This is a genomic window from Massilia glaciei, from assembly GCF_003011895.2.
Lineage (GTDB): Bacteria > Pseudomonadota > Gammaproteobacteria > Burkholderiales > Burkholderiaceae_D > Telluria_A > Telluria_A glaciei.
The window spans coordinates 1-55893 of the sequence record NZ_PXWF02000274.1 but is presented as its reverse complement, the minus strand read 5'-3'; the positions used below and the strand labels follow the sequence as shown (position 1 = coordinate 55893).

At 63.9% G+C, this 55893-nt stretch carries 57 protein-coding genes and 1 pseudogene (1 of these 58 only partly in view); 37 read left to right on the top strand and 21 right to left on the bottom strand.

What is annotated here, in order from left to right:
* On the bottom strand, positions 1 to 421 hold the start of the coding sequence (locus C7C56_RS20430) for an NAD(P)H-hydrate dehydratase (protein ID WP_106759207.1). 1070 nt of this gene lie to the left of the window's left edge; 421 of the gene's 1491 nt are visible here — the first part of the coding sequence; the start codon lies at positions 419 to 421; its stop codon lies beyond the left edge, outside the window.
* A 123-nt stretch (positions 422 to 544) separates the two neighbouring features.
* Between C7C56_RS20430 and C7C56_RS20425 the strand changes: the two genes are divergently transcribed.
* Positions 545 to 730: a hypothetical protein gene (locus C7C56_RS20425; protein WP_106759206.1), complete on the top strand. Its 186-nt coding sequence runs from the start codon at positions 545 to 547 to the stop codon at positions 728 to 730.
* Between the two features lie 99 nt (positions 731 to 829).
* On the top strand, positions 830 to 4429 hold the full coding sequence (locus C7C56_RS20420; protein ID WP_106759205.1) for a hydantoinase B/oxoprolinase family protein: 3600 nt from the start codon (positions 830 to 832) through the stop codon (positions 4427 to 4429).
* Positions 4430 to 4461: 32 nt separating this feature from the next.
* Here C7C56_RS20420 and C7C56_RS20415 read toward each other — a convergent pair whose 3' ends face one another.
* Together C7C56_RS20415 and C7C56_RS20410 are read right to left on the bottom strand one after the other, a co-directional pair.
* On the bottom strand, positions 4462 to 4890 hold the full coding sequence (locus C7C56_RS20415) for a type II toxin-antitoxin system VapC family toxin (RefSeq protein WP_106759204.1): 429 nt from the start codon (positions 4888 to 4890) through the stop codon (positions 4462 to 4464).
* Positions 4887 to 5126 (bottom strand): FitA-like ribbon-helix-helix domain-containing protein, encoded by a 240-nt coding sequence (locus tag C7C56_RS20410; protein WP_106759203.1) that lies wholly within the window; start codon positions 5124 to 5126, stop codon positions 4887 to 4889. Before C7C56_RS20410 ends, C7C56_RS20415 begins: the two co-directional genes overlap by 4 nt.
* A 351-nt stretch (positions 5127 to 5477) precedes the next feature.
* Here C7C56_RS20410 and purL point away from each other — a divergent pair, with 351 nt between their 5' ends.
* Entirely contained in the window at positions 5478 to 9536 is a 4059-nt protein-coding gene (gene purL / locus C7C56_RS20405) for a phosphoribosylformylglycinamidine synthase (protein WP_106759202.1), read from the top strand.
* Positions 9537 to 9586: 50 nt separating this feature from the next.
* On the opposite strand, the gene C7C56_RS20400 is transcribed toward purL, so the two are convergent.
* The gene (locus tag C7C56_RS20400) at positions 9587 to 9934 is read right to left on the bottom strand and encodes a type II toxin-antitoxin system ChpB family toxin (protein ID WP_106759201.1); all 348 of its coding nucleotides are present in this window, start codon (positions 9932 to 9934) and stop codon (positions 9587 to 9589) included.
* Positions 9928 to 10179: an AbrB/MazE/SpoVT family DNA-binding domain-containing protein gene (locus C7C56_RS20395; RefSeq protein ID WP_106759200.1), complete on the bottom strand. Its 252-nt coding sequence runs from the start codon at positions 10177 to 10179 to the stop codon at positions 9928 to 9930. Before C7C56_RS20395 ends, C7C56_RS20400 begins: the two co-directional genes overlap by 7 nt.
* Positions 10180 to 10442: 263 nt before the next feature.
* Here C7C56_RS20395 and C7C56_RS20390 point away from each other — a divergent pair, with 263 nt between their 5' ends.
* The gene (locus C7C56_RS20390; protein WP_106759199.1) at positions 10443 to 10910 is read left to right on the top strand and encodes a GNAT family N-acetyltransferase; all 468 of its coding nucleotides are present in this window, start codon (positions 10443 to 10445) and stop codon (positions 10908 to 10910) included.
* A 51-nt stretch (positions 10911 to 10961) separates the two neighbouring features.
* Here the strand turns inward: C7C56_RS20390 and C7C56_RS20385 are convergent, their stop codons facing one another.
* On the bottom strand, positions 10962 to 11873 hold the full coding sequence (locus C7C56_RS20385) for a LysR family transcriptional regulator (RefSeq protein WP_106759198.1): 912 nt from the start codon (positions 11871 to 11873) through the stop codon (positions 10962 to 10964).
* Positions 11874 to 12054: 181 nt separating this feature from the next.
* On the opposite strand from C7C56_RS20385, the gene C7C56_RS20380 reads away from it, so the two are divergent.
* On the top strand, positions 12055 to 13473 hold the full coding sequence (locus tag C7C56_RS20380; protein ID WP_106759197.1) for an MFS transporter: 1419 nt from the start codon (positions 12055 to 12057) through the stop codon (positions 13471 to 13473).
* Between the two features lie 115 nt (positions 13474 to 13588).
* Here C7C56_RS20380 and C7C56_RS29430 read toward each other — a convergent pair whose 3' ends face one another.
* The gene (locus tag C7C56_RS29430) at positions 13589 to 13735 is read right to left on the bottom strand and encodes a hypothetical protein (RefSeq protein ID WP_219933201.1); all 147 of its coding nucleotides are present in this window, start codon (positions 13733 to 13735) and stop codon (positions 13589 to 13591) included.
* Between the two features lie 56 nt (positions 13736 to 13791).
* Between C7C56_RS29430 and C7C56_RS20375 the strand changes: the two genes are divergently transcribed.
* Positions 13792 to 14520, top strand: coding sequence for an alginate export family protein (locus C7C56_RS20375; protein ID WP_307719069.1), 729 nt, complete (start codon positions 13792 to 13794; stop codon positions 14518 to 14520).
* Positions 14521 to 14594: 74 nt separating this feature from the next.
* Here C7C56_RS20375 and C7C56_RS20370 read toward each other — a convergent pair whose 3' ends face one another.
* The 6 genes from C7C56_RS20370 to C7C56_RS20345 all read right to left on the bottom strand — a co-directional run bounded on the left by C7C56_RS20370 (position 14595) and on the right by C7C56_RS20345 (position 19284).
* Positions 14595 to 15359 carry a peptidylprolyl isomerase gene (locus C7C56_RS20370; protein WP_441295176.1) on the bottom strand — a complete coding sequence of 255 codons (765 nt, stop codon included), beginning with the start codon at positions 15357 to 15359 and terminating at the stop codon, positions 14595 to 14597.
* A 109-nt stretch (positions 15360 to 15468) separates the two neighbouring features.
* Positions 15469 to 16263, bottom strand: a complete 795-nt coding sequence (locus C7C56_RS20365; protein WP_106759195.1) for a peptidylprolyl isomerase — start codon at positions 16261 to 16263, stop codon at positions 15469 to 15471.
* A gap of 100 nt (positions 16264 to 16363) precedes the next feature.
* Positions 16364 to 16642 carry a BolA family protein gene (locus C7C56_RS20360; protein ID WP_106759194.1) on the bottom strand — a complete coding sequence of 93 codons (279 nt, stop codon included), beginning with the start codon at positions 16640 to 16642 and terminating at the stop codon, positions 16364 to 16366.
* Entirely contained in the window at positions 16639 to 17286 is a 648-nt protein-coding gene (locus tag C7C56_RS20355; protein WP_106759193.1) for a septation protein A, read from the bottom strand. The genes C7C56_RS20360 and C7C56_RS20355 overlap by 4 nt, the downstream gene beginning before the upstream one ends.
* Before the next feature lie 56 nt (positions 17287 to 17342).
* Positions 17343 to 17750, bottom strand: coding sequence for a peptide-methionine (R)-S-oxide reductase MsrB (msrB, locus tag C7C56_RS20350; protein ID WP_106759192.1), 408 nt, complete (start codon positions 17748 to 17750; stop codon positions 17343 to 17345).
* Positions 17751 to 17766: 16 nt separating this feature from the next.
* On the bottom strand, positions 17767 to 19284 hold the full coding sequence (locus C7C56_RS20345; RefSeq protein ID WP_106759214.1) for a protein adenylyltransferase SelO: 1518 nt from the start codon (positions 19282 to 19284) through the stop codon (positions 17767 to 17769).
* A gap of 169 nt (positions 19285 to 19453) precedes the next feature.
* Here C7C56_RS20345 and C7C56_RS20340 point away from each other — a divergent pair, with 169 nt between their 5' ends.
* The 13 genes from C7C56_RS20340 (at position 19454) to C7C56_RS20280 (ending at position 34914) form a co-directional block, all read left to right on the top strand.
* Positions 19454 to 21106, top strand: coding sequence for a 3-(methylthio)propionyl-CoA ligase (locus C7C56_RS20340; protein WP_106759191.1), 1653 nt, complete (start codon positions 19454 to 19456; stop codon positions 21104 to 21106).
* Between the two features lie 110 nt (positions 21107 to 21216).
* Positions 21217 to 22455: a branched-chain amino acid ABC transporter substrate-binding protein gene (locus C7C56_RS20335; protein ID WP_229458889.1), complete on the top strand. Its 1239-nt coding sequence runs from the start codon at positions 21217 to 21219 to the stop codon at positions 22453 to 22455.
* A 27-nt stretch (positions 22456 to 22482) separates the two neighbouring features.
* Positions 22483 to 23427 (top strand): branched-chain amino acid ABC transporter permease, encoded by a 945-nt coding sequence (locus tag C7C56_RS20330; protein ID WP_106759189.1) that lies wholly within the window; start codon positions 22483 to 22485, stop codon positions 23425 to 23427.
* Between the two features lie 26 nt (positions 23428 to 23453).
* Entirely contained in the window at positions 23454 to 24770 is a 1317-nt protein-coding gene (locus tag C7C56_RS20325) for a branched-chain amino acid ABC transporter permease (RefSeq protein ID WP_106759188.1), read from the top strand.
* Complete coding sequence (locus C7C56_RS20320) at positions 24767 to 25531, top strand: ABC transporter ATP-binding protein (RefSeq protein WP_106759187.1); 765 nt, start codon at positions 24767 to 24769, stop codon at positions 25529 to 25531. The genes C7C56_RS20325 and C7C56_RS20320 overlap by 4 nt, the downstream gene beginning before the upstream one ends.
* Positions 25528 to 26232, top strand: a complete 705-nt coding sequence (locus tag C7C56_RS20315; protein WP_106759186.1) for an ABC transporter ATP-binding protein — start codon at positions 25528 to 25530, stop codon at positions 26230 to 26232. The genes C7C56_RS20320 and C7C56_RS20315 overlap by 4 nt, the downstream gene beginning before the upstream one ends.
* A 96-nt stretch (positions 26233 to 26328) precedes the next feature.
* Entirely contained in the window at positions 26329 to 28416 is a 2088-nt protein-coding gene (locus C7C56_RS20310; RefSeq protein WP_106759185.1) for a 3-hydroxyacyl-CoA dehydrogenase NAD-binding domain-containing protein, read from the top strand.
* Positions 28417 to 28606: 190 nt separating this feature from the next.
* Positions 28607 to 29785 (top strand): acetyl-CoA C-acyltransferase, encoded by a 1179-nt coding sequence (locus C7C56_RS20305; RefSeq protein ID WP_106759184.1) that lies wholly within the window; start codon positions 28607 to 28609, stop codon positions 29783 to 29785.
* A gap of 241 nt (positions 29786 to 30026) precedes the next feature.
* Complete coding sequence (locus C7C56_RS20300) at positions 30027 to 31880, top strand: acyl-CoA dehydrogenase (RefSeq protein ID WP_106759183.1); 1854 nt, start codon at positions 30027 to 30029, stop codon at positions 31878 to 31880.
* A 14-nt stretch (positions 31881 to 31894) separates the two neighbouring features.
* The gene (locus C7C56_RS20295; protein WP_106759182.1) at positions 31895 to 32197 is read left to right on the top strand and encodes a Dabb family protein; all 303 of its coding nucleotides are present in this window, start codon (positions 31895 to 31897) and stop codon (positions 32195 to 32197) included.
* 28 nt (positions 32198 to 32225) lie between these two features.
* Positions 32226 to 33008 carry an SDR family oxidoreductase gene (locus C7C56_RS20290; RefSeq protein ID WP_106759181.1) on the top strand — a complete coding sequence of 261 codons (783 nt, stop codon included), beginning with the start codon at positions 32226 to 32228 and terminating at the stop codon, positions 33006 to 33008.
* 2 nt (positions 33009 to 33010) lie between these two features.
* The gene (locus C7C56_RS20285) at positions 33011 to 34009 is read left to right on the top strand and encodes an NADP-dependent oxidoreductase (RefSeq protein ID WP_106759180.1); all 999 of its coding nucleotides are present in this window, start codon (positions 33011 to 33013) and stop codon (positions 34007 to 34009) included.
* Positions 34009 to 34914 carry an SDR family oxidoreductase gene (locus C7C56_RS20280; protein ID WP_106759179.1) on the top strand — a complete coding sequence of 302 codons (906 nt, stop codon included), beginning with the start codon at positions 34009 to 34011 and terminating at the stop codon, positions 34912 to 34914. The genes C7C56_RS20285 and C7C56_RS20280 overlap by 1 nt, the downstream gene beginning before the upstream one ends.
* A gap of 65 nt (positions 34915 to 34979) precedes the next feature.
* On the opposite strand, the gene C7C56_RS20275 is transcribed toward C7C56_RS20280, so the two are convergent.
* The 3 genes from C7C56_RS20275 to ygfZ are packed head-to-tail and all read right to left on the bottom strand — an operon-like array spanning position 34980 to position 37119.
* On the bottom strand, positions 34980 to 35717 hold the full coding sequence (locus C7C56_RS20275; protein ID WP_106759178.1) for an NRDE family protein: 738 nt from the start codon (positions 35715 to 35717) through the stop codon (positions 34980 to 34982).
* A complete protein-coding gene (locus C7C56_RS20270; RefSeq protein WP_106759177.1) occupies positions 35708 to 36016 on the bottom strand; it encodes a DUF4936 family protein in 309 nt (102 codons plus the stop codon). Before C7C56_RS20270 ends, C7C56_RS20275 begins: the two co-directional genes overlap by 10 nt.
* A gap of 29 nt (positions 36017 to 36045) precedes the next feature.
* On the bottom strand, positions 36046 to 37119 hold the full coding sequence (gene ygfZ, locus C7C56_RS20265; protein ID WP_106759176.1) for a CAF17-like 4Fe-4S cluster assembly/insertion protein YgfZ: 1074 nt from the start codon (positions 37117 to 37119) through the stop codon (positions 36046 to 36048).
* Between the two features lie 102 nt (positions 37120 to 37221).
* On the opposite strand from ygfZ, the gene mltG reads away from it, so the two are divergent.
* The 14 genes from mltG (at position 37222) to C7C56_RS20195 (ending at position 48156) form a co-directional block, all read left to right on the top strand.
* Complete coding sequence (mltG, locus tag C7C56_RS20260) at positions 37222 to 38208, top strand: endolytic transglycosylase MltG (RefSeq protein ID WP_106759175.1); 987 nt, start codon at positions 37222 to 37224, stop codon at positions 38206 to 38208.
* Between the two features lie 14 nt (positions 38209 to 38222).
* Positions 38223 to 38861, top strand: coding sequence for a dTMP kinase (gene tmk, locus C7C56_RS20255; RefSeq protein WP_106759174.1), 639 nt, complete (start codon positions 38223 to 38225; stop codon positions 38859 to 38861).
* Between the two features lie 8 nt (positions 38862 to 38869).
* Entirely contained in the window at positions 38870 to 39913 is a 1044-nt protein-coding gene (locus C7C56_RS20250; protein WP_106759173.1) for a DNA polymerase III subunit delta', read from the top strand.
* A gap of 10 nt (positions 39914 to 39923) precedes the next feature.
* Positions 39924 to 40301 carry a PilZ domain-containing protein gene (locus tag C7C56_RS20245; RefSeq protein ID WP_106759172.1) on the top strand — a complete coding sequence of 126 codons (378 nt, stop codon included), beginning with the start codon at positions 39924 to 39926 and terminating at the stop codon, positions 40299 to 40301.
* Between the two features lie 70 nt (positions 40302 to 40371).
* A complete protein-coding gene (locus C7C56_RS20240) occupies positions 40372 to 40890 on the top strand; it encodes a GNAT family N-acetyltransferase (protein ID WP_106759171.1) in 519 nt (172 codons plus the stop codon).
* A 69-nt stretch (positions 40891 to 40959) separates the two neighbouring features.
* The gene (locus C7C56_RS20235; protein ID WP_106759170.1) at positions 40960 to 41757 is read left to right on the top strand and encodes a TatD family hydrolase; all 798 of its coding nucleotides are present in this window, start codon (positions 40960 to 40962) and stop codon (positions 41755 to 41757) included.
* Between the two features lie 168 nt (positions 41758 to 41925).
* Entirely contained in the window at positions 41926 to 42846 is a 921-nt protein-coding gene (locus C7C56_RS20230) for a class I SAM-dependent methyltransferase (protein WP_106759169.1), read from the top strand.
* A gap of 67 nt (positions 42847 to 42913) precedes the next feature.
* A complete protein-coding gene (locus C7C56_RS20225; RefSeq protein ID WP_106759168.1) occupies positions 42914 to 43162 on the top strand; it encodes a hypothetical protein in 249 nt (82 codons plus the stop codon).
* Positions 43163 to 43324: 162 nt separating this feature from the next.
* Positions 43325 to 43525, top strand: a complete 201-nt coding sequence (locus tag C7C56_RS20220; RefSeq protein WP_106759167.1) for a hypothetical protein — start codon at positions 43325 to 43327, stop codon at positions 43523 to 43525.
* A gap of 123 nt (positions 43526 to 43648) precedes the next feature.
* Complete coding sequence (locus C7C56_RS20215; RefSeq protein WP_106759166.1) at positions 43649 to 43873, top strand: DUF6139 family protein; 225 nt, start codon at positions 43649 to 43651, stop codon at positions 43871 to 43873.
* Positions 43874 to 44006: 133 nt separating this feature from the next.
* Positions 44007 to 44708: a glutathione S-transferase N-terminal domain-containing protein gene (locus tag C7C56_RS20210; protein ID WP_106759165.1), complete on the top strand. Its 702-nt coding sequence runs from the start codon at positions 44007 to 44009 to the stop codon at positions 44706 to 44708.
* A 347-nt stretch (positions 44709 to 45055) separates the two neighbouring features.
* A complete protein-coding gene (locus tag C7C56_RS20205) occupies positions 45056 to 45610 on the top strand; it encodes a beta/gamma crystallin domain-containing protein (RefSeq protein WP_181373268.1) in 555 nt (184 codons plus the stop codon).
* A 254-nt stretch (positions 45611 to 45864) separates the two neighbouring features.
* Entirely contained in the window at positions 45865 to 46701 is an 837-nt protein-coding gene (locus tag C7C56_RS20200) for a potassium channel family protein (RefSeq protein WP_181373267.1), read from the top strand.
* 114 nt (positions 46702 to 46815) lie between these two features.
* Positions 46816 to 48156, top strand: coding sequence for a DUF2254 domain-containing protein (locus C7C56_RS20195; protein WP_181373266.1), 1341 nt, complete (start codon positions 46816 to 46818; stop codon positions 48154 to 48156).
* Between the two features lie 153 nt (positions 48157 to 48309).
* Here C7C56_RS20195 and C7C56_RS30775 read toward each other — a convergent pair.
* Both C7C56_RS30775 and C7C56_RS20190 read right to left on the bottom strand, forming a co-directional pair.
* A pseudogene (locus tag C7C56_RS30775) lies at positions 48310 to 48357 on the bottom strand (hypothetical protein); the annotation flags it as partial.
* A 22-nt stretch (positions 48358 to 48379) separates the two neighbouring features.
* A complete protein-coding gene (locus C7C56_RS20190) occupies positions 48380 to 48823 on the bottom strand; it encodes a hypothetical protein (RefSeq protein ID WP_229458886.1) in 444 nt (147 codons plus the stop codon).
* Between the two features lie 147 nt (positions 48824 to 48970).
* Here C7C56_RS20190 and C7C56_RS20185 point away from each other — a divergent pair, with 147 nt between their 5' ends.
* Positions 48971 to 49420 (top strand): DoxX family protein, encoded by a 450-nt coding sequence (locus tag C7C56_RS20185; RefSeq protein WP_106759162.1) that lies wholly within the window; start codon positions 48971 to 48973, stop codon positions 49418 to 49420.
* Between the two features lie 38 nt (positions 49421 to 49458).
* On the opposite strand, the gene C7C56_RS20180 is transcribed toward C7C56_RS20185, so the two are convergent.
* Positions 49459 to 50202 carry a VanW family protein gene (locus tag C7C56_RS20180; RefSeq protein ID WP_106759161.1) on the bottom strand — a complete coding sequence of 248 codons (744 nt, stop codon included), beginning with the start codon at positions 50200 to 50202 and terminating at the stop codon, positions 49459 to 49461.
* A complete protein-coding gene (locus C7C56_RS20175; protein WP_181373265.1) occupies positions 50199 to 50879 on the bottom strand; it encodes a class I SAM-dependent DNA methyltransferase in 681 nt (226 codons plus the stop codon). The genes C7C56_RS20180 and C7C56_RS20175 overlap by 4 nt, the downstream gene beginning before the upstream one ends.
* A gap of 290 nt (positions 50880 to 51169) precedes the next feature.
* On the opposite strand from C7C56_RS20175, the gene C7C56_RS20170 reads away from it, so the two are divergent.
* From C7C56_RS20170 to C7C56_RS20160, 3 genes are all read left to right on the top strand, one after another.
* Positions 51170 to 52324: a hypothetical protein gene (locus C7C56_RS20170; protein WP_146204573.1), complete on the top strand. Its 1155-nt coding sequence runs from the start codon at positions 51170 to 51172 to the stop codon at positions 52322 to 52324.
* A 397-nt stretch (positions 52325 to 52721) separates the two neighbouring features.
* Complete coding sequence (locus C7C56_RS20165) at positions 52722 to 54926, top strand: OsmC domain/YcaO domain-containing protein (RefSeq protein WP_106759158.1); 2205 nt, start codon at positions 52722 to 52724, stop codon at positions 54924 to 54926.
* Entirely contained in the window at positions 54889 to 55491 is a 603-nt protein-coding gene (locus tag C7C56_RS20160; RefSeq protein WP_106759157.1) for a DUF4304 domain-containing protein, read from the top strand. Before C7C56_RS20165 ends, C7C56_RS20160 begins: the two co-directional genes overlap by 38 nt.
* Positions 55492 to 55675: 184 nt before the next feature.
* On the opposite strand, the gene C7C56_RS29425 is transcribed toward C7C56_RS20160, so the two are convergent.
* The coding region (locus tag C7C56_RS29425; RefSeq protein WP_307719068.1) for a hypothetical protein at positions 55676 to 55893 on the bottom strand (218 nt) is incomplete at its 5' end.

Below are 55893 nucleotides of genomic sequence, written 5' to 3'. Positions count from 1 at the left end.
CGCAGGCGAGCGCGCGCGCCGCGCCCGACAGCGCGCGCGCGAGCCCGATGCCGAACAGGCCGTCGACCACCAGCGCCCAATCGACGTCGGCGGGCAGGGCGTCGGCAAACCGCACGCCGCCGGCGCGCGCGCGCAGCAGGGCGCGCGCGCTGTCGGGTGGGGTGCTGGCGCCGGCGAGCCGGAGCACGGTGACCGCGATGCCGGCCTGGCCGAGGTTGGCGGCGACCTCGAGCGCGTCGCCGCCGTTGTTGCCGGGGCCGGCCAGCACCAGCACCTGTGGCGACTGCCGGTGGGCGACTAGTTTGACCGCGAGCTCGGAGGCGGACTGGCCGGCGCGCTGCATGAGCGAACCTGGCGGCAGCGACGCCAGGGCGGTCGTTTCGATGTCGCGGATCTGGGCAACGCTATACAGTGGTTTCATGGTGTGGGCGTGGGGTTTCGATGGGATTGCGGGTTAATGAGCGTGAACGCACAGTGGCGCGGTGCGCGATATATTAATTTTAGGGCAGGTTTTCCCCATTCATTAAAGCACAAGGAGTTTCCGATGAACGAATCGAAATCGAGCGGCCCCCAGGCCAAGCCCCACTCCAACAGCAACGTGACGGAACAGGATGTCAAATCCCATGACGGCAAAAAAGAGGACAAGAGCAGCCACGACGCCAAAAGCAACGTCAAGGCCGGCAGCGAAAGCGGCGCCGGCGGCGGCTCCAAGCAAAAACAGAACCATTAACTGAAACTGAAACAATGAAGCGCCACCCCATGTGTTTTCGCTCACACGTCCATATTGCACATTACAATACGTGCTTCACCACCGGGCCGGGCAAAACACATGGATTGGCAATTCTGGATTGATCGTGGCGGTACCTTCACCGACATTGTGGCACGCCGTCCCGATGGACGACTTCTGACCCACAAACTGCTGTCCGAGAATCCCGAACAGTACCCCGACGCGGCGGTGGCTGGGATCCGCCATTTGCTCGGCTTGGCAAGCGGCCAAGCCATACCCGTGGGCGTGATCGAAGCGGTCAAGATGGGCACCACGGTGGCCACCAACGCACTGCTCGAACGCAAGGGCGAACCGACCGCGCTGGCGATCACGCGCGGCTTCCGCGACGCCTTGCGCATCGCCTACCAAAACCGTCCCCGCATCTTCGAGCGCCACATCGTGCTGCCCGAGCTGCTCTACAGCCATGTGGTCGAAATCGACGAGCGCGTCGGCGCCCATGGCGAGGTGCTGCGCGCGCTCGACGAGGACGCCACCAGCGCCGGCCTGCAGGCCGCCTACGACCTTGGCCTGCGCTCGCTCGCGATCGTGTTCATGCACGGCTACCGCTTCGGCGCCCACGAGGAGGCCACCGCCCGCATCGCGCGCGCGATCGGCTTCACCCAGGTGTCGGTGTCGCACCAGGTCAGCCCGATGATGAAACTGGTCGCCCGCGGCGACACCACCGTGGTCGACGCCTACCTGTCGCCGATCCTGCGCCGCTATGTCGACCAGGTCGCCGCCGAGATGCCCACTGTGAACCTGCAGTTCATGCAGTCGAACGGCGGGCTGACCGACGCCCACGCGTTCCAGGGCAAGGACAGCATCCTTAGCGGCCCGGCCGGCGGCATCGTCGGCATGGTGCGGGCGAGCGAGCTGGCCGGGTTCGGGCGCGTGATCGGCTTCGACATGGGCGGCACCTCGACCGACGTGTCGCACTATTCGGGCGAATTCGAGCGCGTGTTTGAGACCCAGGTCGCCGGCGTGCGCATGCGCGCCCCGATGATGAGCATCCACACCGTCGCCGCCGGCGGCGGCTCGGTCCTGCACTTCGACGGCAGCCGCTACCGCGTGGGGCCCGACAGCGCCGGCGCCAACCCGGGGCCGGCCAGCTACCGGCGCGGCGGCCCGCTCGCGGTCACCGACTGCAACGTCATGCTCGGCAAAATCCAGCCGGCCCATTTCCCGCCGCTGTTTGGCCCGGGCGCCAACGAGGCGCTCGACCTGGACGTGGTGCGCGAGCGCTTCGCGGCGCTGGCCGCGCAGATCGGCGCGGCCACCGGCAGCACGCCGGCGCCCGAGCAGGTGGCCGAGGGCTTCATCCAGATCGCCGTGGGCAACATGGCCAACGCGATCAAGCAGATCTCGGTGCAGCGCGGCCACGACGTGACCGAATACACGCTCACCAGCTTCGGCGGCGCCGGCGGGCAGCACGCCTGCCTGGTGGCCGACGCGCTGGGCATGAAGAGCGTGTTTATCCACGCGCTGGCGGGTGTGTTGTCGGCCTACGGCATGGGGCTGGCCGACCAGAGCGCGATGCGCGAGGCGGCGGTCGAGGTGCGCCTGGCCGACATCGACCAGCAGTCGCTGGCCGCGCGCCTGGCCGCCTTGGGCGAGACGGTCACGCGGGAACTGGTGGGGCAGGGCGTCGCCCTGGAGCGCATCACGCTGCTGCGGCGCGTTCATCTGCGCTACGAGGGCACCGATTCGGCGTTGATCGTCATGTTCGGCGAGGTGGCCGCCATGACCGCGCAGTTCGAGGGCGCGTACAAGAAGCGCTTTTCGTTCCTGATGCAGGGCAAGGCACTGGTGGTCGAAGCGGTCTCGGTCGAGGCGGTCGGCAAGTCGGACGCGCCGGCCGAGACGCCGGTGGCGGCCGCGCCGCGCGAAGGAGCGCTCGAGCCTTTCGATACGGTGCGCATGTTCGGCGGCAACGCCTGGCACGACACGGGCCTTTACCAGCGCGCCGACATGCGCCCCGAAGACCTTATCGCGGGCCCGGCGATCATCGCCGAGGCCAACGCGACGACCATCGTCGAGCCGGGCTGGCAGGCGCGCGTGACCGATCACAACCACCTCGTGCTCAGGCGCGTCGAGGCGATGCCCGAGCGGCGCGCGATCGGCACCACGGCCGACCCGGTCATGCTCGAGATCTTCAACAACCTGTTCATGTCGATCGCCGAGCAGATGGGTCTGCGACTGCAAAACACCGCCTATTCGGTCAACATCAAGGAGCGCCTCGACTTCAGTTGCGCACTGTTCGACGCCGACGGCAATCTGATCGCCAACGCGCCCCACATGCCGGTGCACCTTGGCTCGATGGGCGAGAGCATCAAGACCGTATTGTTCAAAAACGCGGGCAAGATGCGCCCGGGCGACGTCTACATGCTCAACGACCCGTACCACGGCGGCACGCACCTGCCCGACGTGACGGTCATTTCGCCCGTGTTCGACGATGCCGGCGCGCAGATTCTGTTCTACGTCGGCTCGCGCGGCCACCACGCCGACATCGGCGGCACCACGCCCGGCTCGATGCCGCCCGATTCGGTCTCGATCGTCGAGGAGGGCGTCTTGATCGATAACTTCAAGCTCGTCGACGGCGCCGACGGCCTGCTGCGCGACGCCGAAGCGCGCGCCTTGCTGGGCGGCGCGCGCCACCCGGCGCGCAATCCGGACCAGAACATGGCCGACCTGCGCGCCCAGGTGGCCGCCAACCAGAAGGGCGTGGACGAACTGCGCAAGATGGTCGCCCACTTCGGGCTCGACGTGGTGCAGGCCTACATGGGCCACGTGCAGGACAACGCCGAGGAGGCCGTGCGGCGCGTGATCACCGCGCTCAGGGACGGCGAATTCACCTGCGAGCTCGACAACGGCGCGCGGATCAAGGTCGCGATCCGGGTCGACCACGCCAGCCGCAGCGCGCAGATCGACTTCACCGGCACCTCAAGCCAGCTGCCCAACAACTTCAACGCGCCGTCGGCCGTGTGCATGGCGGCGGTGCTGTACGTGTTCCGCACCCTGGTCGACGACGAAATTCCGCTCAACGCGGGCTGCCTCAAGCCGCTCAATGTGATCATCCCGCCCGGCTCGATGCTCAACCCGCACTATCCGGCCTCGGTCGTGTCGGGCAATGTCGAAACCTCGACCTGCATCACCAACGCGCTTTACGGCGCGCTGGGTGTGATGGCGGCCTCGCAGGGCACGATGAACAATTTCACGTTCGGCAACGCCAAATACCAGTACTACGAGACCATCTCGGGCGGCTCCGGCGCCGGCGAAAGCTTCGACGGCACCGACGTGGTCCAGACCAATATGACCAACTCACGCCTGACCGATCCCGAGATCCTCGAATTCCGCTTCCCCGTGCGGCTCGAGAGCTACGAGATCAGGCATGGCTCGGGCGGGGCGGGGCGCTGGCACGGCGGCAACGGCGGCGTGCGCAAGGTGCGCTTCCTCGAGCCGATGACGGCCGCGATCCTGTCGAACAACCGCGTCCATGCGCCGTTCGGCATGGCCGGCGGCGGCCCGGGCGCGACCGGCGTCAACCGCGTGGAGCGGGTCGATGGCAGCACCGAGCAGCTGGCGCATATCGGCAAGACCGAAATGGCGGCGGGCGACGTGTTTGTGATCGAGACGCCGGGCGGCGGGGGCTTCGGCACTGCTTAGTGCGCAACAACGCTCAAATCAGCCTACGGAAATCAGCCTGCCCGCCATGCCCAAGGGTTAACGACAGTCACGCCAGCAGCTTCAAAAGGCGACGTGTCACGCGTGGCGACTGTGTAACCATGTGTCGCCGCTATTTCCGCGATATAGCCATCGGTGGGCGCAATGGCCTTGCCAGAGGAGCGCGCACGGGCACGCAGCGCAGCATAAGCGCGCGACGAAGGGTCATCGAATGACAGGATGCGTACCGCGAACAGGGGCAAGACGCGCCGGTCAAGACTGGAATGAAGTGTGTCCCTCCGTTTGCCCGCAGGCAGTACAGCGACACCAAAACGCAGTTCCGCAAGACTGATTGTCGAAAGGTACAAGGTTTCGATGATCTGTGCGTCGATCCAGGCAAGCACGTTCAAATCGCCCGCGCTTTTCAGCGGCTCAGAAACAACGTTTGTATCAAGCAAAATCATTCCAATCCCACCGGCTCGGTGGGCGTTTTATCGCGTTCGATCTCAAGATCGACGCCACCCACTTCGCGGCCAGTTTCGGCCAGCAGGGAACCGAGCTTGACGCGGCTCTCGGGTCGAACGGCGTTTTCGAGGATTGCCCGGATTTCGGCTCCAGTACTGAGGCCATGTTTTGCTGCACGCGCGCGCAAAGCGCGGTGCGTTTCATCGGGTAAATTGCGGATAGTGACGGATGCCATTGATCTCACCGTTTAACTTTAACGCCAGTGATTGCACGATACCATAATTGATATCAATTCGTATCCGGCGCAGGGCAGGACAAACGCGAACGGATGGCCTGATCTTCGCCACTTTCAGTTGCATCACTTTCTTGCCAGCGACTTGTAGTGTTCAAGGCGCATTGCGGTTCTGTGAGGACTCCTGACTGCCAAGTCTGTTTCAGGTCGAAGGGCATCCCACAGGCAAGCTTGAGAGGGTGCGACGCGGTATAATACCGGCCTATAGGAAGTCCGCATCACGCTTCGCATGACACTTACATCGCCATTTTCATCTCTAACCCGCAGCCACGCTGCATCAACCCCCTCCCAATCATGTTGATTCTGCCGGGTTCCAATGCCCTCTCCGCCTTCCGCAAACACCGCCTCCTGAGGCAACTGCAAGCCGTCGCCCCGGCGATCGCCTCGGTGCAAGCGCGCTTCACCCATTTCATCGATGCGAAAGCGGCGCTGTCGACCGACGACGCGAGCCGCCTGGCCGCGATGCTGGTCTACGGCGAACCGGCCGAAGCGGCATCGACCGAGGGCGTGGCCGAGGAATTCGTGGTCATCCCGCGCTTCGGCACGATTTCGCCGTGGGCCTCGAAGGCGACCGACATCGCCCACAACTGCGGCATGGCGCACATCGCGCGCATCGAGCGCGGCATCGCCTACACGGTGCGGCTCAAGACCGGCCTGCTGGGCAGCAGCATCGGCGCGGCAAAGGGCCTGGGCGCGGAGGCGTCAAAGGCCGTCGCGGCGCTGCTGCACGACCGCATGACCGAGAGCGTGCTGCGCGACGCCGGCGAGGCGGCCAACCTGTTCGGCGAGCTTGAAGCCAAGCCGTTCGAGTCGATCGACGTGCTCGGCGCCGGCAAGGGCGCGCTCGAAAAAGCCAACACCGACCTCGGCCTGGCCATGTCGGACGACGAGATCGACTATCTGCTGGCAGCCTTCACCAGCGCCAAGCGCAACCCGACCGACGTCGAACTGATGATGTTCGCGCAGGCCAACAGCGAGCATTGCCGCCACAAGATCTTCAACGCCGACTGGATCGTCGACGGCGAGGCGCAGCAAAAATCGCTGTTCCAGATGATCAAAAACACCCACCAGCTGCAGCCGAAGGGCACCATCGTCGCCTACAGCGACAACTCGTCGATCATGGAGGGGGCCACCGTCACGCGCTTCTACCCGCGCGGTTCAAGCCACGAATACGGCACCTCGGTCGAGCTGACCCACACCCTGATGAAGGTCGAGACCCACAACCACCCGACCGCGATCGCCCCGTATCCGGGCGCCTCGACCGGCGCCGGCGGCGAGATCCGCGACGAGGGCGCGACCGGCCGCGGCGCCAAGCCAAAGGCCGGCCTGACCGGCTTCACGGTCTCGAACCTGATGATCCCGGACGCGGTCCAGCCATGGGAAAACGCGGCCAGCGTGACCGCGCCGTTGGCGCAGCGCGCGCCGGCCGGCGTCGGCGTGTATGGCAAGCCCGACCGCATCGCCTCGCCGCTGCAGATCATGATCGAAGGCCCGATCGGCGGCGCCGCGTTCTCGAACGAATTCGGACGCCCGGTGCTGGGCGGCTTCTTCCGCACCTACGAGCAGAACGTGGGCCGCCTGAGCGCCGGCATGGCCGACACCGTGTACGGCTACCACAAACCGATCATGATCGCCGGCGGCATCGGCAACATCGCCGACCAGCACACCCACAAGAACGAGATCCCGGTCGGCAGCCTGCTGATCCAACTGGGCGGTCCCGGCATGCGCATCGGCATGGGCGGCAGCGCCGCCTCGTCGATGGCGACCGGCACCAACACGGCCGACCTCGATTTCGACTCGGTCCAGCGCGGCAACGCCGAGATGGAGCGGCGCGCACAGGAAGTCATCAACGCGTGCTGGCAGATGGGCGCCGACAATCCGATCATCTCGATCCACGACGTGGGCGCGGGCGGTTTGTCGAACGCCTTCCCCGAAATCACCAACGACGCCGGCCGCGGCGCCATCTTCGACCTGCGCAAGGTGCCGCTCGAAGAAAGCGGCATGGCCCCGAAAGAAATCTGGAGCAACGAGTCGCAGGAGCGCTATGTGCTGGCGATCGCGCCGGCCGACCTGGACCTGTTCCGCGCCCTGTGCGAGCGCGAGCGCTGCCCGTTCGCCGCCGTCGGCGTGGCTACCGAGGAGCGCCAGCTCAAGCTGGTCGACCCGCAGCTGGGCAACTCGCCGGTCGACATGCCGATGGACGTCCTGCTCGGCAAGCCGCCCAAGATGCTGCGCGACGTGTGCCACGTGCACAACGAATTCCCCGCGCTCGACCTGACCGGGCTCGATCTGGCCGACGTCGCCCAGCGCGTGCTGCTGCTGCCGACCGTGGCCGACAAGTCCTTCCTGATCACCATTGGCGACCGCAGCGTGGGCGGCACCACCGTGCGCGACCAGATGGTCGGCCCGTGGCAGGTGCCGGTGGCCGACTGCGCCGTCACGGCGATGAGCTTCGAAGGCTACCTCGGCGAGGCCATGGCCATGGGCGAGCGCACGCCGCTGGCGGTGATCAACGCCGCCGCCTCGGGCCGCATGGCCGTGGGCGAGGCGATCACCAACATCGCCGCCGCCCCGATCCTTGACATCTCCGACATCAAGCTGTCGGCCAACTGGATGGCCGCCTGCGGCCAGCCGGGCCAGGACGCGGCCCTGTTCGACACCGTCAAGGCGGTCGGCATGGAACTGTGCCCGGCGCTGGGCATCAGCATCCCGGTCGGCAAAGACTCGCTGTCGATGCGCACCACCTGGCGCGACGAGAAAGAGGGCGAGGCCAAGGCCATCACCTCGCCGGTGTCGCTGATCGTGTCGTCGTTCGCGCCCGTTACCGATGTGCGCCGCGTGCTCACGCCGCAAATCAAGAGCGACGCCGGCGACACCGTCATGATCCTGGTCGACCTCGGCCGCGGCAAGAACCGCATGGGCGCCTCGGCGCTGTCTTTGGTGACCCAGCAGCTCGGCAACGAGACGCCGGACGTCGACAGCGCGGACGATCTCAAGGCCTTCTTCGCGGCGATCCAGCAGCTCAACGTGGATGCCAAGCTGCTCGCCTACCACGACCGCTCCGATGGTGGCCTGTTCGCCACGCTGTGCGAAATGGCGTTTGCCGGCCGCAGCGGCCTGACGATCAACCTCGACATCCTCGCGCTCGAGAGCGAGCACGCGGCCGACTGGGGCGACGCCAAAAACTGGGCCGGCCAGGTGCCGGAGCGGCGCAACGAGCTGACCCTGCGCGCGCTGTTCAACGAGGAACTCGGGGCCGTGATCCAGGTCCGCGCCGACGACAAGACGGCCGTCATGAACGTGCTGCGCGCGCACAACCTGGGCGCCTGCAGCCACATCATCGGCAAGCCGAACGAGCGCGGCGTGATCGAACTGACGCGCGACGCCAAGGTGATCTACAGCGCCCAGCGCAGCGCGCTGCACCGCCTGTGGAGCGAGACGAGCTGGCGCATCGCGCGCCTGCGCGACAACCCGGCCTGCGCCGACGCCGAATACGACCGCCTGCTCGACGAGACCGATCCCGGCATGACACCGGTGCTCACGTTCGAACCGTCCGAGAACGTGGCCGCGCCATTCCTGGCCACCGGCGTGCGTCCGCGCGTGGCGATCCTGCGCGAGCAGGGCGTCAACTCGCATGTCGAAACCGCGTGGGTGATGCACCAGGCCGGCTTTGCGGCGGTCGACGTGCACATGAGCGACCTGATCGCCGGGCGCGTGCGGCTTGACGACTTCCAGGGCGTGATCGCTGTGGGCGGCTTCTCCTACGGCGACGTGCTCGGCGCTGGCGAGGGCTGGGCCAAGACCATTTTGTTCAACACCAAGCTGGCCGACCAGTTCGCGCGCTTCTTCGCGCGCGGCGACACCTTTGGCCTGGGCATCTGCAATGGTTGCCAGATGATGAGCAACTTGAAGTCGATGATCCCCGGCGCGCAGGCATGGCCCAAGTTCACGCGCAACAAGTCCGAGCAGTTCGAAGGCCGCTTCGCGATGGTCGAGGTGCTTGAGTCGCCGTCGATCTTCTTCAGCGGCATGGCCGGCACCCAGACCGCGATCGCGATCGCGCATGGCGAAGGCTTTGCCGACTTCTCGCAGACGGGCGACATCGACGCCGCCGTCAAGGCGATGCGCTTCGTCGACAATCGCGGCGCGGCCACCGAAGCGTATCCGTTCAATCCGAACGGCTCGCCCGGCGGCCTGACCTCGGTCACCACGTCGGACGGCCGCTTCACGGTCTTGATGCCGCACGCCGAACGCGTGTTCCGCTCGGTGCAGCAGTCGTGGCACCCGGAATCATGGGGCGAGGATTCGCCTTGGATGCGGATGTTCAGGAACGCACGCAAGTTCGTCGGTTGATAAAAAGCCGCGGTTCGCGAGGGCCGCGGCTTTTTTGTTTCCTCAGCCTCTCAGTCGGTAATTGCACGGAGACGTGCGAGCGCATCTTCGACAACGAATTCTGGGACTGTTTCAACCCGCTTCGCCTTGCGCGCCTCAAGGTCCATCATACGAACTTGATTTACCAGCGCAACGCCTTGCGTCTTGGTTCCCGATCCAGTTAGCGATGCGGCGAAACCAGCATGCCGCGCAAAGTCGCCTCCTTGCGTAATCGGTGCAACGAGCACAAGACCCAAGGCATTAAACACGCTGGTGGAAAGCACCAGCGCGGCACGCGTGCCTTTTTGTTCGTGGCCTTCGCTGGGATCAAGATCAACCAATATGATGTCGCCGCGTCCAAATTTCAGCCGCCTTACCATGCTTCACGGCCCACCGGCTTGGCCTTACTCCACACCGCCATGTCCGCAGGTTCCGGCGCGCTGCTGTCGCACATAGCGACCAGGTCATTGAGCGAAAATGTTGGACGCTTAGCCTTTAACAGTACACCACCCGCACGAACATCGACGGTCAGCTTGTCGCCCAGCCCAACTTTGAGCATCCCCAGCAGTTCAGTTGGCAAACGCACTGCTGCACTGTTACCCCATTTTTGAACTGACAATTCCATAAAGCCTCCCGATGTTGATACATTGTAGATCCATGTCAGCGCCAATGTCCACCGCGTTGTTTAAACATTGTATCTACTTGCATTTCACGCCTCACAGGCTAAGGTGCCAGCACTGCGCCTTCCGCCGTGCCACGCCAGCGCGTATGATTCGCCAAGTCCATTTCGAGAGGTGTCAGTCAAACGGAGCGCGTTTTGAAGAAAAAACGCACACAAGCTCGTCGACTAAGTGTAGTCACCCGCAATAAACTAAAAGGAGGGATTGAATGGAAGTGCGTGAGCTTTTGGAGGCCGACGTTGAGCTTGTCTGTCGGCACCGTGAGGAAATGTTTCGTGATGCTGGCCGAAGCGAGGAGGTTTTGCAGGCCATGACGCAGCATTTCCGCGACTGGTTGCGGCCGCATCTCCGTGATCGCACTTATTTTGGTTTTGTCGCTTGCGAAAACGGTCAGCCGATCGCCGGCATTGGCTTGATGCTTATCGATTGGCCCCCGCATCCCTCGCACCCCACATCGGACAAGCGCGGCTATGTGCTCAATGTATACGTCGAACCCGAACACAGGCGGCGTGGCTTGGCGCGCGAACTAATGCGGCTGGCAGACTTGGAGTTTGCAAAGAGAGGCGTCCATTTCGCCATTCTCCACGCGACGGAGAAGGGGCGCGGAATGTACGCAGGCCTGGGCTGGAGTGGTACTACGGAAATGTCGAAGGCCGTTCCCGCAGTTCCCATCTGATCACAATTCGCCGATCGCGATTGGTCTTTTAAGGAACGCGCGAAGGCTCATTTAATCGGCCGCCGATTCGGTCCGGCCCGCGCAGGTCTCGTACACGAGGCCGCGCAGCCAGCGATGCGCGGGATCGGCATCCATGCGCGGGTGCCACAGCATCGAGACCGTGAATTCGGGCACCTCGACCGGTAGGGCGAAACTGTGCATCCCCGCGCGCAGGTTCCGGGTGTGGCGTTCGGGGACGCTTGCGACCAGCTCGGAGCCGCGCGCCAGCGCCAGCGCCGCCCCAAAGCCGGCCACCAGCGTTTCCACCTCGCGCTCCAATCCGAACTTCTGCAACGCGTCGTCGATCGGGCCCCTGTCGATTCCCTGCCTTGAGACGCCGATGTGGCGGCCCGCCGCATAGCGCGCCGGGGTGATCTCGCCCTGGGTCAGCGCGTGCCCCATTCGTACCACCCCGATAAAGCGATCCCGGAACAGGGCGCGCGTGCGCACCTCGGGACCGGTCGCCCCGCCCACCACGCCCGTCTCGAGGTCGACGCTTCCGTCGCGCAGGGCCGCGCTCTCCTTGTTTGATTTCTCGACGAAGCACAGGCGCACGCCCGGCGCCTGCGTGCCGACACGGGCGATCAGCGCGGCGCCGAAGTTTTCGACAAAACCTTCGCGGGTGCGCAGCGTGAAGGTCCTGGCCAGCCGCGCCAGATCGAGCTGCGCGGCAGGGCGCAGCACCGCCGTCGCATCCTGCACCAACTGGCCGACCAGCGCGCGCAGTTCCAGCGCGCGCGGCGTAGGCACCAGACCACGTCCGGCGCGCACCAGCAACGGGTCGCCGGTCGTTTCGCGCAGGCGCGCCAGCGCGCGGCTCATCGCCGAGGGACTAAGCCGAAGGCGCCGCGCCGCGCGCGCCACGCTGCCTTCGGCCAGCAAGGCGTCGAGCGTGATCAGCAAATTGAGATCTGGGATGGACATGGCGCGATGTTAGCGCAGATTGGCTGATACCTGGCGTCAGACGCATGAATAAAGTGCAAACGCTGCGTCTTTCGCCATGCCATGCCACCGCGCATGATTCGCCATGCCCATTCCGGGCGCAGCCAAACAAACGGAGTGTATTTTGAAGCAAAACATTGTGGAACCAGCCATCGGAGGCGGAATGGCGCAAGGCGCGGTTTCGGTCCGCGGGGCCTTGGCGAGCCTGTCGCTGTCGGTCCTGTTGTCATCGTTGGGCAGCAGTATCGCCAACGTCGGCTTGCCGACGCTGGCGCAAGCGTTTGGCGCCAGCTTCCAGCAGGTGCAGTGGGTCGTGCTCGCCTATCTGCTTGCGATCACCGCCCTGATCGTGAGCGCGGGGCGCCTTGGCGACCTGACCGGACGCCGCCGGCTGCTGCTGGCGGGGATCGCCGTGTTCACCCTGGCCTCGGCGCTGTGCGGCCTTGCGCCCACGCTCTGGCTGCTGGTCGCGGCCCGCGCGCTGCAGGGCCTTGGCGCGGCCGTCATGCTGGCACTCACGCTCGCGTTCATCGGCGGGACTGTCCCCAAAGAGAGGACGGGCAGGGCCATGGGACTGCTCGGAACGATGTCCGCGATCGGCACCGCGCTCGGACCTTCGCTCGGGGGCGCGCTGATCGCCCTCTTCGGATGGCGCGCGCTGTTCCTGGCGGGCGTGCCGCTCGGCGTATTGGCGTTCGTGCTCGCGCTGCGCTTTCTGCCGGCCGACCGCCAGGCTCCAAGGCAAAATCGGCCCGGTTTCGACCATCTCGGCACCTTGCTGTTGTCCCTCACGCTGGCCGCCTACGCGCTTGCCATGACGCTGGGGCGGGACGGCTTCGGCACGCTCAATCTGGCGCTGCTGCTTGCCGCCCTGGCCGGCGCCGGCCTCTTTGTTTTCGCCGAGGGCCGTGTCGCGTCCCCGCTGATCCGGCTGGCGGCGTTGCGCGACCCGGCACTCAGCGCCAGCCTCGCAATGAGCGCGCTCGTCTCGACGGTGTTGATGGCGACGTTGGTGGTCGGCCCGTTCTATCTGGCGCGCGCCTTCGGGCTAAGCGCGGTGCAAGTTGGCCTGGTGCTGTCGATCGGCCCTGCCGCGGCCGCGATGAGCGGGGTGCCCGCCGGCCGTCTTTCGGACCGCTTCGGCGCGCAAGGGATGACCTTTTTCGGACTCGCCGGCATTGCGGCCGGTTGCCTCGCACTGGCCATGCTGCCGGCGGCGCTGGGCATTGCCGGCTACGTGGCACCGATCGTGGTCATCACTGTCGGCTATGCGCTGTTCCAGACGGCGAACAACAGCGCCGTCATGGCCGACGTCACGCCCGACCAGCGTGGCGTCATCTCCGGCCTGCTCAACTTGTCGCGCAATCTCGGGCTTGTCACGGGCGCGTCGGTGATGGGGGCCGTGTTCGCCTACGGCGCGGGCGCCACCAACGTCATGACGGCGCGCCCCGAAGCGGCGGCGGCGGGCATGCGCATCACTTTCATCGTCGCCGCCGCGTTGATCTTCGCCGCCCTTTGCATCGGGCGAATGGGGCAAGCGGCTCAACATCAGCAAAGGAGGAACCAGCATGGCGTCAAATAGACGGTGGCTGATCGGGGCCGGTGCGCTCGGCCTGCTGGTCTTGCCCAATCCAGCACTTGCACAAACCTTTAGCGGCGAGGCCCGCTTGCGCTGGGATGGCCACAACAATGCGCGCTCACAGATCGGGAACGACTACCAGCAGGTCCTGTTTCGCGGCGTCCTTGGCGCCGACTGGGAGCCCGATCCACGCCTGCGCCTGTTCGGCCAGGTCGCCACCGGACAGGTGGACCGGGGCCGCGGCGGCGCGGCCGCCAATTTCCAAAACGGCGCGTCGCTCCAGCAGTTGCTGGTCGAGGTGCGCAGCAATGCCGGCGGGGCCTGGCTCGGCGCGATCATGGCAGCGGGCTCAACGTCAGCCTCGCCGTTTCGCCCGGCCTGCAGCTCGAGCCGTTCTGGATCCACAGCCAAAACCCGGGCTTGCGTTCGGGCGGCAGGGTCGGCCCGGACCTGCGCGACACCGTCGGCGTGCGCCTGTCGTGGCGCCAGGGGGACGTGCGCTTCGACTGGACGCTGGCGCATCAGCGGGGCAGGGGGCTGCAGCGCGAGGCCAACGCCTGGGGCCTGTTCGCGGTGCAGAGCATGGCCCTGTCCGAGCACGCCTGGAAGCCGCGCCTGACGTCCCACATCGACCTCGCCACCGGCGGCGCCTATGGCAACCCCACGTTCAAGGGCTTCAACCAGTTGTATGCGAGCTGCGGCTATCTGGGCGAGGGACAATTCCTCAGCCTGAGCAATCTGATCATGGTGGCGCCCGGGGTCGCCGTCACGCCAACGCCACGGACGACGCTTGCGCTCGAATATGGCTTCGCACGGCGGCTCAGCGCGCGCGATGCTGCCTATGCGGGCGCAATGCGGCCGTACGCCGGCACGCAGCACCTTCCGGGGCGCGCCATTGGCGGCCTGCTGCGCGTGTCCGGCTCATGGTCGGCCAGCAGGCAGGCGACCTTGTTCGCCAATCTCGAACACTTCACGGCCGGCCAGTTGTTGCGGCGCGCGCGGCTCGGTTCGGCCAGTTATGTCCATGTGGGCGCGGCATGGCGCTACTAATACGCGGCGCCCCGCCGGAGCGCGACGAAAAAAAACGCCCCGTCGGAGGCGTTTTTTTGGGAGAGGTCATCAACTTACTTGATCACCGCTTTTTTGACTAAACTGTCGCGATATTCCTGCACCTTGCGCCGCCTGGCCACTTCGGCCAACTGTTGCTTGAGGATCTCGTACTTGGGCGCGGGGCGGGTTTCCTCGAGCTTGATCACGTGGAAACCGTGCCGGGACTTGACCGGTGTTTCGGTGTAGCTGCCGTTTTTGAGGGCGGTCATCGGGCCCGAGAATTCGGGCACCAGCTTGCCGGGCAGGTTCCAGCCGAGGTCGCCGCCGTTGTTGGCCGAGCCGTCCTTCGACTGCTTCGCCAGCTCCTCGAATTTGCCGCCCAGTTTGAGCTTGGCGATGATCGCCTTGGCCTCGTCTTCGGTTGCCACGAGGATGTGGCGGGCGCGGTACTCCTTGTCGCCCATCGCGGCGATGTACTTGTCGTACTCGACCTTGATTTCGGCGTCGGTCACCGGGTTCTTACCGATGTACTTGGCGAGAAAGGCACTGATGATGATGCTCTGACGGGCGTTCTCGACGGCATCACGGACATCGCTGCGCAGGCCATAGCCTTGCTTGTCCGCCTCCTGGCGCATCACTTCAAGCGCGATCAGCTTCTTTTGGACCTCTTCGCGCAACTGGGGCGATTCGATCGTGTTGGCGGCGGCGGCTTCCGACTTGGCGTACATGTCGACCCTGGCCTTGAGGATGGGCTTGCCATTGACCGTGACCGCTGTTTGCGCGAAGGCTGGGACGGCGACGGCGGCGAGCATGGCGAGCAAGACGTGAACAGGCTTCATGTTCAGTTCCTATAAAAACAATGGCGGATCCCTTAAGGGAGGCAAACTGCCGGCCGCACACTACTGGCCCGCAAAGAAAAACGCCCGCCGGAAGGGGCGGGCGTCAGATTTAGAACATCTGGATCTTGGCTTTTTTCATCAGCGACTCTTGGAACTTCTGCACTTTAAGCTGCTGCACTTGGTCGCTCAGTTGCGGCTTGAGTTCTTCGAGGGTAGGCATTTTGAACGGGCGCACGTCGTCGAGTTTGATGACGTGGAAGCTGTTCGGGGAGGTCTGCACCGGGTTTTCGGTCACTTGGCCCTTTTGCAGCGCGGTGAAGCCGCTGATGAACTCCTTAGGCAGGCCCGATGGGGTCACCCAGCCGAGATCGCCGCCGCTTTGCGCGCTGCGCACGTCCTTCGAGGACTTGGCCAGTTCCTCGAACTTGGCACCGGTCTTGATCTTGGCGATCATGGACTTCGCTTCGGCTTCGGTCTCGGTTGCGATATGACGGACGTGGTATTCCTTTTCACCGGCTTGCAGCTTGGCGGCATCGTAGGCGGCCTTCAGTTCTGCGGCGGTCGGCGGGTTTTTGTCGCTGTAGTCGCGCATCATGGCGCCGACGACGATGTTTTGACGGTATTTTTCGATCTGCTGCTTGATGATGGCATCGCGCTCGAAACCCTTGGCCACGGCTTCTTGCATCATCACTTCACGCATGACGAGGTCTTTCTTGACGGCCTCGCGCAATTGCGGCGAGTCCGGCTCCTGACCTTGGCTCTGGGCGATGGCCAGCTTGACCGCTGGTTCGACGCGCGACGATGGTACCGGCTTGCCATTGACGATTGCGAGGTTCTGCGCGAACACGGGCATTGCGGACACGGCGAGCAGGGCTAACAGTAAACGGGCTGGCTTGAAGGTCATGTTTGATTCCTGTATGGGGAAAGTTACTTGGACGTACGAATTTTCTGCTTGTTACGATTGTCGATCAGGTTTCTTAAGGGTGGCTGAAACAGACGCCCGATCAGAGCTCCGACGGCGCCACCGCGGTGATTGCGAGAGCATGTATTTCGCTGTGCATCATATCGTGCACGGAATCATACACGAGTCGATGTCGCATGACGAGTCTGAGCCCCTCAAATCGGGCGGAAACAATCTTGAGTCGGTAGTGCCCGCCACCGGAGGCGGCCCCGGCGTGTCCGGCGTGCAAGGCCGATTCGTCCGTCAGCTCGAGCACCGAGGGCGCCAGCGCCGAAGTCAGCAGGGCGCGGATGCGCTCCGGGCGGTTGGCCGGCGCGCTCATGCCTTTTCCTCTTTTTTATCGTCTTCCTCGAGATACTTTGACAGGAACAGCATCTGCACCACGGCAAAGGCGAAGAACAGGCCGGTCATGCCAAACAGCTTGAAGTTGACCCAGGCGTTGTCGTTGTCCTTGAAAATGACGAAGCCGACCACGAGGTTGAGGATCCCCATGAAAAAGAAAAACGACATCCAGGCCAGGCCCACGCGGTGCCAGACGGGATCGGGCAGCTTGATGGTCGCTTCCATGGTCTTGCGCATGAGGTTCTTGCCAAAGCCGAATTGGGCGATGGCGAGCGCCAGCGCGAACACCCAGTACAGGATGGTCGGCTTGGCCTTGATGAAGTTCTCGTTGTGGAAATAGATCGTCAAGCCACCGAACACGACGATGATGATGCACGACACCCACAGCATGGCGTCGATCTTGCGCCCGCGCAGTTTGACGTAGGCGAGCTGGATCAGCGAGGCCGGGATCACGACCGCCGTGGCCAGGATGATCGGCCCCTGCTTGACGGCGATGGCGCCGCCGTTGATCAGCATGCTCAGGTATTGCGTGACGATCGCGTGCGCGGCCGCCGGATCGCTGTTTCCAAGCCGGAAGACGATGAAAAACAAGAGGATTGGAAAGAGGTCAAACAGGATTTTCATGGGGGATTCAGTCGTGGGTCGGTCGTCAGGGTCGGTTGTAAGGGGCAGTCGTCGATTTATGCGGGGTCGAAGCGCAGCGAGGCCGAATTGATGCAATAGCGCAGGCCGGTCGGCGGCGGGCCGTCCGGGAACACGTGGCCGAGGTGGGCGTCGCAAACCGCGCAGATGATCTCGGTGCGGACCATGCCGTGGGCGCGGTCGGTTTTCTCGATCACGTTGGCCGGGTCCAGCGCCTTGAAATAGCTCGGCCAGCCGCAGCCGGAATCGAACTTGGCGTCGGAGGCGAACAGGGGCGTGTTGCAGCAGACGCAGGTGTAGATGCCGTGCCCGTGGTGGTCCCAGTATTTGCCCGTGAAGGCGCGCTCGGTGGCCGCGTGGCGGGTGACCTCGTATTCCATCGGGTCGAGCATGGCACGCCACTCGGCGTCGGTCTTTCTGACGCTCTTGCTAATTTTGTCGCTCATGGCTTAACGCTTTCTATCAAGATGAACAGCTCACTTCGAGATGGCTGGCCCAGTCGGGCGGCAGCGCCGCGTAGGCGGCGTTTTCGGGTTGCTCGTCGAAGGGGCGCTCGAGCACGGCCAGCAATTTGTCGATTTCCGAGAAATCCTTGTGCTGCGCCTTGTCGATGGCGACCTGCGCCAGGTAGTTGCGCAGCACGTATTTTGGGTTGACCCGGTCCATCGCCGGCGCGCGCTCGGCGTCGACGCTGTGTTCGCGGCGCAGGCGCGCGCGGTAGGTTGCGGCCCAGGCGTCGAACGCCTCGCGCGCGATGAACTGGTCGCGCAGCGGCGCGTCGAGCGCGGGCAGGTCCGACTCGGGCGCGTCGACCCGCAGGCGGGCAAGGCCGCGGAAGAACAGGGTGAAGTCGACGTGGTTGTCGTGCATTATTTTGAACATCGCATCGAACAGGATGGTGTCATTTTCTTCGATCGTGCTTAAGCCGAGCTTAGCGTGCAGCAGTTCGTCGGTCTTGCGGGCGAACGCGTCCTGGTAGACGTCGAGCGCGTCCTGCGCATCCTCGACCGCGCCGATCAGCGGCAGCAGCGCCTGGCCCAGCGCGTAGCAGTTCCAGTGCCCGACCTGCGGCTGGTTGGCGTACGAATAGCGGCCCTGCTGGTCGGTGTGGTTGCAGATGTGGTTGGCGTCGAAGGCCTCCATGAAGCCGAACGGGCCGTAGTCGAGCGTCAGGCCGAGGATCGACATGTTGTCGGTGTTCATCACCCCATGCATGAAGCCGACCGCCTGCCACTGGGCGATCATGCGCGCCGTGCGGCGCGTCACTTCGGCCAGCAGTTCCTTGTAAGGGTTCGGCGCGTCCTTCAGTTCGGGGTAGAAATTGGCGATCACGTAGTCGGCCAGGATGCGCAGTTGCTCGGGCTTGTCGCGGTAGAACCAGTGCTCGAACGAGCCGAAACGCACGAAGCTCGGCGCCATGCGCGTGACCACGGCCGAGGTTTCGACGGTTTCGCGCATCACGCCCTTGTCGGAGCCGGTGATGACGAGCGCGCGGGTGGTCGGGATGCCAAGCGCGGCGATGGCTTCGGAACACAGGTATTCGCGGATCGACGAGCGCAGCACGGCGCGGCCGTCGCCCATGCGCGAATACGGCGTCAGGCCGGCGCCCTTGAGCTGCAATTCGATCGGCGCGCCGCCCGGCCCGGGCAGGGCGCCGAGCAGGATGGCGCGGCCGTCGCCGAGCTGGCCGGCCCAGACCCCGAACTGGTGGCCCGAATACACGGCCGCCAGCGGCTGGGCGCGCGCGGGCACCGCGTTGCCGGTGAAGACGGCGACGAAGTCGTCGGCGGCCAGGGCACGCGCGTCGAGTCCGACGAGCGCGGCCGCCTTCGCGCTCGCGGCCACGAAATACGGGGCGGGCAGGGGCGTGGGCATCAGGCGCGTGTGGAAGTCGGGCGGCAGCGCGGCGAATGAATTGTCGAGTGGCAGGTCGTCGGCGGTGATGGCGGTTCCAGTGCTTTGGTGGGGGGATGGCGTGATTTTACCGCACCGGGCAAGGCATGCCCGCCGCGTGTCCAAATTCTATCGTATGCGGTGGTCCCGACTGGCGCATTTGCCAAAGTTGTGCAGCGCAACATCGAAACCTATAGCTGTTTTAGCACGGTCGTGCCAAACTGAAGCCCCACTGCCACGCAGCACAGGAGAGTTGATGACGTCGTACCCGATGAGTCCGTTGATGGGCCAGATGATGAGCCAGCCCTTGCTCATCTCGAGCATTATCGAATTCGCAGCACGGCATTATGGCGGCACCGAAATCGTCTCGCGCCGGGTCGAGGGCGACCTCCACCGCTACACCTACCGCGACTGCCACCAGCGCTCGCGCCGCATGGCCCATGCGCTCGGCGGGCTCGGCGTGGCGATGGGCGAGCGTGTCGCCACGCTGGCCTGGAACGGCTACCGCCACATGGAACTCTACTACGCGGTGTCGGGCTCGGGTTTGGTGCTGCACACGCTCAATCCGCGCCTGCATCCCGAACAGATCGCCTACATCGTCAACCACGCCGAAGACCAGGTGTTGTTCTTCGACCTCACTTTCCTGCCGATCATCGAAGCGATCAGCGCCCATTGCAAGACGGTCAAGGCCTTCGTGCTCATGGCCGACCGCGAGCGCATGCCGCAGGAAACCAAGATCGCCAAGCTGCTGTGCTACGAGGACCTGATCGCGTCGAGTTCGGACGACTACGCCTGGCCCGTGTTCGACGAGAACTCGGCCGCTTCGCTGTGCTACACCTCGGGCACCACCGGCAACCCGAAGGGCGCGCTGTACTCGCACCGCTCGACCGTGCTGCACGCCTACGGCTCGGCGATGCCGAACGCGCTCAACGTGTCCTCGCGCGACACCGTGCTGCCGGTGGTGCCGATGTTCCACGTCAACGCCTGGGGCCTGCCGTACTCGGTGCTGCTGTCGGGCGCCAAGATGGTGTACCCGGGCGCCGCGCTCGACGGCAAGTCGCTGTACGAATTGTTCGAGTCCGAGCGCGTGACGTTCTCGGCCGGCGTGCCGACCGTCTGGCTCGGCCTGGTCAACCACGCGCTGCAAAACGACCTTAAATTCTCCACCTTCCGGCGCACCGTGATCGGCGGCTCGGCCTGCCCGCCGGCCATGATGGACACGTTCATCGACAAGCTCGGCGTCGAGGTCATCCACGCCTGGGGCATGACCGAAATGTCGCCGCTGGGCACTGCCGGGGTGCTGCAGTCCAAGCATCTCGACTTGCCCGTCGAGGCGCAGCGCAAGGTGTTGCAAAAGCAGGGCCATTGCGTGTACGGGGTCGACATGAAGATCGTCGACGACGCCGGCGTCGAGCTTGAATGGGACGGCAGCACCTACGGCCACCTGCTGGTCAAGGGGCCGTGGGTCATCTCGGGCTACTACAAGAACGAGGGCGGCGACGTGCTGCAGGACGGCTGGTTCCCGACCGGCGACGTGGCCACCATCGACCCGGACGGCTACATGCAGATCACAGACCGCAGCAAGGACGTGATCAAGTCGGGCGGCGAATGGATCGGCACGATCGACATCGAAAGCATCGCGATGGCGCATCCGGCCGTGCTGCAGGCCGCCTGCATCGGCGTGGCCCACCCGAAATGGGCCGAGCGGCCCTTGCTGCTGGTGGTCAGGCGCCCCGGCCACGAGGTGGCGGCGGCCGCGCTGCTCGACTTTTTCGAGGGCAAGATCGCCAAGTGGTGGACGCCCGACGACGTCGTGTTCATCGAGGCCCTGCCGCTTGGCGGCACCGGCAAGATACAAAAGAACAAGCTGCGTGAACAATTTAAGGATTACAAGTTGCCAACGGTTTGACGCCGGGGCAAGTTTGATGGGCAGCGCGCGCTGCGACGACAAGGGCAACCAGACCCGCTTTGGTGCAATACCAACATAACTATACATAAAAGATAGGATGGAGACACATGATCAACTCATTACGCCCCTTGACCCTGGCAGTATCGATGGCGCTGCTGGCCACCCCGTTCGCCGCGCAGGCCGAGAACGTCAGGATCGCGTTCATCGATCCGCTGTCCGGGCCGTTCGCGCCGGTCGGCCAGAACCAGCTCAAAAGCTTCCAGATGATCGCCGATATCGCCAATAAGAAAAAATGGGCGGGCGAGCACACGCTCGAGGTGGTCGGCTTCGACAACAAGGGCAGTCCGCAGGAGTCGCTGACCCAACTCAAGGCCGTGATCGACCAGGGCTACCGTTACATCACCCAGGGCAGCGGCTCGGGCGCGGGCCTGGCCCTGCTCGACCAGATCAACAAGCACAACGACCGCAATCCGGGCAAGGAGATCGTCTACCTGAACTACGCGGCGATCGACCCGGACATGACCAACAGCAAGTGCAGCTTCTGGCATTTCCGCTTCGACGCCCATTCCGATATGAAGATGGAGGCGCTGACGACCTACATGGCGGGCCTCAAGGACATCAAAAAGGTCTACATCATCGGCCAGAACTACGCCTTCGGCCAGTCGGTCAGCAAGTCGGGCAAGGCCTACCTCAAGCGCAAGCGTCCCGACATCGAGATCGTCGGCGACGACCTGCACCCGATCGGCCAGGTCAAGGACTTCTCGCCGTACATCGCCAAGATCAAGGCCTCGGGCGCCGACACGGTAATCACCGGCAACTGGGGCTCCGACCTCGCGCTGCTGATCCGCGCCGCCAAGGACGCCGACCTCAAGGCCGACTTCTACACCTACTACGCGGTCACCACGGGCGTGCCGACCGCGGTCGGCGCCGCCGGCGAGGGCCGCGTCAAGATCGTCGGCAACTGGACCGTCAACGACGGCTTGCGCGGGCGCGACATCGTCGACGCCTTCAAGCTCAAGTACAAGGACGACTACTACACGGCGCAGACCCACAGCGCGCTGGGCATGCTGGCCAACGCGATGAAGGCGGCCAAGTCGACCGATCCGGTCAAGGTGGCGTTCGCGCTCGAAGGCGCGAAATTCCAGAGCCTCAACGGCGGCGTGATGATGCAAAAGGTCGACCACCAGCTGCAGCAGTCGCTGTTCATCGCGACCTGGAGCAAAAAGGACGGCAAGAGCGTCGTGTACGACCAGGAGAACACCGGTTACGGCTGGAAGATCGACAAGAAGATCGACGCCTACGTGGCGGGCCAGCCGACCTCGTGCCAGATGAAACGCCCGAGCGCATAAGACCGAGCCCAACCACCGGACGTACTCATGGAATTTACGCTGTTCACTCTGTTGAATGGCGTCAGCTACGGACTGCTGCTGTTTATGCTGTCGTCCGGGCTGACGCTCATCTTTAGCATGATGGGCGTGCTCAATTTTGCGCACGCGAGCTTCTATATGCTGGGTGCCTATGTGGCCTATTCGATCAGTTCGCTGCTCGGATTTTGGCCGGCATTGGTGCTCGCCCCCATCGTGGTGGGACTGGCCGGCGCGCTCGTCGAACGCTACGGCCTGCGTCCGCTGCACAAGTACGGCCACATTCCCGAGCTGCTGTTCACGTTCGGCCTGTCCTTCCTGATCGTCGAGGTGGTGCACCTGGTGTGGGGGCGCGCCGCCGTGTCGTACCCGATGCCGGCCGCGCTCGACGGCCCGCTGTTCACCCTGTACACGACCAGTTTCCCGGCCTTCCGCGGCTTCATGATGCTGGTCGCGCTGCTGATGCTGGGCGCGATCTATCTTTTGCTCAAGCGCACCCGGATCGGTCTCGTGATCCAGGCCGCGCTGACCCATCCGGCCGCGGCCGAGGCGCTCGGTCACAACGTGCCGCGCATCTTCATGTGGGTGTTCGGCGGCGGTTGCGCGCTGGCCGGACTGGCCGGCGTGATCGGCGGCAAGGCGCTGGTGACAGACCCGAGCATGGCCGCCACGCTCGGCAGCATCATCTTCGTGGTGGTTGTGGTCGGCGGCATGGGCTCGCTCGCTGGCGCGTTCGTCGCCTCGATCCTGATCGGCGTGCTGCAAACCTTCGCCGTGGCGCTCGACTATTCGATGCTCAGCGTGCTCAACTGGGTCGGCCTCGAGGTCGCCGAGGGCGCCCCCGGCTACAGCCTGCTCAGCCTGACCATCGCGCAAAGTTCGGCCATCCTGCCGTACTTGTTGCTGGTGCTTATATTGATCTTCCGCCCCCGGGGCTTGTTGGGAACGCGGGAATGAGCGGAAAGACTATGAGCGGAAAGACTATGAGCGGCACGACCATGGGCGTCACCACCACCTCCAAAACTTTCACCCCGATGACTTTCGCCCCGCTGAACCTGTCGCGCTACCTGCTATGGAGCGGCTTCGCGCTGCTGCTGATCGTCGCGCCGCTGGTGTTCTCGAAGGGCGCCTTGCTGTGGACCCTGTCCCAGATCGGCATCGCCATGATCCTCGGGCTGTCGTACAACATGCTGCTGGGGCAGGGCGGCATGCTCTCGTTCGGGCACGCGGTGTATTCGGGCCTGGGCGCGTTTTGCGCGATCCACATGATGAACCACGCCGGCGTCCACGTGCCGACGACCCTGATTCCGCTCGTCGGCGGGGTGGCCGGCATGTTCTTCGGCGTCCTGTTCGGCTACGTGACGACGCGCAAGTCGGGCACCACGTTCGCGATGATCACGCTCGGCCTGGTCGAGCTCGTGTTCGCCGGTTCGCTGATGTTTCCCGAGTTTTTCGGCGGCGAGGGCGGCCTGACGACCAACCGGGTGCGCGGCGAGGTCCTGTTCGGACTGAGCTACGGCCCGCAGATCCAGGTCTACTACCTGATCGCGCTGTGGCTGTTTTTGAGCACGATCGCGATGTTCGCCTTCACCCAGACCCCGCTCGGGCGCATGCTCAACGCGGTGCGCGACAACCCGGAACGGGTCGAGTTCGTCGGCTACGACACCCAGTGGGTGCGCTACCTGACGCTGATCCTGGCGGCCTTTTTCGCCGGCATCTCGGGCGGCCTGTCGGCGATCAACTTCGAGATCGTCAGCGCCGAGAACGTCAGCGCGATCCGCTCGGGCGGCGTGTTACTGTTCGTGTTCATCGGCGGCATCGGTTTCTTCTTCGGGCCCCTGCTTGGCGCCATCGTCGGCATCTTCTTTTCGGTCATGCTGTCCGAGCACACCGAGGCCTGGCAGTTGTATCTCGGCCTGTTCTTCATCCTGCTGGTGCGTTTCGCGCCGGCCGGGCTGGCCAGCCTGATCATGATGCTCGTGCGGGTGGCCGCCTTCGGCAAGATCGGCCGCATCTGGCGATCGCTGCTGGCGCTCTCGCTCTTTTGCCTGCTCGGCGCCGTCGGCTTCGTGGTCGGGGTCGAAATGATGTACAAGCTCACGCTCGCCTCGGCCGATGGCAGCGTCATGTCGGTGTTCGGCCAAAGCCTCGACGCCGCCAGCGCCGGGCCGTGGCTGCTCGTCGCCGGCTTGATCGGGGCCGCCATCGTCGGCTACCGCAAGCTGCAACCGGGCTACGCCGAACTGTGGGGCGACGTCAACGGCGAGATCCTCGCGCATCAACTGACGGGGGCCGCATGAGCGACAACGCACTCGAACTGAAGGACGTGCGCAAGTCCTTCGGCAGCTCCGAAATCATCCGCGGCGCCAACCTGTCCGTGGCCAAGGGCGAGCGCTGCGCCGTGATCGGCCCCAACGGCGCCGGCAAGTCGACCCTGTTCAACCTCGTGTCGGGGCGCTTCGGCGTCAGCGCCGGCGCCATCCGCCTCAACGGGCGCGACATCACCGGCCTCAAACCGTTTGAGATCAACCGCCTAGGCCTGGCGCGCAGCTTCCAGATCAGCAATTTGTTCGACAAATTGTCGGTCTACGAAAACCTGCGCTGCGCCGTGCTCTGGTCGCTTGGCTACAAGTATTCGTTCTGGCAGCGCCTCAACGGCCTGCGCGACGTCCATGAGCGGGCCGAGATGGTGCTCGAACAGATCGGGCTGCGGCGCCAGCGCAACGTGCCCGCGGCCGTGCTCACCTACGCCGAACAGCGCGCGCTCGAGATCGGCATCACGATCGCCGGCGGCGCCGACGTGATCCTGCTCGACGAGCCGACCGCGGGCATGAGCCGCTCGGAGTCCGACGCGGCGGTCGAACTGATCCACAAGGTCACCGTCGGCAAGACGCTGGTCATGGTCGAGCACGACATGAGCGTCGTTTTCGGCCTGGCCGACAAGATCGCCGTGCTGGTCTACGGCGAGGTGATCGCCTGCGACACGCCGGCCAACATCCGCGCCAACGCCGAGGTGCAGGCGGCCTATCTGGGCCACGACAACGACGAGCTAGCCGCATGAGCCCCATTCTCCACATCAGCAATCTGCACGCGTATTACGGCAAGAGCCACATCCTGCACGGGGTCGACCTGCACATCGACAAGGGCGAGATCGTCAGCCTGCTCGGGCGCAACGGGGCCGGCCGCTCGACGCTGGTCAAGGCGGCCATGGGCCAAGTCCAGGCGACCGGCTCGGTGCTGTTCCAGGGCGGCGAGCTGATCGGCCTGAAGGCGTTCCAAATCGCGCACAAGGGCCTCGGCTACGTGCCCGAGAACCGCGACATCTTCCCCACGCTCACGGTCGAGCAAAACCTGCTGCTCGGGCAAAAAAAACGCGACACCGCCGGGCGCTGGTCTCTCGCCGACATGTACGCGCTGTTTCCGCGGCTGCAGGAGCGGCGCACGGTCGCGGCCGGCTTTTTGTCGGGCGGCGAGCAGCAGATGCTGACCCTGTGCCGCAGCCTCATGGGCGACCCGGACCTGATCATGATCGACGAGCCGACCGAGGGCCTCGCGCCCAAGATCGTCGCGCTGGTCGCGCAATACCTGCTCGCGCTGCGCGAGAAGGGCGTGTCGGTCTTGCTCGTCGAACAAAAGCTCGCGATCGCCCTCGAAATCTCCCAGCGCGTGTATGTGATGGGGCACGGCATGATCAAGTTCGAGGGCACGCCGGCCCAGTTGCGCGCCGACGCCGCCGTGCGCAAGGAATGGCTCGAAGTGTGACCCCGGCAACGCCCACAAAAAAATAATACGACCGTACTATTATTTGGCGATATCGGGTATAGTCGTGTTTTGCTGGTTCAAAACAAAGGAAAAGACATGAGCGCCGAATACACCGTCAATGGCAGCGTTGCCGTCATCACGTTGAACAATCCACCGGTCAACGGCCTGGGCCTGGCCACGCGCAGCGCGGCCGTCGACGGCATCCGCAAGGCATTGGCCGACGAGGCCGTCAAGGCGATCGTGATCACCGGCGCCGGCAAGGCGTTCTCGGGCGGCGCCGACATCAAGGAATTCAATTCGCCCAAGGCGCTGGCGGAGCCGACCCTGGGCACCCTGATCAGTGTGGTGGAAAATTCCACCAAGCCGGTCGTGGCCGCGATCCACGCGGTCGCCATGGGCGGCGGGCTCGAGCTCGCGCTCGGCTGCAACTACCGCGTCGCGATGCCGGGTGCGCAGATCGCCCTGCCCGAGGTCAAACTCGGTCTGTTGCCGGGCGCCGGCGGCACGCAGCGCCTGCCGCGCGTGCTCGGTCTCGAGATGGCGCTCAACATGGTGGTCTCGGGCACCCCGATCGCGTCCGAGAAGCTGGCCAAGACCGCGATCTTCGACGAGGTGTTCGGCCCCGAGGCCGACCTGCTGGGCAGCGCGATCGCGTTCGCCAATAAGGTCGCGCACCTGCGGCCGCTGCCGAAGGTGCGCGAGCGCAAGGTCGACTACCCGAACCACGAAGCGTTCCTGCAATTTTCGCGCAACACCGTCAAGGCGATGTCGGGCCCGTTCCCGGCACTGATCGAGTGCGTCGAAACCGTGGCCGCGTCGGTGACAAAAAAGTTCGAGGACGGCCTAAAATTCGAGCGCGAGCGTTTCATCCACCTCATGCACACGCCGGAATCGAAGGCCCTGCGCCACGCGTTCTTCGCCGAGCGCGTCGCCAGCAAGGTGCCCGACGTGCCGTCCGACACCCCGGTGCGCAGCATCAAGAAGGCGGCCGTGGTCGGCGCCGGCACCATGGGCGGCGGCATCGCGATGAACTTCGTCAACGCCGGCATCCCCGTCGTTTTGCTTGAAACCAAGCAGGAGGCGCTCGACAAGGGCATCGCCACGATCCGCAAGAACTACGAAAACACCATGAAGAAGGGCAAGCTCACGCCCGAGAAATTCCAGCAGCGCGTCGACATGATCAGCGGCACGCTCTCGTACGCCGAGATCGCCGACGCCGACATCGTCGTCGAAGCCGTGTTCGAGGACATGGGCGTCAAACAGGCCGTGTTCACGCAGCTCGACGCCGTCATGAAGCCGGGTGCGATTTTGGCGTCGAACACCTCCACGCTCGATTTGGACCGCATCGCAAGCTTCACCAAGCGCCCGCAGGACGTGGTAGGCACGCACTTTTTCAGCCCGGCCAATGTGATGAAGCTGCTCGAGATCGTGCGCGGCGCCCAGACCAGCAAGGAGGTGCTCGCCACCACGCTCGCGTTGTCGAAGAAACTGCGCAAGACCGGGGTTGTGTCGGGCGTGTGCGACGGCTTCATCGGCAACCGCATGATCGAGCAGTACAGCCGCCAGGCCGGCTTTTTGCTGGAGGAGGGCTGCACCCCGGAGCAGGTCGACAAGGCGGCCGAAAAATTCGGCTTCGCGATGGGCCCGTTCCGCATGGGAGACCTGGCCGGCAACGACATCGGCTGGTACATCCGCAAGCGCCGCTATGTCGAGTCGCCCGAGATAACCTACTCGAAGACCGCCGACCTGCTGTGCGAAATGGGCCGCTACGGCCAGAAGACCGGTGCCGGCTGGTATGACTACAAGGTGGGCGACCGCAAGGCCTACGCGTCGGGCGAGGTCGACGCGATGATCGTGGCCCACTCGGCCGAGATCGGCGTCGCGCGGCGCAAGGTGACGGGCCAGGAGATCGTCGAGCGGCTCGTGTATTCGCTGGTCAACGAGGGCGCGCGCATCCTCGACGAGGGCATCGCGCTGCGCGCCTCCGACATCGACATGGTGTACCTGACCGGCTACGGCTTCCCGCTGCACCGCGGCGGCCCGATGTTCTACGCGGACCAGGTCGGCCTGTCGAACGTGCTCATGGCGATGCAGGGCTACGCCCGCGGCCGCCATGGCGACGCCTGGGCGCCGGCGCCGTCGATGGTGCGGCTGGCGGCCGAGGGCAAGGGCTTCAACGGCTGATCCCGCGCATGGCGGGACCGCGAAAAATGCCGCTGTCGCCAGCGGCATTTTTTTCGGGCGCGGCGGAAAAACCCGCGCGTCCGAGGTGTTTTTCAACGCAAATAAATTTGCGAACGGTCGTACTAAAATGTGCTATTCTCGTAGATTAACCGCGCGGCAACGCGCACCAAACCACTTCTAGGAGACACAAATGATAGACGCCGTCATCGTATCGACCGCCCGCACCGGCCTGGCCAAATCGTGGAAGGGCGCGTTCAACATGACGCACGGCGCCACGCTTGGCGGCCACGCGCTGCAGGCGGCGATCGCGCGCGCCGGCATCGAGTCGGGCGAGGTCGAGGACCTGATGATCGGCTGCGCCAACCCCGAGGGCGCGACCGGCGCCAACATCGCGCGCCAGATCGCGCTGCGCGGCGGCTGCCCGGTGTCGACCGGCGGCATGACGATCAACCGCTTCTGCTCGTCGGGGCTGCAGGCGATCGCGACGGCGGCGCAGCGCATCATCGCCGGCGAGGGCGACATCTACGCCGCCGGCGGGGTCGAGTCGATCTCGTGCGTGCAGCAGGAGATGAACACCCACATGCTGGCCGATCCGTGGCTGCTGGAGCACAAGCCGGAGATTTACTGGCCGATGCTGCAGACGGCCGAGACCGTGGCCAAGCGCTACAACATCGGGCGCGAGCGCCAGGACGAATACGGCGTGCAGAGCCAGCAGCGCGCGGCGAACGCCCAGGCGGCGGGCAAGTTCGACGCCGAGATCGTTCCGATGACGACCACCATGGGCGTGGCCGACAAGGCGACGGGGATGCTGGTGACGCGCGAAGTGACGATCTCGGCCGACGAAGGGATCCGCGCCGACACGACGCTCGAGGCGGTCTCGAAGATCCGATCGGCGGTGCCGGGCGGGGTCATCAGCGCCGGCAACGCGAGCCAGTTCTCGGACGGCGCCTCGGTCGCCGTGCTGATGAGTTCGCGCGTGGCGCAGATCAAGGGCCTGGCGCCGCTGGGCATCTTCCGCGGCTTCGCGGTGGCCGGTTGCGAGCCCGACGAGATGGGCATCGGCCCCGTGTTCGCGATTCCGAAACTGCTTGCGAAAGCGGGCTTGTCGATCGCCGACATCGGCTTGTGGGAACTGAACGAAGCGTTCGCGGTGCAGGTGCTGTACTGCGCGGACCGGTTGGGGATCCCGATGGAGCGGCTCAACGTCAACGGCGGCGCGATCGCGGTCGGCCATCCGTATGGCGTGACGGGCGCGCGCCTGGTGGGCCACGCCCTGATCGAAGGCAAGCGGCGCGGCGTGAAATACGTGGTCGTAACGATGTGCATCGGCGGCGGCCAGGGCGCGGCCGGCCTGTTCGAAGTCGCCTGACCGCAACCATTCCCCATTCGAATCGCATTTCGTAACCGGGGTCTGACCCCGGTTAAGGAAGATTTCTCAACCGGGGTCAGACCCCGGTTAGTAAATTCGGGCTCGCGCCATAGGGGCGCCTCGCATAAATTCACCACCGGGGTCTGACCCCACTTATGAAATATTTCATAAGTGGGGTCAGACCCCGGTTAAAAAATGCCGTTCTCTTCCGGTTAAAAACAGTTGGTTTTTTGAGGCTATCATGCAATCGAAAATTCTTTCGCGCCGCGATCTGGAATTCCTTCTCTACGAGTGGCTCGACGCCGTGGCGCTCACCAAGCGGCCGCGCTTCGAGGACCACAGCAGGGAGACCTTCGACGCCGCGCTTGATACCGCCGAGCAGATCGCGAGCGACTTGTTTGCGCCGCATAATAAGAAGAGCGACAACAACGAGCCACATTTCGATGGCCAATCCGTCACCATCATTCCAGAGGTGAAGACCGCGCTCGACGCGTTCTCCGCCGCCGGTTTGATGGCCGCCGGCCAAGACTATGAACTCGATGGCATGCAGCTTCCCTGCGTCGTCGAGAAGGCCGTGTCGGCGTACTTTACGGCTGCGAATATTTCGACGTCGTCGTACTTGTTTTTGACGATCGGAAACGCCAACACCTTGCTCAAGTGCGCCACCGTGCGCCAGGTCGAGCAGTTCGTGCGGCCTTTGTTTGCTGGGAAGTTTTTCGGGACGATGTGCCTGTCCGAACCACACGCGGGCTCGAGCCTGTCCGATATCACCACCCGCGCGCTGCCCGACCCCGTCGACGGCCCCGAGGGTGAACGCCAGTACCGCCTCAGCGGCAACAAGATGTGGATCTCGGCCGGCGAACATGATTTGGCCGGCAATATCGTCCATCTCGTGCTGGCCAAGATTCCCGGCCCGGACGGGCGATTGATTCCGGGCGTGAAGGGTATTTCGCTGTTCATCGTTCCGAAGTCTATTGTCAACGATGACGGCTCGCTCGGCGAACGCAACGATGTCGTGCTCGCCGGACTGAACCACAAGATGGGCAACCGCGGCACCACCAATTGCCTGCTCAATTTTGGCGAGGGCAAGTTCAAGCCGGCGGGCAAGGCGGGCGCCGTCGGCTATCTCGTGGGGCAGCCGCACCAAGGCCTTATGAACATGTTCCACATGATGAACGAGGCGCGCATCGGCGTCGGCATGTGCGGCGCCGTGCTCGGCGTCACCGGCTATCTGCACGCGCTCGATTACGCGCGCACCCGTCCGCAGGGCCGCCATCCGGCGCAGAAGGATCCCTCCATGCCGCAGTTGCCGATCATGGCCCACACCGATGTGCGGCGCATGTTGCTGGCGCAGAAGTCCTATGTCGAGGGCGCGATGGCACTCGTGTTCTATTGCGCCCGCCTGGTCGACGAGCAAGCCACCGCGCCATCCCCGGAGGCGCGCGCCCACGCCGGCCGCCTGCTCGACTTTCTGACCCCGATCGCCAAGTCGTGGCCGGCGCAGTGGTGTGTCGAAGCCAACAGCCTCGCGATCCAGGTCCACGGTGGATACGGCTATACCCGTGAATACAATGTCGAACAGTTTTACCGCGACAACCGCCTCAACGCGATCCACGAAGGCACGCACGGCATCCACGGGCTCGACTTGCTCGGCCGTAAGGCGTCGATGCAGGGTGGGGCGCTGTTGCACGCGCTCGGCGCCGAGTTGGGCGCAACCATCGCCAAGGCGCGCGCGGCCGGCGTTTCCGCCGAGCTGCAAGTGCATGCGGCCCAGCTCGAAGCCGTTTGGGCCCGCATCGTCGAGGTCACCGCGCTGTTGTACGGCGCCGGCGACCTGAACAAGACGCTGGCCAACGCCAGCGTTTATCTGGAGGCCACCGGCCACGCCGTGGTCGCCTGGATGTGGCTCGAACAGGCGCTGCTGGCCGCCAACAAGGTGGACTCGGCGGTGCAATCGGAGCGGGACTTTTACAATGGCAAGCTGCAAGCCTGCCGCTTTTTCTTCAACTGGGAATTGCCGAAGGTCGGGCCCCAGCTCGACTTGTTGGCAAGCATCGACACCACCACGCTCGATATGCAGGACGCCTGGTTTTAACAGGAGCAAAAAACATGATCAAACACATCGTTATGTGGCAGTTGAAGGATTTCGCCGAGGGCGCCGACCGCGCCACGAACGCCGCGCTGATGAGGGAGAAGCTCCTGTCCTGCGCCAACATCGTGCCCGGCATCCTCAGCTTCGAGGTCGCGCTGGCCCAGCCAGGGCTCGAGGCGACCTACGACGTCGTTTTGTATTCGGAATTTTCGAGCAAGCAGGCGCTCGAAGCCTATGCCGACCATCCGCTGCACCAAGCCATCAAACCGTTCATCGGCGCCGTGCGCGACGCGCGCCAATGCATGGATTACGCCGTCTGACCCGCCGGCCCCAACACTAAGGAAAATTATGCGTACCACACAAGAATTGTTCTCTCTGGCCGGCAAGACGGCGCTCGTCACCGGCGGCTCGCGCGGCCTCGGCCTGCAGATGGCGCAGGCGCTCGGCGAGCAGGGCGCCAAGGTCGTCATTTCGTCGCGCAAGCAATCCGATCTCGACGAGGCCGTCGCCCACTTGAAGCAATGCGGCATCGAGGCCTCGGCCATCGCGGCCGACCTGTCCAAGGACGCCCACATCGGCCCGATGGTCGACGAGGCGCTCAAGCGCCTGGGCCACATCGACATCTTGATCAACAACGCGGGCGCCAGCTGGGGCGCGCCGGCCGAGGACTACCCGGTCGAGGCCTGGGACAAGGTCATGAACCTCAACATCCGCAGCATCTTCCTGGTCACCCAGGCGGTCGGCAAGCTGTCGATGATCCCGCGCAAGTACGGCCGCGTGATCAACATCTCGTCGATCGCCGGCCTGTCGGGCAATCCGGCCAACACCATCCAGACCGTGGCCTACAACACCTCGAAGGCGGCCGTGATCAATTTCACGCGCACCCTCGCCGGCGAATGGGGCCGCTATGGCATCACCATCAATTCGATCGCGCCGGGCTTTTTCCCGTCCAAGATGACCAAGGGCGTGTTCGAGGCGCTCGGCGAGGACGCGCTCGCCAAGGACGCGCCGCTGGGGCGCATCGGCGACAACGAAGACCTCAAGGGCGTCACGGTGCTGTTCGCCTCCGATGCGGGCAAGCACATCACGGGGCAAACCCTCGCGGTCGACGGCGGCGTCTCGGCGGTCTGACGATGGCGCCGCCCTTTCAACGCATCGTGCTGGCCTCGCGCCCGCGTGGCGAGGTCAAGGCGGAAAATTTCCGCCTCGAATCGGCCATCCTGCCCGAATTGCAGGATGGCGAGGTGTGCGTGCGCAATCAGTTCCTCTCGCTCGACCCGTATATGCGCGGGCGCATGAGCGCGGCAAAAAGCTATGCGGCCTCGCAGGAGTTGGACCAGACCATGATCGGCGGCACCGCCGGGCGGGTGACCGCGTCGCGCCACCCCGACTTCGCCGAGGGCGACGCGGTGGTCGGTTTGCTCGGCTGGGCCGAGGCCGGCGTGGCGCGCGGCGATGCGCTGCGCAAGGTCGACACCGGCACCATCGCCTTGTCGGCGTATCTGGGCGTGGCCGGCATGCCGGGCATGGCCGCCTGGTACGGCTTGAACCACATCATGCATGCGCGCGAGGGCGAAACAGTGGTGGTCTCGGCCGCCAGCGGCGCCGTCGGCAGCGTGCTCGGGCAACTGGCCAAGCTGCGCGGCTGCCGCGCGGTCGGCATCGCGGGCGGCCCCGAAAAATGCGCCCACGTCGTCGTCGAACTCGGCTTTGATGCCTGCGTCGACTACAAGGCGGGCAATTTGCTGGCCGACCTGTCGGCGGCCACGCCCGACGGCGTCGACGCGCTGTTCGAGAACGCGGGCGGCGCAGTGTTCGACGCCGCGTTGTCGCGCATGAACGGCTTCGGCCGCATCGCCGTGTGCGGCTTGATCTCCGGATACAGCGGGGCGCCGGCGCCGATCCACAACATCGGCGCCTTGCTCATCAAGCGGATCAGCCTGCGCGGTTTCATCGTCACCGAGCATCTGGAGTGCTGGCCGCAGGGGCTGGCGGAACTGGCCGCCCTGGTGGCGGCCGGACAACTCCGCTACCGCGAAACGGTCGCACCCGGCCTGGCGTCGGCGCCGGACGCGTTCATCGGCCTGCTCAAGGGCCAAAACTTTGGAAAACAACTGGTAAGGTTAATGTGATGAAGAATTTTCAAGACAAGGTTGCGGTCATTACCGGTGGCGCGAGCGGGCTGGGACGTGAATTCGCCAACAGCGCGGCCAAGCTCGGCATGAAACTGGTGCTCGCCGATGTCCAGCAGGACGCGCTCGACAAAGCCAAGCAGGAGCTCGAGGCGCAGGGCGCCGTCGTGCTGGCGCGCATCTGCGACGTGCGCAAGGGCGAGCAGGTCCAGGCCCTGGCCGACGCGACGATGGCCGAATTCGGCGCCGTGCATTTGCTGTTCAATAACGCCGGTGTCGGTTCGGGCGGATTGATCTGGGAAAACAGCGAGGCCGACTGGGAGTGGGTGATGGGCGTCAACGTATGGGGCGTGATCCACGGCGTGCGCATCTTCACCCGATTGATGCTCGAGTGCGCCAAGCGGGACCCGGCGTACGAAGGCCATATCGTCAACACCGCCTCGATGGCGGGTCTGCTCAACGCGCCGACGATGGGCGTGTACAACGTCTCCAAGCACGCCGTGGTGGCCCTTTCCGAAACGCTGTACCACGACCTGCAACTGGTCGACGCGCCGATCGGCGCCTCGGTGCTGTGCCCTTATTTTGTTCCCACCGGTATCAGCCAGTCGCACCGCAACCGCCCCGACGACGTCAAGGTGGCCGAGGCGGCCACGGCAAGCCAAAAGGCGGCGCAGGCGATGACGTCGAAGGCGGTGGAATCGGGCAAGGTGTCGGCGTCCGACGTCGCGCAAAAGACGTTCGACGCGATCCGCGACGGCCAGTTCTATATCTATTCGCATCCCGGCGCGCTGGGCAACGTCGCCAACCGCATGGAGGACATCGTGAACCAGCGCAATCCGGCCGATCCATACAAGGACAGCCCGCACATCCGCGACAAGCTGCGCGCCAAGATGCAGGCGGATTAAGTACTTACAGGAAGCAAACGAAGGGCCGGCCCGCGCGGGACCGGCCCTTTTCTTTTTCTATCGCACTATTGGACGAGGCGCTCGTTGAGTTCGGCCGGCGCGTCGTTGTAGAGCCGCACCACGGTCGAGGTGCGGGTGCCGTAGCCGGCCGTTTCGATGCACACGGCCGACAACACGCGCTCGAGGTCGATCGCGATGCCGGTGTCGGGCAGGCGCAGGTCGGGCGCGCGGGTGGTGTCGGCCAGCATTTCGAAGTAGGCGTCCTCGGGCGCGCCCTGGCACAGCAGACTAGCGAACTCGGCCTTGGTGCGCACGACCTTGGGCCAGGGCGCGTCGAGCAGGCCGTTGGAGATGCCGTAGATGCCGGGCGCGAGCTGCATGCCGTTGCGCGCATCCTCGCCGCCGCGGTTGGAGTACCAGTACAGGCTGGCGCGGTCGCCGACCACGAGGTTGAAGCCGTTGTAGGCGGCGCTGCCCTCGGCGATGTGGTCGATGTATTGCGCCGCGCTCAGTGTGCCGGCCAAGAAGTCGGCCACCAGTGCGCCGCGCGAGGGGGCGTCGGCGCGCCGTTCGTGCGGGCCGCGGATGTTGGTCACGGCGGCGAAGCGCGGGCCGTTCGCGCCGTCCTGCGTGATGCCCATCCAGCTGCCGCCGCCTTGCAGGTCGCGCCCGGCGTAGACATTCGGATGCTCGGCCCAGGCCGATGCGGCGCTGGCCGGGCGGTCGTAGAACTCGTCGCGGTTGGCGGCGGCGACCAGGGGAGCCCCGGGCACGACCTGCCATGCAAATACGATCAGGCACATGGTGTTATATCCGTAATATCCGTAATATCCGTAAAAACTTCGATGTGGCGATGTCCGTCGGTCAGTTCCGATAGTGCGGCATCTTGCACGGCGGCGGCGAGCGCGGCATCAAAGCCGGCGGCGGTCGCGGGATAAATCTCCATCCAGGTTTGCCGGCTGTCCTTGGCGCCGGGACGGCGCTTGAGCTGGCCGGCGACACCGTGGTCGGCGGCAAGCCGGTCCTGCATGGCGCGCACGCGCGGGGCGAGCGCGTCGGCGTCGGCCGCGCGCACCTGATAATAAATATACAAATCGAACATGGCTTGTACGGAGTGATGTGTGGATCGCGCTACAACTCTAGGGCGTCCAGCGCGTAGGGCATCGGCATGATCCGCAGCGCCGCACCGGTGGCCGAGCCGAGGTGCAGGTCGCCTTGTTCCATCGCGGCCAGTTTGATCTCGACGAGCACATCGGTGCCGCCGGCGCCATTGGGCGCGGCGTTGACCACCATGCCGCTCGGCTGGCCCGGGTCGGACGCGGCGAACACCTCGTCGCCCGCGTGGGCGGGCGCGCCATCGATGCCGGCCAGCACGGCCCGACGCTTGAGCTTGCCAAGGTACTGGCTGCGCGCGACGATCTCCTGGCCGGGGTAGCAGCCTTTCTTGAAGTTGACCGCGCCGAGCAACTCGAAGTTGATCATTTGGGGCACGAACTGTTCCTGCGTCTTTGCGGTGATGGTCGGCACCCCGGCGTGGATCGACGACAACTGCCAGGCGTCGTTGCCGCCGACGGCGAGCCGCGACGACAGCGCCGGCCACGCCGCCCGCGCCGTTTCGGCGCTGGTGAGCCATTGGTAGCGCGGCGCGCCGAGCGCGTCGGCGAGGCGGATCACGGTGCCGGCGGGGCCCTCGACCTTGCCGTAGGGCATAGGGGGCAGGGTGCCGGCGAGTTGCTCGAGGACGGCGCCGCCCTTGGCGCCGCCGATGCCGATCACGGCGGCGTTGGCGGGCGCGTCGGTGGCGTCGGCCAGCTTGGCCTTGGCGCGCATGACGAACATCGCGAGCCGCTTTTGCAGCGGCGCCTGGATTGCGCGCGGCAACTGCAGGAAGATCGTCCCGCTGTCGCGCCACATGAGAAAACTTGCCTGCAAACGCCCCTTGGGGGTGCAGTAGCCGGCCAGCCGCGCCTGGTCGGGCGGCAGGTGCTCGACGTCGTTGGTCAGTTGCCCGTGCAGGAACCGGGCGGCGTCTTCGCCGCTGACGGCGATCAGTCCCATGTCGGTGATCGGGGCGACGAAACCATCGGCGAGCGAGGCGACTCCAACTGCCTGACCGAAATCGCAAAGCGCCAAAGGCTGGCCTTCGACGGCGCCGGCCGCGGCACGCCCGCCCATGGCGAGGAGATAATCGTTCCAGTTTTTCATAAATTCCGAATTTTTCCCGCCATAAGCTTTATCATTACGGGCTCATTATAGGGTTGTCGAGAAAAACGCGCCGAGCCGCCCCCAAAACCACGAACACAGAGTATGGCTTTCATAAAAAAACTACTGCTTATAACCGTCCTCGGGTCCGCCGCGGCCGCGGCCGGATTCAGCCACTGGGCCAAGACCCCGGTCTTCGCCGAGGGCCCGGCCGTCGAATTCACGGTCGAGCCTGGCAGCAGCGTCGCCATGGCCGGCCAATCGATGATCGCCGGCGGCGCCAACATCAGCCCGACGCTGTTCTCGCTGCTGGCGCGCCTGACGCAAAAGAGCGGCAAGATCAAGGCCGGCAGCTACGACCTGAAACCGGGCACCACGCCGCTGCGCCTGCTCGACCAGCTGGTGCGCGGCGAATTCGCCCAGGAGTCGCTGACCATCATCGAGGGCTGGACCTTCCGCCAGATGCGCGCCGCCATCGCGGCCCACCCGGGGCTCAAGCACGACACCAGCGAGCTGCCCGACGACATGCTGCTGGCGCGCATCAGCGACGACTACAAGCATCCCGAAGGCCTGTTCTTTCCGGACACTTATCTTTTCGCCAAGGGCGCGAGCGACCTGCAGATATACAAGCAGTCGTACGCGCTGCTCAAGCGCCAGCTCGACGAGGCCTGGGCCAAGCGCGACGCCAGCCTGCCGTACAAGACGCCCTACCAGGCGCTGATCATGGCCTCGATCGTCGAGAAGGAAACCGGCCAGAAATCGGAGCGCTCGCGCATCGCCGGCGTGTTCGTCAACCGGCTGCGCAACGGCATGCTGCTCCAGACCGACCCGACCGTCATCTACGGCATGGGCACCAAGTACGCCGGCAAGATCCGCAAGCGCGACCTCGAGACCGACACGCCCTACAATACCTACACCCGCGCCGGACTGCCGCCGACCCCGATCGCGCTGCCCGGACGCGAATCGCTGGCCGCCGCGCTCGGCCCCGAAAAAACCATGGCCCTGTACTTCGTTTCGCGCGGCGACGGCACCAGCCATTTCTCCGACAACCTGCCCGACCACAACCGCGCAGTGAACAAATACCAACGATAGGCCACCGACGTTCCATGACCCAGGACAGACCAAACAACAAGGCGGCACGCGGCAGGTTCATCAGCTTCGAGGGCATCGACGGGGCCGGAAAATCGACCCACATCGCGTACGTGGCCGAATTGCTCGGCGCGCGCGGAAAAACCGTCGTGTCGTCGCGCGAGCCGGGCGGCACCGAGCTCGGCGAAAAATTGCGCGAGTTGCTCCTGCACCAAAAAATGCATCTCGAAACCGAAGCCCTGCTCATGTTCGCAAGCCGGCGCGAGCACATCGCGCAGGTCATCGCGCCGGCGCTAGCGCGCGGCGACTGGGTCATCTCCGACCGTTTCACCGACGCCAGTTTCGCCTACCAGGGCGGCGGGCGCGGACTCGACCGCGCCAAGATGGAGGTGCTCGAGCACTGGGTCCATCCCGCGCTCCAGCCCGACCTGACCTTGCTGTTCGATGTGCCGCTCGAGGTCGCCCGCGCGCGGCTCGACGCCACCCGCACGCTCGACAAGTTCGAGCAGGAACAGGCCGATTTTTTCGCGGCCTGCCGCGGCGAATACCTGCGCCGCGCCGCGCAGTTTCCAAGCCGGATCACTGTGATCGATTCGACCCAAAGCATCGAGGCAACCCGGGCCCGGCTCGCCGGCATCCTCGAGCACCTGTTGTAGGCGGCGCCATGGCTACTTCAATCTACCCCTGGCAAGCCGCGGCCTGGCAACAGTTGCAACTGCTGCGCGAGCGCATGCCGCACGCGATCCTGTTCCATGGCACGGCCGGCAGCGGCAAGTCGGACTTCATCGAATGCTTCGCCCAGTCCTTGCTGTGCGAAAACGTGCAAGCCGATGGCCACGCCTGCGGCGCGTGCGTGTCCTGCGGCTGGTTCTCGCAGCACAACCATCCGGACTACCGCCGGGTGCGCCCCGAGGCGCTGGAGGACGAGCCGCCCGAGGGCGAGGAGGGCGCCGACGCCGACACCGGCGGCACGGGCAAAAAATCGAAGTCGACCAAGGCGCCGTCGCGCGAGATCAAGATCGAACAGATCCGCAACCTGGCCGACTTCATGAACATCTCGACCCACCGCCAGGGCCTGCGCGTGGTCGTGCTCTATCCGGCCGAGGCGCTCAACGTGCACGCCTCGAACGCCTTGCTCAAGACGCTCGAGGAGCCGCCGCCGGGAACCGTGTTCCTGGTCGCGACCAACGGCATCGACCGCCTGCTGCCGACCATCTTGTCGCGCTGCCGCAAATTCGCTCTGCCGATGCCCGACCACGGTGCCGCCCTGCTGTGGCTCAAGGAGCAGGGCCTGGCCGACGCCGACAGCTGGCTGCGCGAACAGGGCGGCGCGCCGCTGGCCGCGCTGGCCCAGGCCGAGACCGGCAACCGCGACGACATGGAGGCGTTCCTACAAGTTCTGGCGCGCCCGAATGTCGACAACGCGCTCAAGGCGGCGGAGAAACTCATGAAGGCGCCGCTGGCGTCACTTGTCTCGTGGCAACAACGTTGGCTGTACGACGTGCTTTCATACAAACTGTCGGGTAAGATTAGATATTATCCGCGTTATCAAAGCGAGCTCGCCGCCCTGTCGGCCAAGGTCCACACGGCCAAACTGATGCGCGCGATCAAGAGCGCCAACGACAGGCGGGCCATCGCGGACCATCCCTTGTCACCCAAGTTGTTCGTCGAAGAATTGTTACTCGACTACATTGCATGCTGTACCTGAAAGGATTTAGATGAGTGGCAGACCCGTTGACCCGAATGCACCGGCGCCCGTTCGGCCGTCGGTGTTGTCGCTGGCGATCAAAGAAAAGGCCGCCCTGTACGCGGCCTACATGCCATTTCTGAAGTGCGGCGGGATGTTCGTGCCGACCCCAAAAACCTACAAGATCGGCGACGAGATCTACCTGATCCTGTCGCTCATGGACGACCCGAACAAATACCCGATCGCGGGCAAGGTCGCCTGGATCACGCCGGCCGGCGCCAACAACAACAAGGTGCAGGGCATCGGCGTGCATTTCCCCGACGACGAGACGGGCCAGCGCGCCCGCTTGCGCATCGAAGAGGTGTTGGGCGCCGCGCTGCGCTCCTCGCGCGCGACCCACACGCTCTAAGCGACCCACACGCTGCCCGTCCCCCAGCAAGCTTTCGTCCACGTTCTTTTGTTCAGGTTTTTGCGCCACCATGCCTTCCTTCGTCCACCGCAATGCCCGCCAGGAAGACCTGGCCCGGATCGTCCACATCTACAACTCCACGGTCGCCTCGCGCGAAGTGACGGCCGACACCGAGCCGGTGTCGGCCGCCTCGCGCCAACAGTGGTTCGACGAGCACACGCCCGGACGCCGGCCTCTATGGGTGATCCACGCGGCCGATGACGATTCGGCCGCGCCGGCCGTGCTCGGCTGGATGTCGTATTCCAATTTCTACGGGCGGCCCGCCTATTCGGGCACGGCGGAACTGTCGATCTATATCGACGAGGCGTCGCGCGGCAAGGGCATCGGATGCTATTGCCTGGAACAGGCGATCGCCTTCGCGCCCGAAATCGCGGTGCACACCTTGTTGGGATTCATCTTTGGCCACAATGCGCCTAGCCTGGGACTGTTCGCCAGGTTCGGCTTTGAGAGCTGGGCCAAGCTGCCACGCGTGGCCAATCTCGACGGCATCGAACGCGACCTGATCATCCTCGGCAAACGCGTCGGCTGAGGCGGCCCGGACGGGCCCCGGGCGGCCCGCCCGCCACCGTGTTTTTGCCTGCTCGCGTACAATGCCTGCATGTATATCGACTCCCATTGCCACATCAATTTCCCCGAGCTGGCGGCGCGCATGCCCGAAATTCTGGCCAAAATGGCCGAGAACAAGGTCACGCATGCGCTGTGCGTCTCGGTCAATCTGCCCGAGTTCCCGCAAGTGCTCGCGCTGGCCGAACAGTACCCGCACATTTTCGCCTCGGTCGGGGTGCACCCCGACTACGAAGACACGCCCGAGCCCGATGTTGAACAACTCGTGGCCCTGTCCGCGCATCCGAAGATCGTCGCGATCGGCGAAACAGGGCTCGACTACTACCGCCTCGAGGGCGACCTCGAATGGCAACGCGAGCGTTTCCGTGTGCACATCCGGGCCTCGAGGCAAACCCGCAAGCCCCTGATCATCCACACCCGCGCGTCGAGCGCCGACACCATCCGCATCATGCGGGAGGAGGGCGCCGGCACCGACAAGGGCGGCGTGGCCGGGGTAATGCATTGCTTCACCGAGTCGCTCGAGGTGGCCGAGGCGGCCATCGCGATGGGTTTCTACATCTCGTTTTCGGGCATCGTGACGTTTAAAAGCGCCAAGGAACTGCAGGCCGTCGCCCGCGCCGTGCCGCTCGAGCGGATCCTGATCGAGACCGATTCGCCCTACCTGGCCCCGGTTCCGCACCGCGGCAAGGTGAACGAGCCGGGCTTCGTGTGCCATGTCGCCGAGTACCTCGCCGACCTCAAAGGCGTGCCGCTGCGCCAGGTCGCGCAGCAAACGACCGACAACTTCTTCGATTTGTTCAAGATCGCGCGCCAAGGCGGCTTGGATTTTTGAACAAATCGCGGAACGGCGGGCAATCGGCGAACTGGCGGGTGAACGGCCACGAGCTCGCCGCTTCCCCGCGCGCCCGTCCTGTCCATAATGGCTAAGCCTGCACCGCCCGGCTTGCGCAGGGCAGGGGGCGCGGCGCGAATCGAAGGGAAGGGAAGGTAAGGTAAGGCCATGCTCGAGGAACAGGAGATCGAAAGCTGCTATCTGGGGCAATTCATCCCCGCCCACTACCACCACAACATGTTGATGGACCAGCAGCGCATGCGCGGTTTCAAGGCGGCGATCGATTACGCGGTGCGACCCGGCGCCGTGGTGCTCGAACTCGGTGGCGGCACCGGCGTGCTGTCGTGGTTCGCCGCGGCCAAGGCCGCCAGGGTCTACTGTGTGGAATTCAACCCCGACCTGGTCGCCGCCTCGCGCAAATCGCTGGCGCTGAACCCGGATGGCCAACGCGTGCAGGTGATCCACGCCGACGCCTTCGAATACCTGCCGCCCGAGCCGGTGGATCTGGTCATTTGCGAGATGCTCCACGTCGGCCTGCTGCGCGAAAAGCAGCTTGAGCTGATCGAATCGTTTAAGCGGCGCTACCTGGCGCACTTCGGCGGCAGCCTGCCGGTGTTCCTGCCGGAGGCCGTCATCATGGCCGTCCAGCCCGTGCAACAGGAGTACCATTTCGAAGGTTTCTACGCGCCCATCGTGCAGTTCCAGCAAACCGGCGTGGCGCATCCCGGCACGCTCGAACTGGCCGGGCCGGTGGTCTACAGCATCGTCGACTTCAGCCAGGCCAACGAGTTGCGCATCGCCTGGGAGGGCAGCATGGTGGTCGACAAGGACGGGGTCGTCAACGCGCTTCGCTTCATCGGCAAAAACATTCTGGCGGTCGTGCAGGCGCGTTCGAGCACCATCGACTGGCTCAACGACTACATGACGGTGCCGCTGGAAAACCCGGTGCAGGTGCGCGCCGGCCAGACATTGCAATTGGCGTTCGCGTACCGCGCCGGCGCGTCGATCGCTGCGCTACAAACGGCGTTGCGGGCCGAGGTGGTGCCGGGGGCGCCGCGGCCCGCCGGAGACGTTGCCAGTTACACCTGAATTTCCGACGCCGAGCGCGCGCAGGCTTTAAAATGGCGCATTGATCCAATTCATTCTATATACCCCCATGGAAAACATCGACCAGCGCTACCTCGTCCAGCAAAACAAAATCAGCGACGACGGCAGCAAACCGCCCGTCTTCGCCAAAGTGATGCGTAGCAAAGAAGGCAAATTCGAAGGCGTCTCCTTCATCAAGAACAAGGATAAAGCGACCATCATGACGGTTGCGCAAGCCCAGGAAGTGATCGATTGGGCCGGCTCCAAGAAGGCCGGCGCGCACGAATACCAGACCAAGATCATTTGCGTCGGACAATAAACACGCCATCGCGACGCAGTGTTCATCGGCGCAAACGCCCGTTCATCATCCCAAACTGCCGGTTCATCGGCGCACGGCACCGTTGATCGCGTGCCGATTGCTACGCCTCCCGCCGCCCGCTAAAGTACACACATCCAAAACGTCGTTTCCAAGGAGTGTGTGATGCTGGGTTTTATGCTGTGGCTGCTTGTATTCATCCTGTGCTGGCCGCTGGCACTGCTCGCGCTTGTTCTCTATCCCCTGGTTTGGCTGCTGTGCCTGCCTTTCCGTTTGCTCGGCATCGGCGTCGAAGCCGTGTTCGAACTCCTGCGCGCGCTTGTGATGTTGCCGGCACGTATCCTTGGCGGTAATCCGGGGCGGTGAACGCGCAGGGCCGGGCCATGCGCCCTTACGTTAACTACCTAACAGACCGAAACGATACCGAGGACTACATTGGTGGAGGCGGGTGTTGCACACGCCAAATTTGCATTTTATACAGGAGAAATCATGCGTTTTGATATTTACCGGCGAGCCGACGGCGACGGCAAGTTCTCCTACCTGGCGGTTCCGCAGGACCGAAACATTCCAGAAGAGGCCACCAACACGGAATGGCAAATCGAGGCGAGGGCTTTTGAGATCGCCGATGAAGCCGATCAACTGCCCGATTTCGAGATCGAGCATCTGGGCGAGCAAATCGCCGAAAAAGGCTACGCGATCACCTCCTTGCACTGATCCGGCGGTCAATCGGGCGATGCGGGCATCAAGAATGTTGCAAAATAGTAAGGTTGCAAGATCGCGGCTTGGAAAAGCGGCCATACGGATACTTTGCTAGACTCGGGGCCTCATTCACCGCTGCGAGCCCCCCATGACCGACCTCAATTGCTTCCCGATCACCAAAAAGTGGCCCGCCCGGCATACCGAGCGGCTCCAGCTCTATTCCTTGCCGACCCCGAACGGCGTCAAGGTATCGATCATGCTCGAAGAAACCGGGGTGGCGTACGAACCGCACCTGCTCAGCTTCGAGACCAACGACCAGCTCTCACCGGAGTTCCTGTCCCTCAATCCGAACAACAAAATTCCCGCCATCATCGATCCGAACGGGCCCGATGGTCAGCCGCTCGCCTTGTTCGAGTCCGGCGCGATCCTGCTCTACCTGGCCGAAAAAACGGGACTCTTTCTGCCCAAGGAGGCGGCGGCCCGCTACGAGACCATCCAGTGGGTGATGTTCCAGATGGGCGGCATCGGCCCGATGTTCGGCCAGCTCGGGTTCTTCCACAAGTTCGCGGGCAAGGAGTACGAGGACAAGCGGCCGCGCGAGCGCTACGCGGCCGAATCGCGGCGCCTGCTGGCGGTGCTCAACGACCGGCTCAAGGGCCGCGCCTGGATCATGGGCGGTAGCTACACGATCGCCGACATCGCCATCTTTCCTTGGATTAATAACCTGATCCATTTTTATGCGGCCGGCGATCTGGTCGGCATCAGCGATTTCCCGAACGTGTTGCGTGCGCTCGAAGCGTTCGTGGCGCGCCCGGCCGTGGCGCGCGGTTTGACGATTCCGTCGGCTTGACGCACTAAAACGGGATGGCGAAAACCCTGTCCCCGACAGGGCGGCCCGGCATCGGTTCTTGCAACGGTACCCTCCCTGTCCAGCTCGTATTGGAACTGAACGGGCTCAATGGTCCTCCAAACACCTAGCAGCCTGTCGGACTTAAAGAATCGAAGCGAAAATTCGGCTGAGCGAGGACAGATTTCGACGATTTTGAAGGTCAATAGTTATTCTATTGACCAAAAAAGCGGCGGAATATGGACCGCTCAGGCGGATTTGCAGCCGATTTCCATTACGTCCGACAGGCTGCTAGGTGCTATTGGTATCCATTCTGGATGCCGGACGCCGCATTCAAATCGGAGGGCATCATGCATACTAAACACATTTCTCGACTCACACTGCTGGCCATGCTGGCAGCCGTCCCCGCCTTCGGCGTGGCCGATGGCATGGGGGCGGGGCAGGCAAGCGATACCACGAGGCAGCCGGCCGACACCACCCGGCAGCCGGGCGCAACCTCCATGGGCGGCAGCGCCGCCGCCGGGCAAACGGGGGCGGCCGCGGGCCGGGCCACAGTGCCGACAGCGGTATTCATGCTCGTGCCAATCGACGTCGCCGCCAAAGACAATTCGATGCGCTCCGGCTGCTGGGCACGGATCCATTCGGCCAACAACTACGCGGGCGACACACTGGTCCTGACCGGGCCGCTGTCGCTCGCCGACATGAGCGGCCCGTTCGGCCTGAACTGGGACGACAGGGTCGATAGCGTCGAAATGGGTCCCAAGGCCACCTTGACCGTCTACGACAACGAGCGGTTCGAAGATCTGGTCGGACAGTTCAAGCCGGGGCAAAAAGTTCCGGACATTAGCAAGAAAATGGGTTTTTTCGACGAATTCGCCTCCGTGCGCCTGACCTGCACCAAGTAATCCCGGCCGGGAATCCTGTCGGGCCTGCCGCTGGCTCGACGCCGCCGCGCTCGCATTGCGGCCCGGCCCGCCAAAGTGGGTCTTGCGCTATTTCTTCGAGGCGCCAAGCGAAGGTAGCCTCGCCGGCCACCCGCTCCCCGTCTTCGCGGGCCGATGCCTGGGTGTTTCCTGGGTGTTTTTCAGGCCCGCTGCGCGCGCCGGCAATTTCCCAACCGTCCTATACTGGCCATAGGTCAAGTCAACAAGGTGACGCAATGGGAAATGCCCGGGAGGACGATCAGACCGCCAACAAGGAGCGCGAGGCGCGCGGCACCACTTTCGCGCTCAACCGCAATCGCCTCCAACTCCTGCGCAAGATTAACGATTTCCTCGAAACGCCGATGGCCTTGCTGGGCCTCGTCTGGCTTTGCCTGATGGTCGTGGACCTGGCACGCGGCTTGGACGCGACGGGCCAGAACATCACCACCCTGATCTGGGCGCTGTTCATCGCCGACTTCGCGATGCGGCTGACACTGGCGCCGCGCAAGCTCGTGTATATAAAAAGGAACTGGCTCACGGCCATCGCGCTGTTGCTTCCCGCATTGCGCGTGCTGCGTTTCGCCCGCGCGCTGCGCGGCTTGGCCCGCCTGCGCGGCTTGCCGCTGGTGCGGATCCTGGCCTCGATCAACCGCGGCATGCGCGCGCTCGGCGACACCATGCAGCGGCGCGGCTTCGGCTATGTACTGTCGCTCACCGTGGTCGTAACCCTGGCGGGCGCGGCAGGCATGCTCCACTTCGAGGGCCGTACGGGCGCCGCCAACGGGATCGACGATTTTTGGTCGGCGCTCTGGTGGACCGGGATGATGATGACGACCATGGGCAGCGAGTACTGGCCGCGCACCGGCGAGGGGCGCCTGCTGTGCATGTTCCTGGCGATCTACGCGTTTGCCGTGTTCGGGTATGTGACCGGTACGATCGCCACGTATTTTATCGGCCGCGACCATGAGCAAGGCGTCGACGGCGCGACGGCCCAGGCTTTGCGCGAGCTGAGGACGGAGGTCGCGCAACTGCGCCTGGAGCTGGCCCATGTGAGGGAGCGCGTCGCGCCATGATGCGGCCGCGGCGGACGCCGCCGCGCGGCATTCCGGCGTTATTTCAGTTCTATTTCAGTTGATCCGCACACATAAAGGAACGGCATGTACCGTATGAGGCATATTTGGAATGAAATGCGCGCCAGTTTTTGGTTCTTGCCATACCTGATCCTGACGCTGGCGATCGTCCTCGCGTTCGCGCTCACGCACCTCGACGAGAACGCGCTCGAAGAATGGATGAAGAATTATCCCCGCCTGTTCGGCGCCAGCGGCGCTGGCGCGCGCGCGATGCTCTCGACCATCGCCGGCTCCATGATCTCGGTCGTCGGCATTGTGTTTTCGATGACGCTCGTCGCGCTGGCGCTCGCCTCGAGCCAGTACAGCTCGCGCGTGCTGCGCACCTTCATGCGCAGCCGCGTCACGCAGGCGTCGATCGGCATTTTCGCCGGCATCTTCGTCTACTGCATCATCGTCCTGCGCGGCGTCCACGGGCAGGACGATACCGTGTTCGTCCCGGTGCTTGCAGTGTCGGTCGCGATGGTGCTCGCCGTCGTCGGCGTGGCCGTGCTCATCGTTTTCATCCACCATATCGCGCTGTCGATCCAGGCATCGACCATCCTGGCCCATATCGCCGCAGAGACCATCGCCGCCATCGAATCGATCTACCCCGTGCCGGACGACAACGCCCTGACGGGCGAGTCGGCCGCGGCGGCGGCCGCCGCCGCGACGGTCGCGCGCGCGTGCTGGATCCCGGTGCTGGCGCCCAGGAGCGGCTATATGCAAAGCATCGACCACGAGGCGCTGCTGCGCATCGCCTGCGAATCGCGGTTGATGGTCAGGGTGGAGCGCGCAGTCGGGCAATTCGTGCTTGAAGGCACCCCCGTATTCTCCATCTCCGGCGCGGCGGCGGCCGGCTGGGACGGCGCCTGCGCGCTGCACAAGACGATTTCCGTGAGCGCCTACCGGACCGTCGAGCAGGATCCCGCATTCGGGGTCCGCCAGCTCGTCGACGTCGCGCTCAAGGCACTGTCGCCGGGGGTCAACGATTCGACGACGGCGGCCATGTGCCTCGACTACCTTGGCGCGGTCATCGCCTCGATGGCGCGCCGCGCGATCCCTTCGCCCTACCGGCACGCGGGGGGCGCACTGAAAATCGTGGCCGTCTCGCCCGATTTCGCCGGCATGCTGGCCGAGGCCTTCGACCAGATACGGCGCAGTGCCGGCGGCAATGTCGCCGTCATCCTGCGCATGATCGCCACCATCGAGACGCTCGGCTCCCTGGCCGTGGACGGGCGCCGGCACCACGACCTGCTGGCGCAGCTCGACTATATCGCCGAGCTTTGCGCGCGCACCGTTCCAGCCCCGCACGATAGCGCGCTGCTCGCCGAACGCCTGGGGCCGGTGCGCCGGGCGCTCGCGGCGGGCTGCGCGCGGCATTCGGAGCGGGCGCCGACGCCATTGCGCTGCGAGGCCTAGGGGCCTGTTGGGGCGACAGTTGGCTGGTCGCCCCCCTGGCCCGGCCGTGGCGGCCAGCCCTCGCGCTGGCGCCGCCGATCGCCGTCGGTCTCTTCGGTAGGTGCGCATCATGGTCGCGCGCGTTTCGATCTTTTCGACGGTGCCCTCGAAAGCGCCGAAAATGATCTGGTCGTCGTTGCGAAATGGTTCGGTCGCAAGGATCAGAATGCCGGCAAGGAAATTTTCAAAGATATCCTTGAAGGGCGAAACCGATCGCGATCCCCGTGATGCCCAGGGCGCTGATGAGGTTCGCCGGGGTGAACGAGGGAAACGCGATCGCGATGGCAAGCAGCAGACCGAGCAAAATGATGCCCCACTGCGCGATGCGTCCGAGCACCAGCACAAGGTTGTGTTGAAAGCGCCGGGCGTTGAGGTGCTGGACGAATTTCCGGATCCAGTGGGCGGCAAAAAGAAAGAGGATGAAGATGGCGATGCCGGCGCCGGGGAGCATGCGCAGCGTCTCGTTGCCGAGTTGTTCGAAACGGGTATACGCCACTTCTAATTGGGGATTCATGCGGATCCTCTTGGTCAAGGCTGCGATCGAAAAAATCGTGCGGTCGACCCGGACGATAGGCCGGTAACGGCTTCCGATGTCGTGCTTTACGACACGCCGCGGTGCCGGATTCAAGGCGCCGACACCGCCAGCGCACAATGGGCCACGCAGACGGGGGCGAACGTCCAAAATCCGAATATCCCATTTTTACCAGGCAATTCGGCTATTATTGAATCTTCGGAGAAAGACTGAAACCCGCTGAATACAGCAAGGAATACCGCGATGCCGACACGCGCAGCCTGGCTTGAACTTTCATTTCTGCGCGCGGGCGACGACCTCGCTTTTCTGTTGCTGCGTTTGCTGACAGGTGCATTTCTGTTGCACGGCGTTTGGGACAACATTGAAAGCGCAGCGCGGATGCAGGAATTCGTCGGTTTCCTGCGAGCCAATAAATTCATTCATCCCGAGCTCATGGCGCCCTTGTCCGTGTGGGGGCAGCTTTTCTGCGGCGTGGCGTTTCTGCTCGGTGCCCTGACGCGCTGGGCGGGATTGATTTGCGCGCTCAACTTTGTCGTCGCCTGTGCGATGGTGCACTGGCACCAGGATTTGCGCGGCTGGTGGCCGGCGGCCGTGCTGATCGCGATCGGGCTGGTGATGGCGACCCATGGCGCCGGCCGGTTTTCGCTCGATGAATGGTATGCCCGCAGCATCGGACGCGCGCCGGCAGGGTGAGTCCCGCAATGCCGTGCCGCGTCGGCGGGATGCGCGCGTCAGGCGACCAGATCCAGGTGCCGTTGCACGTAAATGGTTTCTGTGTGCCGCGCCTTATTGACGAGGGTGCGGACGAGCACGCGGTCCGGCTGAAGCTGTTCACGCGCAAAGCTTAGTTCAATTTTCGGCAGCTTGCCCTTGGCGTAGACATAGCCTTTCAAAAAGTGGCCCTCGAGCCGGCAGCGGAATACGATGTCGACCGGATGCGGATTCACCAGCCGCAGGTCCTTGAATCCCCAGACCACGGTGGCATCGGCGCCGAGCGGCGTAAAACGCTCGTGTTCCCGATAGATGTCGATGCTGTGCGGATGGCGCTCGTCGACGAGCATGCCCGCCAATAAACCCAGATGGTAAAGCATGCTCGAGAGCTGGCACAGGCCACCGCCCAATTGGCGTGTGAGCTGGCCGTTGACCAGGTTGCGGCCATACACATAGCCATTGCGTTCATTCGGTTCGCCCACATAACACCAGAATGACCATACCTGGCCGGGTGCGACCGTGGACAAATCGATGCCGTTCGCGCCCTTGGCCAGGTTGCGCAGCTTGTTCTCGAACAGGGCGCCCGGCCTGACCGGCTGCACGACCTCGGCTTGCAGTGTGTAGCCGTGCAAATCGGCCCCGCTATGCGCGCGCTTCAGGAGCACGCCGCGGCGGCGATCGCGCCAATGGCGCATCGCATGCGCAAGCGTCTGCCGCGTGGCGAGGGGCATGGCCTGCCGCAGCAAGTTGCGCAGCAGCTTCATGGCTGGCGCTCGAGCCGGTACACATGGTATGACGCGTAGCGCGCCAGCCAAGTGCAGCCGATCAGCCTGTCGAGTCCGCGCAGCAAGGGACGCGCGAAGGAGGGCAGTCGGTGGATCGGGAAGAACAAGATGCCGCGCCGCTCGGCGATGCGCCAGGCGGGACCGGCCCAGCGCGCCATGTCGGCGCCGGTGGCGGCGGTGTCGCCATGCCAGCCCGATTGGCTGGGGCGCCGCCGATTCATCGCCCGCCTGTGCCGGGATGGGATGTCGACGATTAACACTCCCCCGGCACGCACCTGCCCGGCGATCGCCGCCAGCGATTGCGCGATGCTCGCCTGGTCCAGATGCATGAATACATGGAAGCAGATTGCCGCGTCGTAGCGCGCCAGCGGAGCTCCGAGGTCCGGAAGCCGGGCCTGCCGCAGTAGCCGGTCGGGGAATTTACTGGCGGCGACATCGAGCATCGCCCGCGACGCATCCACGCCGCTCATGGCGAACTCGAGCAGCCGTCCCGTCCCGCAGCCGACATCGAGCACGCCGGCGGGGGCGGTGCCGCCAAGCCACCGGCGAAGGATCTGCCTTTCCATCTGGTCTATATAGCGCCCGTATGAATTATCAAAGCGGTCGCGATCGTAGTCCTTGGCGAGCTTGTCGTAATAATCGTGAATCGGCTGCATGCATTTATCAGTAAATGTGGATCGACTGGACCTTGAACGAAACATGCCAAGTGTAACGCGCTCCGGACTTGCCTTGTGCCAAAAAGAAATTGAACTCCAGCACGGCCGCTCCGGCCAAAAGACGGATTTGTACCGGCACGCATGCTTATCGGAGCATTTGAGCAGTCTGTGATGCTGGCCAAAAGTGCGGGCTCGTCCCGGCATCGCCCCCAAGCTACAGTGTCAGCAGTGGTCGATGGATGGCCGTCTGAAAGTGAGGAAAGTGCAGTTCCAACCCAAAGGGACGTTACATGAAACTATTCTCGACATGGCTCGCCCTCTGGCTTGCCGCTGGAATGCCTGCCGCCTGTGCCCAAGCACAGACTCCCGCTGATCACGCGCAACACGAGCATGGCCGCGAGGCCGCGAGCGGCCCGCGCCCACAACCCAAACTGGACCCGGCAATGACGGGAGCTCGGATGCCGGGCATGTTCGGCCCCTATCCCATGCTGCGCGAAGCCTCCGGCACCAGTTGGCAGCCAGACATCACGCCGCTTGACGGAATCCACGGCATGCACGGGCCGTGGACGCTCATGTGGCACGGCTTTGCCACCGCCGTCTACGACAACCAGGGGGGGCCGCGGGGGGCGAGCAAAACCTTCTCCCAGAGCATGCTCATGGTGATGGCGCAGCGCCCCCTCGACACCGGGACTTTCGGCGTTCGGGCAATGGTGTCGCTCGATGCGACGATGGGGAAGGGCGGCTATCCGCTGCTCTTCCAGACCGGCGAGACCGCCGACGGACGCACGCCATTGATCGACCGCCAGCATCCGCACGACCTGCTGATGGAGCTTGCGGCGAGCTACAGCCACAGACTCGGCCCGCAGGACGCCGTGTTCGGCTACTTCGGGCTGCCGGGCGAGCCGGCCCTTGGCCCGCCGGCCTTCATGCACCGGTTCTCGGGCATGGACAATCCGGAGGCGCCGCTGACACACCATTGGCTCGACTCGACCCACATCACGTTTGGCGTGCTGACCGTCGGCTATGTCCGAGGCAACGTCAAAGCCGAGGTTTCGGCGTTCAATGGCAGGGAGCCGGACCAAAACCGCTGGAACCTCGAGGTGCGGCCGATTGACTCAGCTTCGGCGCGGCTGTCGTGGAATCCAACGCCCCAGTGGGCGCTGCAGATAAGCCACGGTTGGCTCGACAGCCCTGAGCTGCTCAAGCCCGACACCTCGCTCAAGCGCACGACCGCCTCGGTCAGCTACCAGCAAGACGTTGCCAACCGGCCCCTGCAGACGACGTTCGCGTGGGGACGCAACAGCAAGGATCCCGGCATGGCGACCGACGGTTTCCTGCTCGAGTCGGCGGTGCGCATTGGCGGTGCCACGACACTGTTCGGGCGCGCCGAAAGCGTCGAAAAAAATGAGCTGTTTCATGAAGAGGATAACCCGCTGCACGGCTAGGGGTTCAGGATACGCAAGCTTAGCGTCGGCTTCGTCCACGATTTTTACGTGGCCGGCGGTGTCAAGCTTGGCGCGGGCGCATTGGTGAGCACGTATTCGAAGCCGTCCGCGCTCGACAGCATCTATGGTTCGAGTCTTAGCTCTTACATGCTGTTTATCCGTGCCAAGTTGGCGATGAGATAGCAAGGCCAGGCTTGCGCGCGAGTCCGACAACCGTCGCCGGACCTGTATCATGTCGCCCTTCGCATTCCCTTAGCCGTGTTCAACGAAAGCTGACGGCCGCCGCTGCTCGACTGGCTGCTTCGCTTGCGGCGTGGGGCCGGTCAACGGCCTTTGCTGCACGGCCAAAGCAACGGATAATAGGGGCTACATCAATTTTAGGTTTTGGAATTCCCTCATGGAAATTAAGGTCAACTTTCTCGATAAGCTTCGTCTTGAAGCCAAGTTCGATGATTTCACGGTCGTGGCCGACCAGCCCATCCGCTACAAGGGCGACGGCTCGGCCCCTGGCCCGTTCGATTACTTTCTGGCCTCATCGGCCTTGTGTGCGGCTTATTTCGTGAAGTTGTACTGCGACACCCGCAACATCCCCACCGAAAATATCCGTCTTTCCCAAAACAATATTGTTGATCCGGAAAACCGCTACCAGCAGATTTTCAAGATCCAGGTTGAGTTGCCGGCCGATATCTCCGACAAAGACCGCCAAGGTATTTTGCGCTCGATCGACCGTTGCACCGTGAAAAAAGTCGTGCAAGCCGGACCCGAGTTTGTGATTGAAGTGGTAGAGAATTTGGATGCTGATGCCCAGGCCTTGCTGACCTTGAATCCGGCTTCGGAAGCGAGCACCTATATCGCGGGCAAGGATCTCCCCCTGGAGCAAACCATCGCCAATATGTCGGGCTTGCTGGCGGACTTGGGCATCAAGATTGAAATCGCTTCGTGGCGCAATATCGTTCCCAACGTGTGGTCGCTGCATATCCGTGACGCGCACTCGCCGATGTGCTTTACCAATGGCAAGGGCTCAACCAAGGAAAGCGCCTTGGCGTCGGCGTTGGGCGAGTTCATCGAGCGGCTCAATTGCAATCATTTCTATGCCGGTCAGTTTTGGGGCGAAGACATCGCCGACGCGGCGTTTGTGCATTACCCGAACGAGCGTTGGTTCAAGCCGGGCGCCAAGGATAAGCTGCCGGTGGAGATTCTGGACGAGTACTGCCTGCAAATCTACAATCCCGATGGCGACTTGTTCGGATCGCATCTCTACGACACCAACTCCGGCAATGCGAAGCGCGGCATCTGTTCGCTGCCGTATGTGCGGCAGTCGGATGGCGAGGTGGTGTTTTTCCCGTCGAACCTGATTGAAAACCTCTACGGCAGCAATGGCATGAGTGCCGGCAACACGCTTGTCGAAGCGCAGGTGCAGTGCCTGTCTGAAATTTTCGAAAGGGCGGTCAAGCGCGAAATTCTGGAAGGCGAAATCGCATTGCCAGACGTGCCGCACGACGTGCTGGCGAAATACCCTGGCATTCTGGCCGGCATACAGGCACTGGAAGATCAGGGCTTTCCAGTGCTGGTGAAGGATGCATCGCTCGGCGGGGCGTACCCGGTCATGTGCGTCACCTTGATGAACCCCCGGACAGGCGGCGTGTTTGCCTCGTTCGGCGCGCACCCAAGTTTTGAGGTGGCGCTGGAACGCAGTCTTACCGAATTGCTCCAGGGGCGCAGCTTTGAAGGCCTGAACGATCTACCTCGGCCGACCTTCGTAAGCAACGCCGTCACCGAGCCAAACAACTTCGTTGAACACTTCATCGATTCCAGCGGCGTGGTGTCCTGGCGCTTTTTCAGCGCCAAAGCCGATTTCGATTTTGTGGAGTGGGATTTTTCCGGCCAAGGCGAAAATTCCAATACCGAGGAAGCGGCGACCTTGTTCGGCATTCTCGAAACCATGGGCAAAGAGGTTTACGTGGCCGTGTACGACCATTTTGGCGCCGCCGCCTGCCGGATTCTGGTGCCGGGTTATTCGGAAGTCTATCCGATTGAAGATCTGGTCTGGGACAACACAAACAAAGCGCTGTCGTTCCGCGCCGACATTCTTAACTTGCATCGCCTGGACGATGCCAGCTTGGAAGCCCTGCTGGAGCGTTTGGAAAACAGCGAGCTGGATGATTACTCCGACATCGCCACATTGATCGGCATCGAATTTGACGAGAACACGGTCTGGGGTCAGCTGACCGTTCTGGAGTTGAAGCTGTTGATTCATCTCGCCTTGCAGCAACATGAGGAGGCGCAGGAGCTGGTCGGCGCCTTCCTGCAGTACAACGACAACACGGTCGAACGCGGATTGTTCTATCAAGCCTTGAACGTGGTGCTGGAGGTGCTGCTGGACGACGACCTGGAACTGGACGATTACGAGGTCAATTTCCGCCGGATGTTTGGCAACCCTCGGATGGATGCAGCGATGGGTTCAGTGGACGGCAGCGTGCGCTTCTTCGGCTTGACGCCAACGAGCATGAAACTGGAAGGCCTCGACAGGCACCATCGCCTAACAGACAGCTACAAAAAATTGCATGTGGCACGGGCCAAGGTTGCGGCTAAAACCAGCTAGTGTTGCAGCAATCGCGGGTTGCAGAGCCGACGCGATCATCCATTTTTTTGGCATCGCGTCGGATGCGCGTTTTCTTTGCAAATCATCTTCGATGAACCCACTATTAATTGAATTTTCGCAAAAGCTCGCGCCGGTGTTGAAGGCGCGTGGCTTCAAAAAAACCGGCGCCACCTGGTACCGCAATCTGGACCGTATGATTCAAGTGCTGAATATCCAGAAGTCGCCGTATGCGGATAATTTCTATGTCAATGTTGGAATCTATCTCAAGGCGCTGGGCGACGAATTGCGCCCGCCGGAAGCGAGATGCCATTTCAGATTCCGAGCTGAAAGTGTTCTTGGCGCCGATGAGAGATTCGAACTCAACCGCTTGCTCGACTTTACGCAAAAAGCGCCAACGTCGGATCGCTACCAAGACATTCAGATCCTGCTTGAGAAGTCCGCGCTCTTGTGGCTCGATGAAAATTCGACAGAGCAAGCCCTGTGGAAGTTGTTGCAAACACCCGACGCGCATGCTTTCGCGGTTCGGAAGGGGGCTCGGGATTTCTTTTCAGAAAGGTATGATTGACCGAACAAGACGGGTGCGGTGTAGAAGCATTGCGACTTATCCTGCTTTGACGAACGGATAGACCGTCAGCGCGCCCCGCGCAATACGGTTTGGCATAATGTAGACGTTAAGGGCAGGGCGGCAAATTAGAAAAAAATGAATTATTTAAGGAGGCAAGTAGTTTGTGAATAGCTGATGCGGACGCTCAAACATTCATTAGACCGTGGCCATAAGCCCTGGTAAGTTGGTCGATCAACATGCGCTCCTGCGGATCAAGATGCTCTTCATCGACAAAACGCCAGTTGTTTTCGTAAAGTCCAAACGCTTCCTCGCCTGTGATCGTGTCCGTGGGACGACGGTTCCAAGCGAGTAATCGGAGCTGCGGAAAATTCCCGATAGTCAGTTTGTACGCAGGGACATCTA

Bases quoted from the DNA above. Each gene is read 5' to 3' on its own strand.
- C7C56_RS20425 (WP_106759206.1), top strand. From the start codon at position 545: ATGAACGAATCGAAATCGAGCGGCCCCCAGGCCAAGCCCCACTCCAAC.
- C7C56_RS20420 (WP_106759205.1), top strand. From the start codon at position 830: ATGGATTGGCAATTCTGGATTGATCGTGGCGGTACCTTCACCGACATT.
- C7C56_RS20415 (WP_106759204.1), bottom strand. From the start codon at position 4,890: ATGATTTTGCTTGATACAAACGTTGTTTCTGAGCCGCTGAAAAGCGCG.
- C7C56_RS20410 (WP_106759203.1), bottom strand. From the start codon at position 5,126: ATGGCATCCGTCACTATCCGCAATTTACCCGATGAAACGCACCGCGCT.
- purL (WP_106759202.1), top strand. From the start codon at position 5,478: ATGTTGATTCTGCCGGGTTCCAATGCCCTCTCCGCCTTCCGCAAACAC.
- C7C56_RS20400 (WP_106759201.1), bottom strand. From the start codon at position 9,934: ATGGTAAGGCGGCTGAAATTTGGACGCGGCGACATCATATTGGTTGAT.
- C7C56_RS20395 (WP_106759200.1), bottom strand. From the start codon at position 10,179: ATGGAATTGTCAGTTCAAAAATGGGGTAACAGTGCAGCAGTGCGTTTG.
- C7C56_RS20390 (WP_106759199.1), top strand. From the start codon at position 10,443: ATGGAAGTGCGTGAGCTTTTGGAGGCCGACGTTGAGCTTGTCTGTCGG.
- C7C56_RS20385 (WP_106759198.1), bottom strand. From the start codon at position 11,873: ATGTCCATCCCAGATCTCAATTTGCTGATCACGCTCGACGCCTTGCTG.
- C7C56_RS20380 (WP_106759197.1), top strand. From the start codon at position 12,055: ATGGCGCAAGGCGCGGTTTCGGTCCGCGGGGCCTTGGCGAGCCTGTCG.
- C7C56_RS20370 (WP_441295176.1), bottom strand. From the start codon at position 15,359: ATGAAGCCTGTTCACGTCTTGCTCGCCATGCTCGCCGCCGTCGCCGTC.
- C7C56_RS20365 (WP_106759195.1), bottom strand. From the start codon at position 16,263: ATGACCTTCAAGCCAGCCCGTTTACTGTTAGCCCTGCTCGCCGTGTCC.
- C7C56_RS20360 (WP_106759194.1), bottom strand. From the start codon at position 16,642: ATGAGCGCGCCGGCCAACCGCCCGGAGCGCATCCGCGCCCTGCTGACT.
- C7C56_RS20355 (WP_106759193.1), bottom strand. From the start codon at position 17,286: ATGAAAATCCTGTTTGACCTCTTTCCAATCCTCTTGTTTTTCATCGTC.
- msrB (WP_106759192.1), bottom strand. From the start codon at position 17,750: ATGAGCGACAAAATTAGCAAGAGCGTCAGAAAGACCGACGCCGAGTGG.
- C7C56_RS20340 (WP_106759191.1), top strand. From the start codon at position 19,454: ATGACGTCGTACCCGATGAGTCCGTTGATGGGCCAGATGATGAGCCAG.
- C7C56_RS20330 (WP_106759189.1), top strand. From the start codon at position 22,483: ATGGAATTTACGCTGTTCACTCTGTTGAATGGCGTCAGCTACGGACTG.
- C7C56_RS20325 (WP_106759188.1), top strand. From the start codon at position 23,454: ATGAGCGGCACGACCATGGGCGTCACCACCACCTCCAAAACTTTCACC.
- C7C56_RS20320 (WP_106759187.1), top strand. From the start codon at position 24,767: ATGAGCGACAACGCACTCGAACTGAAGGACGTGCGCAAGTCCTTCGGC.
- C7C56_RS20315 (WP_106759186.1), top strand. From the start codon at position 25,528: ATGAGCCCCATTCTCCACATCAGCAATCTGCACGCGTATTACGGCAAG.
- C7C56_RS20310 (WP_106759185.1), top strand. From the start codon at position 26,329: ATGAGCGCCGAATACACCGTCAATGGCAGCGTTGCCGTCATCACGTTG.
- C7C56_RS20305 (WP_106759184.1), top strand. From the start codon at position 28,607: ATGATAGACGCCGTCATCGTATCGACCGCCCGCACCGGCCTGGCCAAA.
- C7C56_RS20300 (WP_106759183.1), top strand. From the start codon at position 30,027: ATGCAATCGAAAATTCTTTCGCGCCGCGATCTGGAATTCCTTCTCTAC.
- C7C56_RS20295 (WP_106759182.1), top strand. From the start codon at position 31,895: ATGATCAAACACATCGTTATGTGGCAGTTGAAGGATTTCGCCGAGGGC.
- C7C56_RS20290 (WP_106759181.1), top strand. From the start codon at position 32,226: ATGCGTACCACACAAGAATTGTTCTCTCTGGCCGGCAAGACGGCGCTC.
- C7C56_RS20285 (WP_106759180.1), top strand. From the start codon at position 33,011: ATGGCGCCGCCCTTTCAACGCATCGTGCTGGCCTCGCGCCCGCGTGGC.
- C7C56_RS20280 (WP_106759179.1), top strand. From the start codon at position 34,009: ATGAAGAATTTTCAAGACAAGGTTGCGGTCATTACCGGTGGCGCGAGC.
- C7C56_RS20275 (WP_106759178.1), bottom strand. From the start codon at position 35,717: ATGTGCCTGATCGTATTTGCATGGCAGGTCGTGCCCGGGGCTCCCCTG.
- C7C56_RS20270 (WP_106759177.1), bottom strand. From the start codon at position 36,016: ATGTTCGATTTGTATATTTATTATCAGGTGCGCGCGGCCGACGCCGAC.
- ygfZ (WP_106759176.1), bottom strand. From the start codon at position 37,119: ATGAAAAACTGGAACGATTATCTCCTCGCCATGGGCGGGCGTGCCGCG.
- mltG (WP_106759175.1), top strand. From the start codon at position 37,222: ATGGCTTTCATAAAAAAACTACTGCTTATAACCGTCCTCGGGTCCGCC.
- tmk (WP_106759174.1), top strand. From the start codon at position 38,223: ATGACCCAGGACAGACCAAACAACAAGGCGGCACGCGGCAGGTTCATC.
- C7C56_RS20250 (WP_106759173.1), top strand. From the start codon at position 38,870: ATGGCTACTTCAATCTACCCCTGGCAAGCCGCGGCCTGGCAACAGTTG.
- C7C56_RS20245 (WP_106759172.1), top strand. From the start codon at position 39,924: ATGAGTGGCAGACCCGTTGACCCGAATGCACCGGCGCCCGTTCGGCCG.
- C7C56_RS20240 (WP_106759171.1), top strand. From the start codon at position 40,372: ATGCCTTCCTTCGTCCACCGCAATGCCCGCCAGGAAGACCTGGCCCGG.
- C7C56_RS20235 (WP_106759170.1), top strand. From the start codon at position 40,960: ATGTATATCGACTCCCATTGCCACATCAATTTCCCCGAGCTGGCGGCG.
- C7C56_RS20230 (WP_106759169.1), top strand. From the start codon at position 41,926: ATGCTCGAGGAACAGGAGATCGAAAGCTGCTATCTGGGGCAATTCATC.
- C7C56_RS20225 (WP_106759168.1), top strand. From the start codon at position 42,914: ATGGAAAACATCGACCAGCGCTACCTCGTCCAGCAAAACAAAATCAGC.
- C7C56_RS20220 (WP_106759167.1), top strand. From the start codon at position 43,325: ATGCTGGGTTTTATGCTGTGGCTGCTTGTATTCATCCTGTGCTGGCCG.
- C7C56_RS20215 (WP_106759166.1), top strand. From the start codon at position 43,649: ATGCGTTTTGATATTTACCGGCGAGCCGACGGCGACGGCAAGTTCTCC.
- C7C56_RS20210 (WP_106759165.1), top strand. From the start codon at position 44,007: ATGACCGACCTCAATTGCTTCCCGATCACCAAAAAGTGGCCCGCCCGG.
- C7C56_RS20205 (WP_181373268.1), top strand. From the start codon at position 45,056: ATGCATACTAAACACATTTCTCGACTCACACTGCTGGCCATGCTGGCA.
- C7C56_RS20200 (WP_181373267.1), top strand. From the start codon at position 45,865: ATGGGAAATGCCCGGGAGGACGATCAGACCGCCAACAAGGAGCGCGAG.
- C7C56_RS20195 (WP_181373266.1), top strand. From the start codon at position 46,816: ATGCGCGCCAGTTTTTGGTTCTTGCCATACCTGATCCTGACGCTGGCG.
- C7C56_RS20185 (WP_106759162.1), top strand. From the start codon at position 48,971: ATGCCGACACGCGCAGCCTGGCTTGAACTTTCATTTCTGCGCGCGGGC.
- C7C56_RS20180 (WP_106759161.1), bottom strand. From the start codon at position 50,202: ATGAAGCTGCTGCGCAACTTGCTGCGGCAGGCCATGCCCCTCGCCACG.
- C7C56_RS20175 (WP_181373265.1), bottom strand. From the start codon at position 50,879: ATGCAGCCGATTCACGATTATTACGACAAGCTCGCCAAGGACTACGAT.
- C7C56_RS20170 (WP_146204573.1), top strand. From the start codon at position 51,170: ATGAAACTATTCTCGACATGGCTCGCCCTCTGGCTTGCCGCTGGAATG.
- C7C56_RS20165 (WP_106759158.1), top strand. From the start codon at position 52,722: ATGGAAATTAAGGTCAACTTTCTCGATAAGCTTCGTCTTGAAGCCAAG.
- C7C56_RS20160 (WP_106759157.1), top strand. From the start codon at position 54,889: ATGTGGCACGGGCCAAGGTTGCGGCTAAAACCAGCTAGTGTTGCAGCA.